The organism is Bradyrhizobium sp. Ses1 (assembly GCF_059512365.1).
In genome coordinates, this window is record NZ_JCAMOQ010000025.1 from 52604 (window position 1) to 108385 (window position 55782).

Below are 55782 nucleotides of genomic sequence, written 5' to 3' on the forward strand. Positions count from 1 at the left end.
CTCGCAGACCGATCGGCCACGACTTTGCTGTCGAACGGAACCTTGCCAGTGCAAGCGCTCGACGGCGTGCCGACAGGATGCCCACGGTCGTTCCGATGGCGACGCATCGGTACGATCCCGATCTCCCGGACGATGTCGTCGCTATTGAGTTCGGCACGGGATACCCTGGTCATCGGCACGGTCCCAACCTGTCGTTATGCTTTCGCGCGGATGCGCCGGCAGTCGTCCTGCAGACGCATCACATTGTCTTTGACGTCCTCTGCCGCGTTCTCGATGCGCGCCGCCTCGTTCGGCGTCACCTTGCCGTCGGCTATTGCCGCGCACATCTCGGAAATCAGCTCGCCGCTCTCGCGGCCGACGGAGCCGACGTGTTGCGCCATGCTTTCGACCGCGACGCCTCGCTCATCCTTCACGAGCTCGTAGCCGCGCATCTCCGCCCAGGCGCGCAGGATGCGGTCGTCACCGGCGAGCGCGTCCAAATCCATCGCAACGTCGATCGGAGCGAATTCGTGCTCATTCGGATTGCCGTACTTGCTGATCATGCTGCCGTTAGTGCGCGTGTGCTTCGCGACGTCGGCGAGTTTTCCTGCTTCCGTTACGGCGCGCCTTGTGGCAGCTTTCAGCGCGAGATAATCCTGTTCGCGGTAGGGTCTGGCGTTCACGGTACGGACCTCAATCGTTTTAGTTGGAGCCGACGGCGCCACACGGCATCGTCCGCTCATGACCTACGCGGCATACAAATCAGCAGAAGACGCCTCACTCGCCGCGAGCGTGCGCAACGTGTTGGCGTTGTTCTGGTTGGCTAAGCTGCAAAGAGAGATGCCTTGCGCGATCCACTCCGTCTCGAGCGCGGAGATTGCGGCGTCGAGCTCAATGTCGCCGACGCAGTCCGAAGAAAGAGCGGAGCCGGCCGAAGCCAGCTCCGCTAAGTCTAGGGAGGAAACGCCCAAGGAGGGCTGGCGCGCCAAGACCGTGTTCTCGGCGACTGAATTCGAATCCTGCGGGCCGGTCGCTACTCCGGCTGCACCTTCACGGTGCGGACCCACCTTTACTGACCCAGCACCAAGAGGATCGCGGCTTGCGCCTGACCTTTGTGTGGGAATTTCAAGTGGCACAGCCACCGCTCTGCTTTCGCGGCCGCCGCAAGAACTGCTTCCGGTGACGGCGGGGCACTTAGCGCGCTCACGCGCCCTTCCCGATGGACCCGGCGTCGCCTCGCGACCGCCCCATGTCATTGACCCGGGCTCATGGATGCCGAGGCGGTCACCGGAATTGGAATTGGTTGCGGCACTCTCTCCGCCCGTCACGCCGCGATTGCGGACTACGCCGCCCATTTTACAGCCCGGCGAAGATGACGTTTCCGGATCTGTGCCAGCTTGCTCGCCGCTCGCGTCTGGCCTCCGCTTTTCGCGCGACGATGCCTCAGAATTGGTTGCCGTCTCTCCGGCTGTCACCGCTGTCCCGGCCTGCAAGGTTAATGCGGTTGACCCATCTACGACCCCGGGATGGAGCATGGCGCTAGCGTCACTCGCGCTTCCGATTCCTGATGTAGGCTTGACGCAGGAAAAGCTCGTTGAATTGGATGCGGTCTCTCCCGCCGTCACGTCCATAAATTCAGACGTTGCAGTCGATGCCCCGGCCATCGACAGCCCTACTCCCGGAACGCTCATACCCGACGCGGCTACTATGATGTGCCGTTTCGCCGCGTCTCTATTCCGGTTTCGCTTGGGATTGGTTGCGCCGACCCCCGCATCAAGTGGGTTGGGGGCTGGATGGCCGGAGGCCGGCGCTACAGTCTCCGCCGGATGGCTGGAGGCTGGATTGAACGATGGCAGGTCGACTCCCCGTGTCACGCGGCGTCTCCCTGTCCTTCCAGGCAGCGCGCGTCTTTCGCAGCCAAGCGCGCCAACAGGTCGAGCGTGACATTGGGAATTCGTTTCAACGTCGCGGCAGCTACGGTGCGCTGCCAGTACGCTGGCGGAATCGAATTCCGCGCTTTCATGGTGCGAGCATGACTTCCGGGGATCCCGACAGCCTCAGCGAAGGACGGGGCGCCCCCGAAGGCGTCGATGACCGAAGAAAAGCTCTGCATGCCAAATCGCTACATGAAGTAGCGATTACTGTCAACACAGCATGTAGCGAATTCAACGCTACGCTGTGTAGCATGGGCAGGGAAGAGAAATTACGCCAGGAGCAAGGGGCTCGGCTGAAAGCGGCGCGCCGCGCGGCCGGCTATCGATCAGCTGCGGCCGCCGCGAGCGAAAATGGTTGGCCGGAGAGCACTTACCGCGCCCACGAAGGCGGCTCGCGGACAATCGGGCAGGACGATGCTGAGCGCTATGCCGCCCGGTTCCGGGCTCTTGGCGCGAGCGTTACAGGCCAGCAGATCCTTTACGGCGCTGGCGAGATGCCACCACAGCCAGCCGCGGAAGCTGAGCGGGATCGGAGGGCAGCGCGCCCACTGCCCGTCGATCCAATCCGGCAGCTCGGCGCTTATACCCTTCCCGTCCTTGGCGTCAGCCTTGGCGGGCGGGACGACGATCGCGGACCAGACTTCTGGATGAACGGCGAGACCGTCGCGCACGTCGCGCGGCCGCGGAAGCTTGAGGGGCGTAGGAACGCATTCGGCCTTTACGTCGACGGCTCGAGCATGGAGCCGCGCTATTTCGCCGGCGACCTCATAGTAGTCGAGAAGGTGCCGCCCGCACCTGGAGACGACGTAGTGGTCGAGCTCAAGGGGCCTCGCGGCGAGGACGACGCCGACAACCCCAGCTTCCTAAAACGCCTGGTGGCGCGCCGCGGCGGGTTCATCACCGTTGAGCAGTTCAATCCACCGAAACGGCTCGATTTCGATCTCAAGGAGATAAAGAACCTGTTCCGGGTAATCCCGCTGAAAGAGTTGATGGGCTAGATCATGCGGATACTGACGATGTGGGACCTGTTGGGGTAGCGATGCGGGTTCGGCACATTATCGCGCGAGATAAGTTCCTTGAGACTCAGACGGCATGGTCCGACAAAGACATGCCGCCTAAGCACGCCCCAATTTATTCGAAGACTAAACCCATGCGGGCTGGATGGCGATGGCGCTCCGCTAAGTGCATCTCGGTCGACGGGAACTTCACCTTGGTCGCTGAATGCAATCCGGGGCGGGGCAACTGGAAAGCGATGCTTCTCATTGAGCGCGATGATGGATATTCTCTGATCGCGCGCTTTGAAGACCATGGAAGCCACCCAGGCCTCCACTGCCATAGCGATTGTGAAGTCAGCGGCCTTGAAGTTGGCCCAAAGACCATAGATGCTAGGCGTATACCGTCCGCTAATTCTTTTCACAGACGATCAACTGCATGGACGGAAAATAGGTTCTGGGAAGCCGCAAAAGAGTTCTTCCGTATCAAGGAGCGACGAGGCTCTTTAGGGCTGTAAAAGATGATCGCCGATCTGTCGAAGAAGCTTTGCAACGCTTTCTGTTCCGGCGTGACGGTGAGTCCGTTGGCGTCAGGATATGCGATTAGTTCGCCCTTTCAAGACGCCTCTGGAGACAAGATCAGTTTTTATCTGTCGCCCTCGTCTGATGGATATGTGATCGAGGACGACGGCTCTTATCTGGCACACTTGATCGCGAAGGATGTTCCGATCACGGAAGGCGTGCGCGCACAAATGTTGGATGCGATACTGCAGCGCGCTGGTGCGTATTGGGACCGCGAAACACTCGAGATTAAAACATCAAGTTTCCCGGAAAAAGATATCCCGCAACGAGCGATCGAGTTTCTCTCCTCCATGATCAGGGTTCGCGATCTGGAGTTAATCACCCGCGAGAATGTGAGATCTACCTTTCGGGAAGATGCGATTGCTGCACTAAGTAACCGTCTGGGAAACCTCGCGTCGCTCGAAGAAAACGAACCGATCGACCGGCGATTCTCGGAATTTCCGGCCGACCTCGTTCTGCGGCCGCGCGCCACTGTCGCCGGGAAGCCGGCGGCGCTGTATTTTGTAAACTCGAATGACAAGCTGAACGAAGCGCTTTTGTTGCAAGTCGAAGCTCAATCGAAAGGCGTGGATGATTTTAAAGTCATCGCCATGCTCGAGGAGCCGGAACTTAAGACACTCAGCAAGAAACGTTTCCAGCGTTCGCAAAATCGGGCGCTGCTTATGCCGATCTTCCGTGGTGACGAAGATGCCGCGGTGGAGATGGTCGGTAGCGCAATGGGGCTGCCTCTTAGAGCGCCCTGAGGAGATCAATCCTCGAAATCTCTCGGCACCTCCCCGTACCGCGCCAGCAGCGCGGGAGGCTCGAACTCGCCGAATTCCGGCTCGCCAGTCACCGAGAAGACGACAACACCGTCAGCATGCCCGGCCGCTCGCTCTCCCCTCGCCCGCGCCTGGTCGGGCCCCTTGCAGCGCTCCGGCTGCTTCGCGATCAGCCTCCTGCCCTGCCGCTTGAAAGTCTGTACGAAATGCTCCGTGACGGACATAGACACGCTCCACTGTGATGTTTCGGCCGGTCCCACCACGGGCCCGGCAGACCGAACAGAACAGCCGGGGCCAGTGTTCAGAGGCTAGATCAGAACGGCGCGAACGACCGCAGTCGACACAACAGATCCGAACCAGCCCCATTCCGAACGCCCCGAGTGTTCTTGTTATGTTCTCACAATGCAATCTCGGCGTGAACGAGTCGAGTCGAATCAGAATGTAGCGCCGGAAAAAAATCGCTACATTGCGCGTTGACCCCCTGTCGCTACATGGTGTAGCGTTCCTTCCATCAGATCGGATTGGAGGGAGCGATGGCGAACCTCGTTGAAGCTTTCATTGATTTCGTTTCGATCAGCGCCTTTTGCGTTGCTGTGTTCATTTGCGCCGCCTTTTCGCTCGGTGGCCTGTGATGGCCGGCCTCACCCACTCCGAAAAGTTCGATATCGCGCTCGGGATGGTCAAAGCCGCCCTGCATGAGGCGGCGGTCGAGTTCAAGTCCGCCAAGCGGGACACGCGATCGGCTGTCACCTATCGGTCTTGGCATGCAGCCAGCCTCGTCTGCGTGCTGCTGGTGAAGCACCAGGACAAGCTGACCTCGATCGAGTGTTCGCGGGACGGCGCCGAGCGGCCGCGCATCTACGTCCCGATAAAGCAGAGCACGATCTTACCGGAGAGCGCCGGCGAATTCGTCCTGATGCTGCTTCCGAAATGGCTCGCTGTGCGCGCCGAGCTTATGGGCGTCACGCCGGACCTGAGCCCGGATCGGGCCTGGACCTCGGCCGACATCGACCAATGGGACACCCTTCGCCGGCTGCGATTGCGGATCAACACGAAGATTTACTTCGCGCGCCGCCGCCCGACTTCAAACATCAGCCGGAGCGACGCAGCATGACGGTCCGCCTCGCAACTCTCGACGGCGCGCCCGTCAATTTTCCGGTGCCGACCAACCGCGCCGACATCATCAAGCAGATGGCGGACCATATCCTCGCCGGCATCACGGTTGGTCTCGACGTCACCAGTGACTACGACGTGATCCGCTACCTGAAAAACACACCAGAGGCCTATCCGGCAAAGGTCATCACCGCGCACATGGACGAGGCGATCTATCAGGCGCGGCAGACGCTGGTTGCAGCAATGATTGCGAGGCCGTGATGGATCAGGGTCTCATTGCGATACTCGCGACCGCCGCGTTTGCGCTGTTCATCGCTGGATATGTTGTCGGAGCCGCCGAGCGACGTAGCCGTCGCGCCGACGACATGGATCTCCATTCCTATGGGGATGACATCGAGCAGCGTGCGCGGAGATTCCAGTAATGCGCGCACGTCGGAGAATACTCATAGCCGACCTGTTGTGCGGTGCTGGAGGCTCGTCGACCGGATGCGCGCGAGCGCTCGCCGAGCTCGGCCTCGAGATGGATCTCGTCTGCGTCAACCACTGGCCGACTGCGATCGAGACGCACAAGAAAAACCATCCAGAGGCACGGCACTACGTGCAGGACATCGCGACCGTGCGCCCGCACATTATCGTGCCGGAAGGATATCTCGATCTGCTGATGGCCTCGCCGACGTGCACGCATCATTCCGTCGCGCGCGGCGGAAAACCGACCTCCGACCAGCAGCGCTCGGACCCATGGCACATCGTTACCTGGCTGACCGAGCTGCGCGTCAAGCGAATCATCATCGAGAACGTCTGGGAGTTCATCGGCTGGGGCCCGGTCGACCATCGCACAGGCCGGCCGATCCGATCGCGCAAGGGCGAATATTTCCGCGCCTGGATCGATACCATCAAGCGGCTCGGCTTCCAGCCGGAATGGCGCAAACTCAATTCGGCCAACTATGGCGACGCAACGACACGCCAGCGCTTCATCCTAAAGGCGAGGAACGACCGCAAGATCGTCGGCTGGGCGCCGCTGACGCACACCAGGCGCGCCGACAACTTGCTCCTGTTCGCCGGCATGAAGCCATGGCGCCCAGCGCGCGAGATCATCGACTGGTCGATTAAGGGCAAATCGATCTTCAACCGAAAGAAGCCGCTCGCCAAGAAAACGCTGGCGCGTATCTATGCCGGTGCCGAGAAGTTCGGTTGGCCCGAACCGTTCCTTGTCGTCCTGCGCAACCACATGGCTGGGCAGAGCGTCGATCAGCCGCTGCCGACGATCGCGGCGAACGGGACCCATATTGGGCTGGCCGAACCGATCATCCTCTCGGCACAGAACAGCGGCAATCCTCGCTCCGCCGGAGAGCCGCTCCCGACGATCACCACGGGCGGCGCAGGCGTTGAGGCGCGCCCTGGCTGCGCACGGCCGATCCTGGTCGAGCCTTTTATCCTCAATCGCCATGGTGACGGATACGCCGAAACCCGGGCGCACTCGATCGAGGAGCCGGCGCCAACGGCCAACTGTGATGGGGGCGGCTACTTGGTCGCGCCTTTCGTGCTCTCCCGTCACGCTGGCGGCGCGCCGCGGTCGGTGGACGAGCCAACGCCGACGCAGGTGGCGAAGCAAAGCCACGTGCTGATCTCTCCGTATTATGGCTCTGGCTCCGGAGAGACATGCCAGAGCGCGGAGGAGCCGCTGCCGACTGTGACGTCAAAGGGGCGGTTCGGCATGGTGGTGCCTGTCACCCACACGCAGGGCGGCAACAGTGCGCGCGATATCGCCGAACCGCTCCCGACCCTGACGACTGCAAAGGGCGGCGAGTTTGCCATGGTCGTTCCCGTGACGCATGACGGCGGGATCGACAGGTCGCTGGACCCATCTACCGAGCCACTACCGACAGTGACCGGAGCCAACCGCGGAGAACTGGCCTTCATCACCGCGCAATTCGGTGAGCGAGAGGGCCAGTCGCCGCGCGTGCATGGCATCGACCAGCCGGTTCCGGCTATCTGTGCGACCGGCCACATCAACCTGGTCGAGGCCACGCCGCAATACGACATCCTCTTCCGGATGCTCGAGCCGCACGAACTGGCCGCAGCCATGGGATTCGACGGCGACGACCAGCAATATGAATTCGTCGGCACCAAGACCGAGAAAATCAAGCAGATCGGCAACGCCGTCTCCGTCTCAATGATGAAGGCGGAGGTCAAAGCGATCATGGCGGATGCGGCCCAGATGGTGCAGCCCGTCGTCGAAACACGCGCGCGAGGCGCTCAATGAGCGATCTCCGCCAGCGCCACCCCAGGCAGCGAGACGAGGCGCACCTGCGCTACGTGCGCGCGCAGCCGTGCTGCATTGGATACTGCAACCGACCCGCCGAAGCCGCACATATCCGCATGGCTTGCCTCGCGATCGGCAAGCCGAGCACGGGAATCGGCGAGAAGCCAGACGACAAATGGACGGTGCCGCTCTGCCACTATCATCATCAGTCCGGTGCGCTGGCGCAGCACAAGATCGGCGAGGAACGCTTCTGGCGCGAGGTTCATGGGATCAATCCCTTTGCGCTCGCCGCGAAGCTCTGGGCCGAATCCGGCGGCGAGGCGCGTGAGCTGATGCCGGCTCGACCGGTGCGCGCGAATCCCGTCAAGCCACGCAAGCCGAAAGAGCAGCGCCGCAAGATCGTGGCCGCGCGCCGGACGATCCCAGGCCGACGTTTCAACGGGGACCCGATCCCGAGTCGGCTGGTGTCGCCATGAAGGATTGGCTTCTCGGCGCTGTGCTCGGCTGCGCGATGTTCTACGGGGCGCTTCACGTTCTCGCCTGGTTCGCGCCGCCTCCGATTTGCGTGCCAGTTTTTGGCGGCTGTTCGACCAGCAAGGGGAATTAATATGATGAAGGAAGAAGCAGCGTCCTCGCCGGGTCGCCGCCCTCCGCTCGAAATTCGAATCCATGACAGCAGCATCGGCATTTGGCAGGAAGACGCTCGCGATGCGTCGTTCCGGTCAGACATCTATGCGCCGCTGATCCGTGGCCTGCGCTCCCGCGGTTGGTCGATCAAGCGGGACCCGAGGGTGCGTCAGCACTATCGGAGCATCAGCCAGGATCACCGGTTGGGCGCGCGCGGCTCGCTCCGCTGCAGTATCGAGATCAGTGGCCGTGTAGTGAAGGTCGAGTTCTGGTCGGTCACCGCGCCGCAGGAAAGCAGAAACGGCCGGCGTTACGACTTCGACAAGATGGCGCGCATGCATCACATCGACCGTCTTCGCGTCGAGCTGGAGTTCAAGCGCATCATCCGTTGGCTTGAGACGCTGGCGCCGATCAAGGTGTCGCGGTCGGACGATCGCGATATGCCCGCGATGCAGCGCATCGAAAAGCGCTATGCCGAAAGCTGGCATACCGACAAGGCTCTCGGCCGGCCGCACTGGCATTACGACTACAACCGAAAGGCCAAGGGCGGCGCCCTCCTGGACCACGGTCAGACCGTCTGGCTCGCTGACGACAAGGGTCGGATCATCCGCGGCTCAGACCGATAACCGCTGACGAAGCCAAGGACGAGATTGCTCGCTTGGAGCATACCTACGGCAAGCGCTTTCTTGTACAGGCCAATCTGCTGGCTGACACGGGACGGGAACGGGATGAGTTGCGCAGCCTCTGCGAATTCAACCAGGCAAAGGTGGAGATGGCAATCCGAGCCCTAAGCGCCTTGAGACGGCTTGCTGTGGTTGCCCGTGATGAGGAGGCGCTTGAGCTAATCGAGGCGGTACTGCCCTCCACCGAGACGGAGGCGCGGGAGTGAGCAGAACGCCCGCCAGAGTGACCCAGGCCGACGTAGCTCGAGCTATTCGAGCTGCGCAACAGTGCGGCGCCGGTCCAGTAAGACTCCTCCCGGATGGGACCATTGTGATTGACCCGGCGCCCCTAGACGGCGCTGGAAATTCGGTCGCGGCCATTGAAGATGACGAGGAGGTCGTTCTTTAATGGCCGACATGCCCCGTCCCCGCCCGCCTCATCTGCACCTCGAGCACAACCGACACGGAAAGCCGGTATGGTATGTTCGCGTCGGCAAGGGGCCGCGGACGCGGATCAAGCACGAGTACGGTACGGAGGAGTTCAAGGAGGCCTACCAAGCCGCGATTAATGGCGAGGAGGCCAAGCCCGCGGCGAAGGCTAGCAAGGGCTCCTTGGAATGGCTCTGGATGCTCTACCGGCAGACCGACGCCTGGACCAATCTATCCGACGCCACCAGGCGCCAGCGTGAAAATATCATGCGCGGCGTGCTGAAGACTGGCGGCAACCAGCCGCTGTCAAAGATCACCGGGAAGACGGTCAAGGCCGGCATCGATCGTCGGAAGGGGCACGCTGCTCGGCACTTCCTGGACACCATGAAGGGCCTGTTTAAATGGGCGCTCGATGCTGAGCATGTGAAGCTTGATCCGACCGCGGGCAAGTCCGTCACCAAGCCAAAGACGAAGGGCTTCCCGGTCTGGGAAGAGGAAGAGATCATCAAGTTTGAACAACGCTGGCCGCGGGGCACGCGCGAGCGTGTGATGTTTGACATCTACTGCTATACTGGTCTGCGTCGCGGTGATGCGGCAGCGCTGGGCAAGCAGCACATCAAGAATGGCGTCATCAGCATTGACACCGAGAAGACCGGCACGCGCGTGACGATCCCTGTTCTCGACGTTTTGCAGAAGACGCTGGACGCCGGCCCGACCGGGGATCTGGCATTCATCGCGACGAACAAGGGCCATCGGATGACCAAGGAGAGCGTCGGCAACGCTTTCCGGGACGCGTGCCGGGAAGCCGGCATCAAGAAATCAGCGCATGGGCTCCGCAAGGCGGCAGCAACCAGGGCGGCGAATAACGGCGCAACCGAAGCGCAGCTCGAGGCGATCTTTGGTTGGGAGGGCGGCAAGATGGCGGCTCTCTACACCCGGACAGCCAACCGGACCAAGCTGGCGACCGGCGCCATGAACACGCTTGAGCGAACCGAGAGTGAGACGACGCCGGAAGAGAACAAGGTCACCAAATGAGCATCCGATTTAAGAATGTTCACAAGGAACAGAATAGGCATGGCCGAACGGCCTACTACTATCGACCCCCTGGTGGTCAGAGGATTCGATTGCCGGATGAATATGGCTCCGACTCGTTTGAACAGGCCGTTAAATTTGCGGCCGTTCTTGGCGTTGGGCAGTCGCCAAAGAAGCCCAACAATGAATACACGCGCAACCGTCACCGGATCGGCAAGGCCCTGACCGAGGCCATTAAAAGCGCCAAACAGCGCGCGAAGACCAGCGGTCTTATTTTTGATCTCGATCTGGAGTGGGCCATCCAAGAGGTTGAGGCGCAGGACCTCCGGTGCGCGCTGACAAATGTACCGTTCTACTTCCACGTGGACGCCATCTCGAGGCAGCACCCGTTTGCCCCGTCCCTCGACCGGATCCGGCCCGGAGGAGACTACACAAAATCGAACGTCCGAATCGTCTGCTTCGCCATGAACGTCATGCTTCTCGATTGGGGTTTTGACGTCTTTGAGAAGATGGCCATGGCCTACCGCAGAACAAAAAACAAAACTTCTATTCCCGCACCGGACGGGCTGCGGCCCGCACCTAAATAAAGTTCAAGCTAAGTCAATAAGTTAGACGCGACAAACCTGGGAATGGTGGGGGAGGCAGGACTCGAACCTGCGAAGCCATGAGGCGGCTGATTTACAGTCAGCTCCCTTTGCCACTCGGGACACTCCCCCGTCCCAACAGCGTCGGACGCCACCCGCCCAAGGTGGCGGCGGACAGGTCAATCGGTGACGCTGGTGACCGCGGGACCCGTCGGGGTGCGCGGCCGGCGCGTTTATGAGCGAAGGGAGGTAGCAAAGTCAACCAAGGCAAGCCGTTAATCGGCATCCTTTTGCCGGCAAAATTGCCATTATCCGGAACCCGTGACACAACGCCCCTGATGAGCGATCGTGACCGTAAGCCCCCATTCCGCCGCGGCGGGGCTAAACCATTCGAAAAAGGGCGAAAATCGGCCGGGCGGCCGGTTTGGCGCAGCCGCGATTCGGACGCCGACGGGCCGGTGATTCTCTACGGCTGGCATACAGTTTCGCTGGCGCTTGCCAATCCGGAGCGCCGGATCCGCAAGCTGTTCGTAACCGAGAATGCGGCGAAGCGGCTGGCGGACGAACGGATCGACACCCGGGTGCCCCCGGAGATCGTCCGCCCCAGCACCATCGACCAGCGGCTGGGACCGGATGCGGTCCATCAGGGGCTGCTGGTGGAAGCCGATCCCCTACCCTCGCCCGATATCGATACGCTCGAGCCCGAGGGCATCGTGCTGGTGCTCGACCAGATCACCGACCCGCACAATGTCGGCGCCATCCTGCGCTCGGCCGCGGCCTTCGCGGTGAAGGCGATCGTCACCACCGCCCGCCATAGCCCCGAGGCGACCGGCGTGCTCGCGAAATCGGCCTCCGGCGCGCTGGAGCTGGTGCCGCTGGTCACCGTGCAGAACCTCGCCCGCGCGCTGACCGCATTGAACGAGCGCGGCTTCCTGACCGTCGGTCTCGACAGCCAGGGGAGCGAGGATCTCAGCCAGGTCGCGCTACGGCAGCCGCTCGCGCTGGTGCTCGGTGCCGAGGGCAAGGGATTGAGACAGCTGACGCGGGAGACCTGCAGCGTGGTGGCGCGGCTCGACATGCCCGGCGAGATCAAGAGCCTCAACGTCTCGAACGCCGCGGTGCTCGCGCTCTATATCGGCGCAAGCCGGCTTGGCCTGATGTAGAGCGTCTTCGAGCGAAGTAGCTCGAGGCAAATGAAAGCGCCCGCTCGCACGAGGCGAACGGGCGCCAATTTCAAGAGCGCCTATCAGATCAGTAGTAGCGGCGCAGCACGCGCTGACCGTGGTAATACTGCGAGTGGCCGTAGCGATAGTGCGAACGATAGTAGCGCGGACGCAACGGACGATAGTACGAGACTCCGCTCTCGCGATAGGTCGGAACCGGCGCCCAGTTACCCGGGCCGGTATAGGTCGGCCCCTGGTTGACATAGTAGTATTGCTGCTCCGGATCCGGGAGCCGCTGGGTGACCCAGCCATAGCCAACGCCACAGCCGCCGCAGCCGGAAGTGTAGTTGTAGCTCACGACCGGTGCGGAATAGACCGGCGCGGCGTAGACTGGCGGCGCGCAGGGGCTGGCATAATAGCCATAAGAGCCGCACGGCGAGCACGAGCCGTACCCGTACCCGCACGCCATTGCGGGTGCCGCGGCCATGACCGCGACTGCCGCGACCATTCCTGAAATCATCTGACGCATTACTCTACTCTCTCCTGTTGGTGTGTTCTTATTGGCTCATCTCTTTGTTTGAGCATGATCTCCGCGCAAACGCTTAGCGTTTGTCGCGAGGGAAAACCGGTTTCCACTTTTCCGGATCATGCTCTAGCGCGGAATTCTCGGCGGCCGGCGGCGATGGTCGCCTGGGGACTGGTCATACTGCGGCGCATAGATGATGGGCGGCGCATCGACCGGCGGATTGGACTGCGCCGGCAGCGGCATCGACTGCGCGGACCAGGATTGGTGATAGCTTTCGGCCGGCTTCGGCAGGCGCCGGTTCGACGGCGGCTCGATCTCCAGTCGCCCATAGCCCGGCATGTGGCCGAGGCTCGGATAATAATGGCCGACATTTGGCTCGGGATCGATGTAGCGGCCGCCATAGATGGTTGGCTGCACGTGGACGTTCTTGCCGAGACCCCATTCGCCTTCGATCACGGCATAGGAAGCGTCGATGCCGTTGATGATGATCGGCACGCCCCGGCGATAGGGAACGACGATATCGAAGCCGCCGCCGGAGCCGCCACCGGCAAAGGCCGTTGACGTCATCGCCAAAAGAATCCCCGCTGTAATGCCAACGCGCATTGGTTGCCTTCCTGTCTCGTTCAGCAACCTAATCGAATGCGCGCAGCCAAAGGTTAAAGCGACAGGCCAAACTGCCGGTAAGCCTAACGCGTGAGCATGCCGGCTCGCTCAATTGCGGGCGATCGTGATCAGGATTTGTTAACGCCGTATGCGCGGCCGCTTACACCAGCAGTGTTTCGACGATGGTGTTGATACCGATCGCGATGGTCACGAGCCCGACCGCGCCTTGCAGGCCGCGATTGGCCCAGGTGAGCCAGCGCGCGGAGGCCGCGATCGGCACTGCAATCACCGTGGACAGCGCGCCCATGCCGATCATCGAGCCAATTCCGAACAGCGCGACATAGCCCAGTCCGACGATCGGGCTTGCGGCCTGCGACACCGCAAGCATCAGCAGCGCCGCAGAGCCGGCCATGCCGTGCATCAGGCCGACCAGCAGCGTGCGCCAGCGAAAGCCGTGCGCGTGGACATGCGTCGCGGCGCGATGCGACGTCGTCTCGCCGGCATGGCTGTGGGCGTGGAAATGCACCGTACCGTCGCTGTGGCCATGGCGGTGGAAATGGACGCGGTCGCGCCACAGACGCCACAGCACGTGGACGCCGAGCCCGACCAGCATGATGCCGACGGCCCCTTCGATCGGCTGCGCCACTGTCTCCGGGATCGCGTGTCCGAGCAGGATGGCGGCACCCGCGAAGCAGAACAGCGTCAGCGTGTGGCCGAGTCCCCAGGTCAGCCCGTGCCTGACGATGTCGCCGATATGGGTCCGGCGCGCGGCGATGCTGGAGACGGCGGCGATATGGTCGGGCTCGAGCGCGTGCTGCATGCCCAACAGAAAACCAAGACCCAGGATTCCAAACATTCCGCCCCGTCCGCTCGATGCCCCTATTTGACACGAAGTGGCAGCCCTTGTCAGGCCACTCCTTCCACAATCGGCGGCGCATCAACGTCCGCGAGTACCACTCTCTTGATGCCCTTGATGCGATCACTTCGGTTTGAAATCGTGTGAACAGGATCGTTGGAACAGGCCCGCCGCGCGGCCGCTTGGTGTCGGTTGCGACTTCAAGGAGAGCTCACCATGAGACCACTCGCTATCGTCGGTACCGCCGCGCTGCTCGCTTCCGCCCTGGCCGCTCCCGCCGGGGCGCAACAGGTGATCTACAATCCCGGCTATTGCGCTCAGTTCTATCCGAACGCCAATTGCCAGAACCAAGGACCGGGAAATCCCTATACCGGCAGCTACCAGCAGCGTCGCGCCGCCGCCTATCAGTACAACAACGGCTGGAACAACAGCTACGCCCGCTGGGACGATCGCGGCAGCTTCTGGCCGGGCAACGTGGCCGCCGGGGTTATCGGAGGCGCCGTCGGCACGGCGGCGGCGGTCGCCACTGCGCCATTTGCCGGTTTCGATAACGGCTACCGAGGCGGCTACTACACCCAGAGCTACGCCGAGCGTAACGGCCTCGTCTGCACGCCCGGCACCTGGTTCCGCGGCGAGGATGGCCGCCGCCACCCCTGCCAGTAACCCAATCGACCAGTTGGGGAAAAGGTGGCCGCCCGGCCGCCTTTTTCCTGCACAGGTCTCGCCTGGCTGCCCTCAGGTTCTGGCCCTCCGCTCCCAAGTCTGATATGCGAGCGGCCGAAATCGGCCGGCTTAGCTCAGCGGTAGAGCAGCGGTTTTGTAAACCGAAGGTCGGGGGTTCAATCCCCTCAGCCGGCACCATCCGTTTCATCAAAGCGCCGTGTTTTGGGCCAAAATCGTTTCAATTATTTCCGTTGTCGGAGCGCGTATTTCAGCCGAACAGGATTTTAAGAATGGCTTATTTCATCTACGCCCGCGACGGCACCGGGCAGATCGTCCTAAGACGCGAGAGCGAGGATGCCGCGCTGAAGAAGGCGCACGAACTCAAGGAGATGGGCTGGTTCGACGTCGAGATTCGACAGGACAAGAAGCCTGCCGCTGCCTGATGAACCTTTGCGGTTGGTGCCGGACATACGTTCGAGGTGCCCACATGTCCGACACACAGCACTACCGGTTTCAATCCGAGCAAGCGAAGCGGCTGGCCTATCAGGTCATTGATGCAGACGTTCGCGAAAAACTGCTCGAAATGGCCGATGAATATGACCGCTACGCCGACCTGATCGAAGCAAAGGCCGCCGAACGGCTGGCCGAGACGACCGCAACACCACTTCCCGCGAGCTAGGCGAGGGCCACAAACATTTGATACGTGATGAAGCGGGCCCCTACCCGCTCTGGCGGCGTCGCCGTGGACCGGGTACATCATCCGCACAATGGCGCATCACGAAACGGCTTATCGGCCCGATATCGACGGGCTGAGGGCAATCTCCATTCTGCTGGTCGTCGGTTATCATGCGCAGCCTTGGCTGGTGCCGGGCGGCTTCATCGGCGTTGACGTCTTCTTCGTCATCTCCGGCTTCCTGATCACGCGGATCATCCTGACGAGGGTCGATGCCGGCACCTTCTCGTTCGCCGATTTCTATGCGCGGCGCGTTCGCCGCATCTTTCCAGCCCTCGTCATCGTGCTCACCGCGACCTATCTGGTCGGATGGTTCGCGCTGCTGCCCGATCAATTCACCCTGCTTGGCGAGAACATTGCCGCCGGCGTCGCCTTTGCGGCCAATCTGTTCCAGCTCAGGCAGACCGGGTATTTCGCACCTGCCGCCGCGGACAATCCGCTGCTGCATCTGTGGTCGCTGGGCGTCGAAGAGCAGTTCTATATCTTCTGGCCGCCGCTGATCCTTCTCCTCTCCGCAACCGCAATCCGCGGCCGATGGATCGCGGTCATCGCGCTGGCGTCGTTTGCGTTCAGCCTGAGCATCTTCTTCGGCTACGAGACCGTCGCGTTCTACTCGCCGCTCACACGCGCCTGGGAGTTGCTCGCGGGCGGACTTCTTGCCCACCTGGTGCTCGTACGGAAGAGCGTTAGCTGGGACAAGCGGATCGGCGAGTATCTTGCTCTGTTGGGCCTTGCCGCGATCCTTGGCCCGGCGCTGCTGTTGGATCGCGCCAGCGCATTCCCAGGCCTCTGCGCCCTGCTGCCGGTGCTCGGCGCGGTACTCCTGATCGCCACGCCAAATTCGGCGGTGAACAAGATGCTGCTGTCGAACCGGCCAATAGTATGGATCGGCCTGATCAGCTATCCGCTCTATCTCTGGCACTGGCCGGTCCTGTCCTATCTCGGCATTCTGCGCAACGGCGTGCCGAACGTGATGGAGATCTGGGCGGCGGTCGCCGTTTCCGTGATTCTTTCCTGGCTGACATTCCGCTTTGTCGAAATTCCGCTTCGCCACTACGACCGGGCAGTCAAGAGACTAGCGCTCGGTCTCGCGCTCGTCGGCCTTGCCGGTATCGTGACCATCGCCGCGGCCGGATTCGATTTTCGTTTTCCTGTGGAGGTGCAGGCGATCGCGCGGACCCAGGCGAAGGACAATGCGGGATTTAGCGACAGGTGTTTCCTGGAAACGCCGGGCGCTGAATTCAACGCAGACTGCATCGAGCAGGGAACGCAGCCGCTCGTATTTTTGTGGGGCGATTCGACCGCGGCCGCGCTCTATCCGGGCTTGAAGGAAGCAGAGGCTGCGAGCGGATCGTTCCGCCTGGCGAGGTTCAGCGCGCCGGGCTGCGCGCCGATCCTGGATTCGGGCGCGAACGCACGCTGCGACGAAGCCCATCGTACCGCCTTCGGCCTACTTCAATCCGCGCATCCGGACGTCGTGCTGCTGCATGCGATGTGGGGCACGAACAACGATCTCGGAAAGCTGCACGAAACGATCGCGCGGCTGCGCGCCAGCAAGGTCCGGCGCATCGTCATCCTGGGTCCACTGCCGGTCTGGAAGCGAACGCTTCCCCATACGCTCGTCAATCACTACCGGATTTGGCACGAGATTCCGGAGCGAATCGCGGCGGGCGTATCAGGCTTGGACAACGATCAGCGGATGGAGGCTTTCAGCAAAGCCGAAGGGATCGAGTACATCTCTGCCTGGCATACGCTATGCAATGCTGCGGGCTGTCTGACGGGGATCGGGACCGATGCCAACCAGGTGCTGATAACCGATATCGTGCACCTCTCCGACGCCGGCTCGAAGTTTCTCATCAGAGCGATCGGCAAGGAATTGCTGCCGTCTCCACCGCGCCCGTGAGGACTTGCCATCACCCTGTTATGGTAAACGATCTGTTCCGATTGACGCGGTGTTACTCTTTTGTCACCTCGGTGGAAATTGGGACTGCCATAACTTGGGATGCTTGATTCCGAAGGCAACCTTTGCTGCAGTCGAGTAAGGCCGAGGTGTGCCATGAAATGGATGAAGGAACGCGATCTCCTGATCGCTCAGACAATGGCGTTCGTGCAATCGGTGACCGGCAAGAAGCCCGACGCCGAGTTGTTGTCGCCGGCCACCGAGACGACCGTCCGCGCGACCATAACCACCGCCGTGGTTAACGTTGAAGCCGTGCTCGCCGAACCTCCGCCGCTCCCGATCGCCGTCCCGCCCAACCCGGCTCAGACGGTGCCTGCTCAGACAATGCACCCTGAGGCAAGACCGTCTCAGGCGAAGCCCCCTCAGATCGCGGGTCTCGACCTCCCCGCCGATTTCCAGTCCGAAATCCGTGCCCGGGTGGCAAGCTTCCGCGCGCACCAGGAGCGGTTTACCCGGGAGCGCGAGGAATACTGCCGTGCCACCATGGCCAAGGTCCGCGCCACCCTGAGCGAGGGCACCTAGCCGCCTCGCTCCGCCGAATAGAATAATTCCCCCGGCTGTCCCGCCAGGTCTTGGCGGTCAGAGCCAGGCCCATACCAGCAGCATATTGGCCACAGAGGCAACCAACAGCGCCGCGGTGAGCGTGACATGCACGCGTTCGCTGGATGTGTGCAGAACCGTTGTCATGCCCGGAGCATCCGGCGATTCTAGCACCGGAGTCTTGCGGATTCTTTTTTGGGGGATTCATCACTTATTAGGGACTCAAGACGGGGTGACGGACGCCCTCACCTGGGCGTGAAACAAGACGGTTGGCGGTGCTGAAACCCGGGGGCGGGGTTGGCGTTGACTGCCTTTGCGGAGCCACGAGCTAAGAATGCCGTACGCGCTGTTTTCCAACGATGCCAAGCTGAGCAAGGCCTATCCGACCGAGGCGGATGTCTGGAAGGTCGCCCGGAAGAGCGGCCTGGTCGTCGATGTCGCCACGGACGAGGACAAGGCCGCCCCGCGTCCGGTCCTGGACAATGATTACGAGATCAGGCCCTGCCAAGCGGAGCCGAACGAAGACCCCGCCAAGAACAAGGCCGATGCCGAACGCGAGGCGCGGAGCGAGCCGCAGCTCTCGCCGCCCGAGCCGCCGCAGGAAAAAGCCTTACGGCGTCGCGCTCACCAGTGAGGCCTGCTCCGAGGCCAGCGTCACGCACGCCTTACGCCGGTGCAGTCCCCTGATCGCGCCGGTGACCTTGAGCACCTTGCCGACCCCGCAGGCCGGATCCTGGACAAAGGCGACCTCGTAGGGCGCGAGAATCAGCGGTTCGGATTTCAGCACGGTCTGGGCAAGGCATGGCGATATCGCCGCAGAAAAAATCAACGCTAACGCAAAAGCACGCATGCTCGTGTGTCCACCTGGCCCGGCGGCCGGCATAATAAACCATCGAGCCTGAAAGTTCCGTGCACCGCAAAAAATATTTTCCGCGGCGCCGGTAGCCCTGCAGCAAAAGGGCCGGCGGAAAGCCGGCCCTCGCCCCCCGCGGAAACCCGCGGTCAGTATTTGGAAGCGACCGGCCCGCCCCAGCCGAAGCGGTAGTTCACGCCGACCTTGACCGTATGCTCGTCGTCCCGGAAGCGGGAGCCGACGATCTCGGCCGGACCGGAGGTGAAGGTCGTGTGGCCGAAATTGTAATACTGGTACTCGGCCTTGGCCGACCAGTTCGGCGCGAACATGTATTCGAGGCCTGCGCCAACCGTGTAGCCGTCCTTGCGGTTGCCGTCGGTCGTGAAGGGCTGCGGCACGCCAGCGAAGGCGACGCCGATATTGCTATTCTCACGCCAGGCGTAACCGCCCTTGGCGTAGAGCAGCGCCGGACCCCAGGTGTAGCCGAGCCGGCCGGTCACCGAGCCGAGCTGGTCGGTATTGCCCGTCACCACTGTTCCAGCGGGGAACACGAAGCCATTATTGCTGTTGCCCGGCAGCCAGCTGTATTGCGCCTCGACGCCCACCACCCAGTTCGGCGCGAATTGATAGTCAAAACCGCCCTGCACGCCGCCCAGGAAGCGCGCGTCGCTGCCGAGCAGATTGTTGCCGTCGGTGAAGCCGCCGCCGATATGGCCGCCGATATAGAAACCGGTCCAATTGTAAACCAACGCCGGCGCCGTATAGGCCGGCGGTGCCTTGGTATAGGGCCGTGCCGGCATGTCAGCCGCGAAAGCGGGGCCGGCGAATGCGGCCAGGGCGACTGCGCCAAGCAAAAACTTCTTCATGGTACTTCCCCGTTCACTCCACGACGCGACATCAAACCAAACAACGTGACTTCAATTAGGTTGCTTTGGGGCACCGCCAGAGCATCACGTGTTCGTCACAGTGACAGCGCCGCAACACCCGCGGGTTCCATTGCATGGAAGAATTTTCCCTCCGGTTAATCCGGAGCCGGCCACCAGAACGGATGTCGGATCTGACTAAGCAGAGGTTCACCCCTCGCCGAAAAGTGATCCCATCCCGGTAACCCTGCGGCCACCGAGCCGCCGCTACCGCGACATCTTCTCCAGCTCGGGAAATGGCGCGTAGGTAGCGCTGGCGCAAGGCTCGGTGGCATTTTCCATCATGCGGTCGAGCCGGCCATCGACGTACACGATCGCGCGCTCCCGCGTCGGCCGATAGGCGCCGTCCGAGTCGCGGGCGCTGAAGCGCAGGCAGGTGACGTAGCGCTGCCGCCCACCGACCGTCCGCTGCACCGGCTCGGCCATGGCCGCGTCCCGAACGCCGGTGGGGTCGTTGAGATAGGTGTGCATGAACGCCAGGGTCTCGGCGCGGTAATTCTTCGGATACGGCTGGTCGGCGACACCGCGGTCATCGGTGAAGCTGATCGACCTGTTGTCGTCGCTGCTGAATGCGGAGCACGCCCCGAGCGCGATCGGCAACAGCAGGATTGCCGTAAGTCTTGCTGTCTTCGCCAAGTTCCTTTCGCCCCAAAGTCGACTGCATCGGTCCCGGCAATTTCTTAGACCGGCCAGCGGCGAAAGGGAATTCGCATCTCGGCGTCGCCTCAATGCACCATCCCACGGCCATTGGGGATGCAATGGCCGTGGGTGGGCCTGATATCCGCCGGCGCGGTGGGGCAATGTGGATCAAAACCGCGGCGGACGGACCAGTCGTGGAAGTCAGGATTCAGCCGCGCTTGGCGGGCCGCACGATGGGCTTGACCGCGACCTTCGGCGTGACATGCGTCTTGATCACACCGATGTGCTTGTGGTGGCCATGATGGCGGACGTAGCGCTGGTGCTTATGATGATGGCGCACCATCTTGGCGTTGGCATGCAGCGCCTTCGACTTAGTCAGTTCGGACTTGATCACCGGCGCCTGGGTCGTCTTGCCATAGTTGCCGGCAAACGCGGGCGCCGCCATCACGGAAACTGCAAGCAGCGCCGCGGAAATGGTCTTGAGCATGGTTGTCTCCTCTTCCAGGGATCGCTGAGACTTCCGGTCGGATGGCCGGGCTCGCCGATCAGTGAGGACGACCTTAAGTCGGCGGCGCTGAACCCACGCTGAAACGCGCGGACGGAATTCGTTCATCTCCATGACATCCTGTTCATGTCGCGATTGCGATAAGTCCTGACCGCGTCATGTCTGCGAGGCGTGAGTTTCAAAATGGCGTGCCGAAGCGGGAATGTTTCCGAGCACTGGGTGTTCAAGGAAACGGGCCGCGGTATAGGATCGCCGGGCTGACCATCAGGAGAGAGGCATGCAGAAATTCGCGATCAGGCTGTTGACGCTCGCCATGTTGTCGCTGACGCTTGCGGCAGCGCCCGTCGTTACCGCGGTCTATGCCGCGCCGGATAACGATCCGCCCCCGCCGCCGCCCAAGGGCAAGAAGAAGTCGGAGATTCGTCCGAACGTCGAACAGGCCGCCTTCGAGAATGGCTATCACGCCGCCTATGCCACGATCTACGACCGCCACGATTATGCCAACGCGATCGAGCAATTGAAGGCGCTGCACCGCGACGACACCGCCGCGGTCGCCAACCTGATCGGTTATTCCTATCGCAAGCTCGGCGACTACAAGCTGTCGCAGGTCTGGTACGAGCGCGCGCTGAAGGCCGATCCGAACCACGTCAAGACCTGGCAGTATTACGGTCTGTGGCAGGTCGAACAGGGCAACCGCGACCAGGCACAGTATCATCTCAACCGCATCGCCCAGCTCGCAGGCACCAACAGCGAGGAGTACCGCTCGCTCGCCGCCGCGCTGGAGAAGCCGCCCGGCACCGGGCTGGTGTATTGAGGCGATAGTTGCCGTGTGACGGGCAACGGCGCACGCGCCGTGCCCTTCAGTTTCTGTCGCGCTTCACACCGGTGTCGTCCCTGCCGGGGCATCGCGCAGCGATGAGCCCGGAATCCATCGAGCCGCGGGTGCAGGTGGAGAAATGGATTCCGGGCTCGCGCTACGCGCGCCCCGGAATGACGACGGTGGGGCTTGTGGCGAAACAGCTTCGCCAAAAATAAACGCCACCGAGCGCAATGAGTATTGCTTGGTGGCGTTGGTCGTCACTGGGCCCTGAAATCCCCAGCACTGAATTGGTCAGTGCCGTACGTCATCAGGTTCAATCACGACTCTCAAAAACGTGAATTTTGCATCAGCAAAATGATGCGCGTCATACGACAGAAGCGCTGCCCGATCACGCGAGACGGCAACTTCAAGTAAGCTGCAAAATATTGTCACGTCCCTTGCGCGATGAATGCGACGACCCTCATCCCGAGGAGCCGCGCAAGCGGCGTCTCGAGGGATGACGCGGGTGAGATCGGGGCCTCATGGTTCTCAAGGCGATGCGAAGCATCGTCCGGAGACGCGCGAAGACGCGCTCGTCACCATGAGGGTCTCCTAGAGAGCACGCTGTTTGAATACGCAGGCGAAGAACGTCAATCGCTCTCGCCTACTTCATCACCGCTTCTACCTCGCCTCTGAACGCCTGGCGTGAGGTGTCGCGGGAATAGAACATGTGGCCTCCGGGATAGACGACGAGTTTGACACGGTCCGGGCTCGCAAAGGCCGGCAGTTGGTCGAGCGCCATCGCCGAGCCGAAGTAAGGAGTCGCGAGATCGAACAGGCCGTGGCCGACCAGGAGCTTCAGCTTCGGATCGAGCGCGAGAATCTGCCGGAGCTGTGAGACCGACTCGGCCGGGTTTGTCCCGCGGCCGAAATCCCAGGAGCCGGCGACGCTGCCGTTGAGAAGATGATAGGATCCGTCCGGCTGCCAGTTCAGCCTGCCCCTGGTGAGGTCGACAACCGCGCTCGTCAGCGGCGCAATCAGCGGATCGCCGGACGGATCGCCGAAGCGGGATACGCTCGAATCCGGATTGGGATCGAAGCCTTCGACTGACGCGTCGTAGCGGCCGGTCACTTTGCCGTTGCGGCGATCGAATTCCCTGCGGAATTCGGAGATATCGAAACGCCCCGCGAGGCGGCGGCTTACCGCCGGATCGATATCGGTCAGGGCCGCCACCCTGTTGGCGAGCCGTGTCGTGGCCTCGCTGTCGGCCTGCCCCTTGACAAGGTCGACCAGGAAATCGCCGCGCGCGTATTCTTCGACATCGGCGACGTTGCTGCGCGTCACCGGGCCCTTCCTCTGCCGCGCGACCGCCGCCATGCTCGGAAGGCTCGCGACATATTGCAGCAGGCTCGTGCCCTGGAATTCACGGAAATCGAGCAGCGGCGAGAGCAGGATCAATCCCTTCACGCCGACGCCCTGCTCGGTCTGCAGGTTATGCACGATCTTCGGTCCGCGGATGCCGCCATAGCTTTCGCCCACGACATATTTCGGCGACAGCAGCCGCTCGTGCTTCTCGAGCCAGCGACGGATCACCAGCGCGATCGCATTGACATCGCCGTCGACGGAGAAGAAGCGCTTGCGCACGTCGTCCCCGGTCGCGACAAAACGGCTATAGCCGGTGCCGACGGGATCGATGAAGACGAGGTCGGTGAAGTCGAGCCAGGTTTCCGCATTCGGCACCAGTTCGGGCGACGCCGACGACACCGCCCCCTCGCCGCCCAGCGCAATCCGCCACGGTCCGGCGCTGCCGAGCTGCAGCCAGGCCGACGATGCGCCCGGCCCGCCGTTGAACAGGAAGGTGACCGGACGATTCGTCCGATCGGTGCCGTCGAGCTGATAGGAGGTATAGGCAATATCGGCCTGCGGCTCGCCCTTCTGGTCGAACAGGCGGATCGAGCCGGCGGTGGCCGTGAACTCCAAGCTACGTCCGGGCAGCGCCAGCGTCTGCTTGGTCGTGGAGTCAGGCGGCAAGCGGTGCTGCTCGGACGCCGACGGTGGATTGGCTGCCGCACTGCGGTCTGCGCCGGCCTTACGACCCGCCGGTGCCTGCGTCGTCGGCGAATCTGACTGTGATGACGGTTTGGGGGTGTCGCCCGCGTCCTGCGCCCACGCGCCGCTCACGACTGAAAATGCGAGCAGCGCGACCATCATGCGCGTGCGCGCGTTGCGCTGTGTTCCGACCCAGCTTGCCATGTCCCAGTTCCTTCGTAGCCCGGGTGCAGCGAAGCGAAACCCGGGACATCTGCGTCAACATTGAGAGCGCTCCCGGGTTACGCTGGCGCTCCACCCGGGCTACGACGCGAATTGCGGCGTCCATCGGGGATGCAGCTACACAACGGGAGGAATTGTGTGGAAATCACAATCGCGCCAGCCGGTTTGCACCGCGATGAATGCGACAGGCCTGCGACAATACGCGCCGATCAGGTTGTCCGCGGCGACAATTGAGTGATATCCGTCACATCCACAAGGTTGCCAACCCAACCATTCGATCCACAGAACCAAAACGGCGCCACCGCGACTAACGAAATTGTATCTTCGAGGGGGTTCCCGAAATGAAACGAGCGATTGCCATTTGTGTCGGCCTGCTTGCGCTGGCTTCGCCGGCGGCGGCCGAGTCACCGGTGGCCGTCGTCGAGGACGTGCAAGGCAAGGTCACCGGCGCCGAGTTCATGGATTATGTAGCCCCCAAGACCGTAATCAAGATCGGGGACGGTGGTTCGATCGTGCTGAGCTATATGACCTCTTGCCGGCGCGAAGCGATCTCCGGGATCGGCACGGTGATCGTCGGCACCGACGAGAGCGTCGTGCATCTCGCTGACCTCAAGGCCGAAAAGACCGATTGCGATTCCAACCAGACGCACGCCACGACGCAGGCGACCAGCGCGGTCGCCGCCACCGTGTTGCGCAGCGTCGATGCGAACAACACCTCGTTGCCGCAGCCGCAGCTCACCCTCTACGGCGCTTCGCCATTCGTGGAGGCAAGAGGACGCGGCACGCTGATCGTGAAGCGCCTGGACATCCCCGGCGAGCGTCAGCAGGTTGATCTCGGCGGCACCCAGCTCAAGGGCAGGTTCTTCGATTTCGCCCGCGAGAACGGTGCATTGGTCCCGGGCGGCCTCTACGCCGCCACCTTCAAGTCGTCGCAGATCGTCTTCCGCGTCGACCCGCAAGCCAAGCCCGGCCCCACGCCGATCGTCGGCCGCCTGCTGCGGATGAATTAGCTCGTGATGAAACTGCCCTGGGGCCACTGCTGGCGCTTCTCCCTCTCCCCGTTCTTACGGAGCCGAGACGAGCGAAGCTCGCTCTGTGAGGGTTGGGGTGAGGGGCTCTCTCCGCGGACACGGTGACAGACGTGTTCGCGGAGATTCCCCCTCACCCGAAATTCAAGCGGAGCCTGTCATCGGGCGGCGCTTCGCGCCGACCCGTTGGCTTGAATTTCGACCTCTCCCCGCACGCGGGCCGAGGTGAAGTCGAACACGCCCCACTGTTCGAGAGAAAATCTTCCCGCGCCAGCCAGGATCAGCGACCTTGAGCATCGGGCGCACCGCGCGCGAGGTGATCACGATCGCCGCGATCGCGCTCGTCTGCGCCGCCATTTCTATCTCGCCCGCACTCGACCCGATCCGCGGCCTCTCGCTCGACATCCTGACCGCGCTGCGCTGGAGGATATTCCAGAGCGCACCCGACCCCACCGCTTCCCCCACAGTTGTCGTCGCGATCGACGAGGAAAGCTATCGCGCGGCGCCGTTCAAGGGATCGCCCACGCTGACTTGGACCGGCGAGATCGGCCGCGTGCTCGGCGCGATCATCGATGGCGGTGCCAAGGTCGTCGGCTTCGACCTGGTGATCCCGACCTCGATCGAGCTGTCGCAAATTCCGTTCGGCGACGGCGTGCTGGGCGAAAAGGTGCGCGGCTTCGATCGCGACTTCCTGCGCGCCCTCGCCTCCGCCTCCACATCCGGCAAGGTCGTGCTCGGCGAGATCCTGCGTGGGGATCAGCCGATCCTCCCCTCCCCCGGACAGCGCGTTGCCGTCCGCCAGCAGCAGAACATCCGTCCGCTCAATGTCCACACCGACAGCGACGACACGGTGCGGCGGGTGCCGTTGACCTTTGTCGTCGGCGACGCAAGGGTTTCCGGCATGGCGCTCGAACTGGCATCGCGGGCGCTTGGTGCGACGGCCGACAGCGACGCCAGTGGCAACGTGACGCTCGCCGGTTACCGGATTCCGAGCCCGGTGCCGAACACGATGACGCTGAACTTTGCCGGCGGCGCGGACGACATCCCGACCTTTTCCTTCGCCGACCTGCGCGCCTGCGCGGCCAAGGGCGGGAAGGATTATTTCCGGCGTTGGTTCGACGGCAAGATCGTCCTGATCGGCACCGTGCTCGACATCGAAGACCGCCAGGCGACATCCAAACGATTTGCCACCGCAGGCGACGGGAGGCGCCCTCTCCCGCGCTGCGCGCCCGACGCCAGTCCGCCGGCCGTTCCGGGCGTCGCGCGCAGCACCATCGCGGGCGTGTATATCCACGCCACCGCCGTCAACAACCTGATCACCCGCAACGCGGCGCGCGAGCCCGGCCTCCTGCCGACGTTCCTGATCGCCTTCTTGTTTGCCGCGCTGGCCGCAACGGCGGCGCGCCTATTCAGGCCATTCACCGCCGTCCTCTGCTGCGCAGCGGCGAGCGCGCTCGGGCTCGTCGGCGCCACGTTCGCCTTCACCCACGCACTGGCGCTTCCGCTGGTCGAGCCTTTCGCGGCAGGCACGGCTGCGCTCGCGGCGATGGTCGGCCTTCGCTTCGCCGTCACCGATCGCGACCGCCGGCTGTTGCAGAAGAGCTTTGCGCTCTATCTCGCCCCACACGTCATCAACGGCATGCTGTCGTCGAAGAAATTGCCCGAGCTCGGCGGCGAGGCGCGCGAGGTCACCGTATTCTTCTCCGACCTCGCGGGCTTCTCCGCGATCGCGGAAAACATGCCGCCGGACCGGCTGATGTCGCTGATGAACGAATATCTTTCCGATATGACCGATGTCATCGAGGCCAATGGTGGCTATGTCGACAAATATATCGGCGATTCCATCGTCGCGGTGTTCGGCGCGCCCGCCGACGATCCTGACCATGCTGCGAACGCGGCGCGCGCGGCGCTCGACTGCTGCACGCGACTTGCAGAGCTCAACGCCACCTCGCCGGCCTTCCGCGACCATCCGCTCGCGCAGCGCATCGGCATCAATTCCGGCGAGGCGCTGGTCGGCAATTTCGGATCGCGGCGGCGCTTCAATTATTCCGTGATGAGCGATGCGGTGAACCTCGCCTCGCGCCTCGAAGGCGCCAACAAGTTCTACGGCACCACCATCATCGCCTCGGACGCGACGGTGGCGCTCGCAGGCAGCGGCTTTGCCTGGCGCGAGCTCGACGAAGTCCGCGTCAAAGGACGGAATCAAGCGCTGAAGATCTACGAGCTGGTGGCGCGGGCGGACGCGCTGTCGGAAGCGCAGCAGGCGCTGATCAAGACTTACGGCGAAGGACTCGCGCATTGGCGCGCCGGCGAATTCCACCTCGCCACGGAGGCTTTCGGCCGCTCGGCCGCGACCGACAAGCCGGCCGCATTGTTTCGCGAGCGCGCCGAGCAGATGGTCGCGCAGCCGCCGGGCGGGGACTGGGAGCCGATCCGCACGCTGCAGGAGAAGTGAGGCACATAGCCGGGTGGAGCGAAGCGTAGCTCGGGACCCCTGGTAAACGCGGATGCAGAAGTCCCGGGTTGCGCTGCGCTCCACCCGGGCTACGAGGCCCGATCATTGCGGAATTGTGTCGGGCGGCCCTGCCGAGCGGCCGCCCGAGCCGTTTTGTGACCCCGAAATGCCGGTCTTCTGATCTCGACAAGCGCGGCCAAGCTGTATAGACGGGCGCGGCGCGGAACGGCGCGCAACCAGAGCCGAGCTTGTCGTGCCATGACCAGTCCCGAGCGATACGAGAAGATCGCCTTCGTTGCCAGCAGCGGCACCGAGGCGCAGGCGGCGCTGGCGCAACTGACCGCGCTCTACGGCAATTGCGACGCGGCGGACGCCGACGTCGTGGTCGCACTCGGCGGCGACGGCTTGATGCTGCAGACGCTGCACGCCAACATGCGTTCGGGGAAACCGATCTACGGCATGCATCGGGGCACCGTCGGCTTCCTGATGAACGAGTACGCGACCCACAATCTGCGCGAACGGCTGGCGGCCTCGCGCGAATCTTTGATCAGCCCCCTGCTGATGCGCGCCACCGACATTCACGGCGCAGTGCATCTGCATCACGCCATCAACGAGGTCGCGCTGTTCCGCCAGACCTATCAGGCCGCGCGCCTGCGCATCCTGATCGACGAGCACGAGCGGATGCCTGAACTGATCGCCGACGGCATCCTGGTCGCCACCCCCGCCGGCTCGACCGCCTATAACCTCTCGGTGCAGGGCCCGATCATCCCGATCAACGCCGCCCTGCTCGCGCTGACCCCGATCAGCGCCTTCCGCCCGCGGCGCTGGCGCGGCGCGCTGTTGCCGAATTCGGCGTTCGTCGTGATCGAGGTGCTCGAAGGCACAAAGCGCCCCGTGGCGGCGGTCGCCGACCATGACGAAGTGCGCGACGTCAGCCGCGTCGAGGTCTTGACCGACAAGACCATCTCGATACGCATGCTGTTCGATCCCGGCCACAGCCTGGAAGAGCGCATCCTGCGCGAGCAGTTCGGGTACTGATCCTCCCCCTCCTCGCAACCTTTCCTTAACCGCCACAGCGATATGGTTAACGTCGGGTAATGCCGTTTGGGCCGGGCGGGACATGTATCGCATCGATTTCAACAAGCTGCGGTTTCTGATCTGCGATGACAATCCGCACATGCGCCGCATCCTGCGGACGCTGTTGCATTCGTTCGGCGCGCGCGAAGTCTACGAGGCGGAAGACGGCGCCACCGCGCTCGAAATGTACACCCACTACGTCCCGGACATCGTCATCACCGACTGGTCGATGCCGATTTTCGACGGGCTCGAACTCGCACAGATGATCCGGCAGCCGGAATCCAACGCCAATCCCTACGCGCCGATCATCATGCTGACCGCGCATTCGGAGAAGCGCCGCGTCACGGTGGCGCGCGATGCCGGCGTCACCGAATTCCTGGCCAAGCCGATCTCGGCCAAAGGACTTTACCAGCGCATCCTCAATGTCGTTGCCAACCCGCGCCCCTTCATCAAGACCAAGACCTATTTCGGCCCGGACCGCCGCCGCAACACCAGCAACACCTATATCGGGCCCGAGCGCCGCGTCGGCGGCGAGATGGAAGTGATGCAACAGCCGTCGCTGCTCGATAAGGCGCGTTCCGCGATCTAGGCGGCGAGGAGATCATCATGGCGAAAGAGAAACCGGGCGCGGTCGAGATCAAGACCTTCGCCACGCATCATGTGATCACGCAACCCAATCCGCTGCGTGGAGTCTTGCGCCGCATCCCCCCCGACATCGATCATGACGACCCCGTTGCGCGCGCCGAGCAGGCGCTTGCGGATCTCTCCGGCGAATTCAAGCAGTGGATGACAATCGAGGCCGACCGGCTGTCGGCCGCGCACGCCATTGTGCTGCGCCACGGCTTCTCGCATGAAACGCGCGAAGAGCTGTTCCGCGCCGCTCATGACATCAAGGGCGACGCCGCGACCTTCGGCTTTCCCTCCGCCGGCGCCGCCGCCGAAAGCCTGTGCCGCATCATCGAGCACGCCCCCGATCTCGACCAGGTGCCGGCGGAGCTGATCACCCACCACATCAACGCGATCCAGGCGATCGTGCGCGAGCGCACCAAGCTCGACACCGCCGTGATGGCAAGCGCGCTCAGCAGGCAGCTCCGCGGCATCGCCGATGAATTCCTGCTCAAGGTCAACCACGACCGCCCAGAACATCTCGAAGCCATCCTCGCGCCGAGCATCGCACCGGCGGAGTAATGGAGCCTGCGAAGGGTGGGCAAAGCGCAGCGTGCCCACCATCGTGAGCGGAATGGTGGGCACGTCGCTGCGCTCCTTTGCCCACCCTACGCAGCTCGTCGCTGTCCCCCGTCATTCCGGGATGCGCCGCCAGGCGCAGGCCCGGAATCCATTGGGCTGCATGCGCAGGCGGCGAAATGGATTCCGGGTTCGATGCTGTCGCATCGCCCCGGAATGACGACGTGTGTTGCGGCGGCGGTTTTTCCTACGCCGCGATCAAATCGTGCTCGAGCGGTGCGAGCGCTTCTTCCGCGACCAGCTCTTCGCAGAAGACGCGTGCTTCCTCGCGCGCGGATTCGGTGGCGAAGCGGCGGAGCAGGATCAACAGCGGTTCGGCGGCCTGCCGATCGGTCTCGCAATGGGTCAGCACGCGCTCGACCATACGTCGGCGCAGCCTGACCGCGCCGTCGATGCTGTCGACATAGCCGGCTTCGTGGCTTGCCTCGAGCGCGGCACGGAAGGCGGCAAAGGTAGATTCCGGCAGGCCGGCGCGGATCAATAGCGCGTCGAGACTCGCGGCGCCGCGGTCATGCAACAGCGCGGCGATGCGCGCCTCCGGCAGGTCGGAGAGTTCGGCGAGGGCTGCGCGGAACAGCTCGATATTGCCCGAGAGCAGCGCACGCAGGATCAGACCGGCGGTCAGTTGGCAGGTCGCGCGCAGATGCGCGACGAGGCCGCGCATCTCCTCGCCGCGCGAGCGCGCGGCGATGTGAACGGTCGAGCGCTCGCGCGCTTCGCTGGCGATACGATCAGCCCGATCGGCGGGGAGCCAGTTGCGGGCGACCACGAATTGCGCCAGCGTCTCCGACAGCTTTGCCACCAGCGCCATGCGGGTCGCGGCCGGCAGGCCTTCCAGCACCAGCATCGCCTCCCGGATCGCGGCAAGATGGCCGTGCCGTTCGACGATGCGGTCCCATGAGAACGGTGCGAGTTCCGCATTCGCGTTCTCGATCAATTCGAGCGCTGCGGCGGCACAGCCGACTTCGGCAATCGCCGCACCGACGGATGCAGGCAGATTGATCCGCCGCGCGATCGCGCATTGCATCTCGTTGTTGCCGGTCGCGACAATGTCGACGAGATCGGCATCGATCAGGAGTGGCGAATGTTCCAGCACCGGCAACGCGATTGCGGGCTGGTCGACCGCGAGCGCCTGCACGATGGCCGCCGGCGCCTCGGCGCTGCGCGCGAACACCTCGGCCATCGCCTGCCGCACCAGCGGCGAGGGATCGTCGAGCAGCATCAGCAGCGCGCCCTCGGCGGCGATGCGGTCGTCCTCGGATAGGTCTGAAATCAACCAGGCCCGCGCCAATGCCCGGGTGGCCTCGGCCCGCTCCCCTGCCGGAGCGGTCCTGATCCAATTGATGAACTGCCGAACGATCATGGTCCTTCCGGCTTACGCAACGAGACGACACGGTGATGCAGTGCCAACGTAACCAAAGATAAACCATGACGCTTAACAAAGCGTTCACCATAACTCTTTGGGTTTATTGACGTTTCGTTAATGATGAGCGCCTGCCTCCAAGTACACCGACCTCATCCCGAGGAGCCTGCACGGCAGGCGTCTCGAAGGATGGGCCGCGGGCGAGATCGGGGCCTCATGGTTCGAGACGCGCGTGCCGCGCTCCTCACCATGAGGGGCAACCACCCGTGCGGAGCGTCAGCCCGAGAACGTGCCGTTGCGGTCGCTGAAGAGGTCGAGGCGGCCAGGCGGCCGCACTTCGGGAGTCTGGCCGGAGAACGAGGTGGTCGCGACATGTGACGAGCGACCCCATAGCTCCTGCACAGTCGGCGAGATCGGCTCGGCGCGGTCGCCGGCCTGGAACAGCGAGCGGAACATCGGATCGCCCGGAGCGGACGCCGTCTGCGAGCCGGCCACAGGCGACACCGCGCGGGAATCCGGGAAGCTTGAGAGGTAGGCGGCGTTGTCGATCGCCGGCGCGGGCGCAGCGCTCGCGATCTCGCCGCCGGCCGCGGCAAAAGCGGTGCGGGTCGCGCTGGAATTGGCAGCGCCGGCATAGCGCGCGTTCAGCACCGAATAGACTTCCGACACGCTGCGGGCGCGTCCCGAACCGTCGTAGAAGATCGAACTGTTGGCGGCGGCCGCCTTCGGGAACATCTGCGCGGCACTGGCGTTCGGATTGCCCTCGGCACTCGAGATCAGTTTCGCTGCGCCGCCGACGCCCATGAAATGCGCCATGTAGAGCTCGGCATCGGTCGGGCGACGGCCGATGCTGCCGGTGAGCTTGAAGCTGTTGGACTGCGTCAGCACGCCGGCCATTGCCGACGCGGCATCCGGGTCGTCGCGCAATCGCATGATCGCGGCCCGCGCCTGCGGATCGCTGACCGAATAGCTGCCGTCAGAATTCTTCGTGATGGCATCGGCATATTTGCCGTAGCCGAGCTTATCCCCCGCCTCCTTCACCGTGCCGAGCCAGGTCTGGTCGATGAACTGAAACAGCCCGCGCGCGGATGAGGTCGACGCGGAAGCCCGCGGGTTGAAGTTGGATTCCATCTTGGCGGTCGTGAGCAGGTATTGAAAGCTCGTGCCGGTGGTGGACGCGGCCTGCTTGATCGAACCCGCGATCTTCGCGCGCGTCGGGTCGACACCTGCCGCCGTCCCCGCGTTGAATATATCGACCGCCATCGATTGATGCCCCGCTCCTCGCGAAACGCTCGCGTGGGCTTCATGAACGCCGGTAATCGGCGCAGCTCCCTTCAATACCCTGCGGCAGTTATGGTTAATGGGAAGTTAAGGAGGCGCAGCGGAGCCTTACGGCTGCGCCTCGTAATACCGCGCGACCTGATCGATCTCTTCCGCGGTCATCTGGCGGGCGATATTGCGCATCTGCTCGCTGATGTCGTTGCGGCGGGTGCCCGATGCGAAGGCCTGCAACTGCGACTTGATATAGACGGCGGACTGGCCGCCGAGCCAGGGGCTGCCGGCCTTGATGTCGATTTCGCCGTGGCAGGAGCCGCAGGGCGGGATGTTGCGCATCGGCGCGCCCGTCACCACGATCGCAGGCGGCGGCAGGTTCGGATTGACCTGACTGGAAGGCACACGCGGCAGATAGGCGTAATAGAGCGCGACATCGCGCATGTCCTGGTCGGTCATATTGGCCGCGAACGGGCTCATGACGACGTTGACCCGCGCCCCGGTCTTGAAGTCGTTCAACTCCTTGTACGTCACCGCGGCATACTGCCCGGCGAGGTTCGGCGAGTTGGCGTCGCTGACGCCCTGCGGCCCATGGCAGATCGCGCAGCGCTGCGCGAGCGTCGCGCCACGGCCGATCGACACCTGATCCTGCCGTGTCAGCATTTCCGGAGTGACCACGACATTCGACGTCTTGAACGCAGGCGGGACCGCCGCGGCGGGTCTCGGCAGGTTCGGCACGCCGGCTGCGCTGCAGATCGCATCCCAGATGCCGGCAAGCTTCAGATTGGGCTGCAGCAGCGGCAGCCAGATCAATCCCACGACCGCGGACAGCACCGCGATGGCGGCGGTGACGCCGACGCTGATGCTGAACCAGGGATTACGCGGCGAATAAAGCTCCTCCTCGCTCATCTGCTGGCTCCGACATAAACGGCAGGCACGCTGGTATTCTTCACGGCCATCAGTTGGCCGATCGGATAGCCGTAATTGACGACCGTCAGCCCGATCATGAGCGCCAGCCACAAGCCAAAACTGTTGAGCGCAACCGGAATGCGCACAGGCATGTGCAAGGGGATGGCAAAGCGATAGGCGCCCGCCTCGCCCCTCGGCGCGAACTGGCCGCGGATCAGCACGATCAGGAACAGGATACTTGACGTCAGCAGGATCAATCCTCCGAACGCCGACATCGTCACCGAGAGGGCCTGCGGCGCGATCGCGGGATTGGCGTAGTCATAGAACGCCATGCGACGCGGCATGCCGAGGATGCCGACATAGTGCCACGGGAACGTTGTGACGATCATGCCGATGAACCAAAGCCAGAGCTGGGTGCGCATCATCCCGTAACTATCCAGCGTGCGGCCGGTCAAATGCGGCCACAGGTCATAGGCGATCGCGAAATACATGATGACGATGGCGCCGCCGAAGATCAGATGGAAGTGGCCGGTGATCCATTGCGTGTTGTGGATGCTGGTGTTGAGCTGATAGCTCATGTTGATGAGCCCGCCGGCGCCGCCGAAGCCAAGCATCACGAGCGACAGCGCTGTCGCGAGCATGATCGGATTCTTCCACGGCAGCGCGCCGATCCAGCCGAACGCGCCCCTGCCCCCGCGCAGCCGGCTCGCGATCTCCGCAGACGCGCAGATCGTGAATACCGTGAGCAGCGTCGGCAGCGCGACGAGACCGGTGAACACCGATTGCATGAACTTGAAGCCGGCGCCGACCTGCGGATCGGCAAACAAATGATGCACGCCGATCGGCATCGCGACCACGACGAACATGATGAAGGCAACCCGCCCCATCGCGTCGCTGTAGAGCCGGCCCCCGATCGCGCGCGGGAAGATGGTGTAATATGCGATGTAGGTCGGGATCAGCCAGAAATAGACGATGGCGTGCAATGTCCAGGAAAAGAATACGCGCGCCAGTCCGGCATCGATGGTGGTGCTGAGCCCAAGCGCGGTCGGAATGATCTGGAAAATCAGCTCGACCGCGGCGCCGACCGCGGTCCAGGCCCAGAGATAGGAGCCGGCGACATTGGCGAACATCGCGAGCGGCACCGGCTTGTCGCGATTGTCGCGCTTCCAGACCGCGAGATTGATCGACATCAGCGCGACCCAGATCCATGAGCCGACCACGACCAGGACCACGCCGATGTAATAGAAGGGATTGCCGATCATCGGCGGATAGAAGGTGTAGAGCACGGAGGCGAGTCCGAGCGAGACCGGGATCATCGCCATCACACTGCCGATCGCGACCAGCGCGATGCCGGCCCAGGCCCAGCGCCGCCCGATCAGCGGCCGCTCCAGCGCCGCTTCGCTGATGGCGTAGCCAAAGCCCATCGCGATCAGGGTCGGGAACACATAGCCCATCACCGTGCCGTGCGCGGTGACCGAGCGATAATAGAATTCCGGATTGAAGTGCCAGGCGTTCAGCGGGCTGCGCACGAACATCTGCCAGGCGCCGAGCACCAGCGCCGCGCCGAAGACGATGAAGGCGAGCCAGAAATGCGCCAGGATCAGCCGCTTGTTAATCAACACAGGTGAGCCTCCGTTTGCTCGCCGCCATGTTGCGGAACGTAGCCTGGTCGACCACCTTGACCTTGCCCCACATGCCCTGATGGCCGATGCCGCAGAATTCCTGGCACGGCATCATGTGTTCGCCCGGCGTCTTGAAGCTGATCGGCAGATCCGAAACATAGCCCGGCACCAGCATGATGTTGATGTTGGTGCCCTCGATCAGGAAGCCGTGCACGACGTCGGCGCTGGTGGCGCGAACGGTGATCGGCGTTTCCGCCGGTACCACGAGACATTGCGGGGTGAATGAATATTGCTGCCCGATCGCGCGCACCGTGACGGACCCGTCGGCCTCCAGCGCGCTGCCGAGGTTGCTTTCGACGAATTCGCCGGAAAGATGCAAGGTCGTGGGATCGGCGGTCTCGACGCGCCCCTGCGGCATCGTCGTGTGGTAGATGCCGAAGAAGGCGGCCAAGCCGACGAGCACGCCGATGATCACGATCGACAACGTTGCCCAGCGCCGCTCGATGCGCGCGGCAACCGCCTCGCCGAGGCCATGCGCGCCGTGACTATGATCGGTCTCGCTGGTCACGATCAGGCGCTCCGCGGCAGGAAGACGAAGAGATAGAAGGCAAACCATAAAGCGACGACGATCGCGGTCGCGATGCCCGCCACCGCAATCGCACCGCCGGGACCTGCGCGCACGATCGCGTCGACCGCCTCGTCATCGGAATGCTGCGCCCGCCCTTGCGAGGATGAATCCGTCATGGCGCACCCCTTCTCCAGATCATGCTCTACTTCAGCGTAGCCGTGCGCAATTCGTTGGCCTGCCGCGCCGATACCGGCGCACCGCGATTGCCCCAGGATGTCCTGATGTAAGTGACGACGGCGGCGACCTCATCGTCGGAGAGGCGCTGCGCGAAGGGCGGCATGCCATAGGGCATCGGGTTGCCCGCGGTGCCCGGCGGATAGCCGCCATTGAGCACCATGCGGATGGCATTCACCGCCGAGGCCATCTGGATCGACTGGTTGCCGGCGAGCGGCGGATAATGCGGCGGCATGCCGAGCCCGGTCGCGCCGTGGCAGCTTGCGCAATCGCGGTCATAGATCTGCTTGCCGAGCGAGAGCAGAAGGCTGCTCTCGGCAGTTGGCAGCGCCGGCGGCGGCTTGTCCGGCGAGGTGCCCTGCGCGAGGCCCTTCAGGTAGACCGCCATCGCGCGGATGTCCTCGTCGTTGAGATATTGCAGGCTGTTGTAGACGACTTCCGCCATCGGCCCGTAGACCGCGCCGCGCGCAGAGACGCCGGTGCGCAGATAGTCGACGATTTCCTGGATGCTCCACTCGCCCAGCCCCGCTTCCTTGTTCGAGGTAAGCGACGGCGCGTACCAGTACTGCATCGGAATCAGGCCGCCCTCGAACGCCTGCGATTCCGAGCTGCCGCCGAGCGCGTTGATCGCGGTGTGGCACATGCCGCAATGGCCGAGACCTTCGACAAGATAGGCGCCCCTGTTCCATTCCGCCGACTTGGTCGGATCGGGCTTGAACTCGCCTTCGTTGAAGAACAGCGTGCGCCAGCCGATGATCAGAGAGCGATTGTTGAAGGGAAAGGTCAATTCGTGCGGCTTGTTGACCTGTTTCACCGGCGGGACCGAACGCAAATAGGCGTAGATCGCATCGGAGTCCTCGCGCGTCACCTTGGTATAGGAGCCGAACGGCATCGCGGGATAGACGAGACCGCCGTCCGGGAAGCGGCCATCATGCATCATCCGGTAGAACTGGTCCGAGGTCCAGGTGCCGATGCCGGTCTGCGGATCGGGCGTGATGTTGGAGGTGTAGAGCGTGCCGAACGGCGTCTTCATCGGCAGCCCGCCGGCAAAGGTCTTGCCTTCGCGCGCGGTATGGCAGGCGATGCAGTCGCCGGCGCGGGCGAGATACTCACCCTTCTTGAGCAGCTCGGCATTGGCGGGCGGGTTCTGCTGTGCAGTTGCCGGTGTCATGCCGGCGAAGCACAGCGCCAGAAGGAGAATCAGCTTGGTCGAGAGGCGTTGCATCGGCGAGCTCCCTTCAACGCGGCTCGCTGCCGCATGCAAGCGGCATCGGCAGACTGCCTTGCGGCGCGAACGACGGGTCTGCCGGCGCCGGACGCGATGAGAGATAGGCGGCGACGGCCTTGACGTCGTCCTCGGTGAGAAGGCTTGCGACGATCTGCATGCAATCCGGGGCCGCCGCGGTGCGCGTGCCGTAGCGCCAGCCGCCGAGCTGGGCGCTGATATAGCTTGCGCGCAGACCGAGCAGGCCGGGAATCGCGGGCTCCATGCCGCCGAAGCTCGGGCCGTGGCAGCTCGCGCAGGGCGGAATGCCGCGCTGCGCATCGCCGTTCTTCACGATCGTTTCGCCGCGCGCGAGAATCGCATCGCTGACGGTCGGAATCGCAGGCTCCGGGAACGCCGGCCGCAACGAGGCGAAATAGTCGGCCATCTTCTTCAGGTAGTCGTCGGGCAGGAATTCCAGCAGATAGTTCATCGGCGGATATTTGCGCCGGCCGTCCCTGAACGCGACGAGCTGATTATAAAGATAGCCTGCGGGCTTACCGGCAAGACGCGGGAAATAGACGTCGCTCGTCCCCTCGCCTTGCGCGCCATGGCAGGACGCGCAGGCCAGCACGCGGGCCGCCATGGTGTCGGGCGCCCGCTCCGGCGTCTGCGCCTGCGCGGGAAGGAATGGCAGCGCGAAAAAGACAAAACACAATCGGAGTAGAGAAAAACGACGCGCCACCGTTGTAACCCCATCTCGACGACGAGTGGGAATTTTTGCACATCATTTTGACGGTGGCAACGCAGCTCGCGCGCTGCATCGCGCCATGTGCGCAACGATGAGAATTATTGAGTCTATTTGCGATAGACTTTGTATGGATCGACCAAGCGTTCGGCGTCGATGAATGACAATCGTGTGTCGCCATCTTCACCCTTGACGGCGCGATAGAAGCACGAACGGCGGCCGGTGTGGCAGGCCGCACCGATCTGCTCGACGCGAATCCATACAGCGTCCTGGTCACAATCCATACGCATCTCGATCACGCGCTGGGTGTGGCCGGAGCTTTCGCCCTTGCGCCACAGCGCATTGCGCGAGCGGCTGAAATACCAGGCCTCGCCGGTCGCGATGGTCCTGCGCAGCGCTTCGTCGTTCATATGCGCGACCATCAGCACGTCGCCATTGGCGGCGTCGGTCGCGACGCAGGTCACGAGGCCTGACGCATCGAACTTGGGCTGGAATGCCAACCCTTCCTCGCGGTCGTGATCATGTGCTGACACGGGATAAGCCTCGCAATGTTGTGCGAGGCTACCGGGTCGGTCCTCGCACCAGGGACAGGAAACGCTGCTGCTCCGCCGGATTGTCGCGGAACATGCCGGTGAAGCGGCTGGTGAAGGTCGACGCGCCATGTTTGGCGACCCCGCGCACCGACATGCAGGTATGCTCCGCCTCGATCAGGACTGCAACGCCGCGGGGCTTGAGGACCTCGTCGATCGCAGCCGCGATCTGGGCGGTGAGATGCTCCTGCGTCTGCAGCCGGCGGGCAAAGATGTCGGTGAGCCGGGCGAGCTTGGACAGGCCCACCACCCGCTCGACCGGCGTATAGGCAATATGTGCCTTGCCGTAGAACGGCATCATGTGGTGCTCGCACTGCGAGGTGAACTCGATGTCGCGGACCAGCACGAAATCGTCATAGCCGGCGGTCTCGCCAAAGGTGCGGTCGAGCACCTCGGCCGGGCACTGGTGATAGCCCTGGTAAAGCTCGTCAAAAGCCTCGACGACGCGGCGTGGGGTGTCGAGCAGCCCCTCGCGATCCGGATCCTCGCCGATATAGCTCAGCAGCGTCAGAACCGCCTGCTCGGCTTCAGCACGTGACGGGCGCGGCTGGTCGGCACGAACGGCGGCGGCAAGGAATTCGGACGGATCGAGCTCGGCCGGCCGGGTTTCGACCTTTTTGGGCTCGTTGCTCTTGGCAGGGCGGATCGATTTGATTGCAGCGTCCATTCGACGTCTCTCCGTTCGACCGGTCCCTTCTCGGACCGGGTGTGTCACCGGGCAGACGGCGCGGCCTGGTGCCGCCGGACGCCTGGAGTCCCTTCATCCTAACACCGGCAGCATAGCATTGGCTTCTGAACTGGCCCGCGCCGATGGCATGGCCGGACTGTATTTCGGCCGATACGGTTCATATATAGGACCATAGAACCCAACCGCCAAGGGTGCCTTGCCCCTCTGCCCACGAGCTCTATTCGCATGCTGAATGACATCTACAACAAGCGGATCATCGAACTGGCCGGGAATATTCCGCGTCTCGGACGCCTTCCCGACCCCGATGCCAGCGCCACCGCGCATTCGAAACTCTGCGGCTCGACCGTGAAGGTCGACCTCAAGATGGACGGCCCCGTCGTCACCGACTTCGCCCATGACGTCAAAGCCTGCGCACTGGGGCAGGCCTCCTCCTCGATCATGGCAAGGCATGTCGTGGGCTCGACCGCCGATGAACTGCGCGAATTGCGCGAGACCGTGCGCAAGATGCTCAAGGAAAACGGCAAGCCCCCGGAAGACGGCAAATGGGCCGAGATCGCCCTGCTCGAGCCGGTGCGCGACTACAAGGCCCGCCACGCCTCCACCATGCTGACATTTGATGCCGTGGTTGATGCCATCGGTCAGATCGAGGCGAAGGCCAAGCAGCCGGCGTAAGGGCGGAACGTCGAGGGACTACTTCCCTTCTCCCCTTGTGGGAGAAGGTGGCGCGAAGCGCCGGATGAGGGGTTGTCTCCGCCGGCAACGGTGTTCGCGGAGAGAGACCCCTCACCCCAGCGAGTTGGTTGCCGGCACGGGAGGAGCCCTCTCCCACAAGGGGAGAGGGCGCATCAAGCAGCATCGCGACGCGCTGCGTATCCCTGTCCGGACGGCCTTGGCGTCACTTCACCGGCTGGGCCGGGGGCGGCGTGGCGGAGCCGCCGGTGGGAGCCAGGGCTTCCGCGGTCTTGGTTGATATCGACTTCGCGGGCTGCGCCGTCGTCTCGCCCTCAGCCGCGCTGGTGGCGAAACGGTCCTGGTTCGGCTTGGTTTTCGCATCCGCGACCGGCACGGTGGCCGCATTATCCTGCGGCGGCAGCACGTCGGCGACCTCTTCGGTGGTGACGAGATTGGTCAGCCGCAACTCGTCGCGCGATAATTCGTGCAATTCTTCCCAGGGCGGAACGCTCAGCGCCAGCGACAACAGGTCGCCTGCGCCGCCCATGTCGAAAGTGTACTTCGCCAGCCGGCCGATATCGCGCTCCACGATCATCATGTCCTGCGCGGTGTAGTTCGCGGCACGCGCGTCATCGGCGCGGTCGCCCATCCAGATCTGATGAACGCGGACATGCGCGCTTTCGGGCACGTAACGGGTCGTACCTGATAACAGCAGGAACACGCACATCGACTCGCAATAGGCTTCCGGCCTGACGCCGGCGCGCTGGCCCTTTGAGGTCTGGTTGATGACCGTCGTGCCGACGGTGGTCAATGCGCCCAGGCCACGGAAGCGGCGGCCGAGCGTGATGGCGTCGTTGACCGAGCCGCCGCTGGAATCGAGCACGATGGTGGCGCCGCCGAGCTGGCGGCCGCGGGCGAACTCATCGAAGTCGCGCGGGCTGTCGGCGGTGATGATGCCGACGGCGGATACCCAACCCCTGCAGTTGGGCTCGCAAGCCACCCAACTGAATCGCATCGGCGTCTTGCGTTCTTCCAGACTGGCGCCAGCGCGGGCCGAATTGCCCAGCGTCGTGACCGAGCCAGGCAGTGTGATGCAAAAGGCGGCGGCGCCGAGAAGTGCCAGACCGCGAAGACGAAGCGACGTCACGAGCCTCAATTTGGTTCCTTCCCCCTGGCCCTATGGGTGAGCAGTGGCAGCGGCCCCATCGCAACGTGACATGATGGTGTCATCGAAGCGTTATCAAAACGGTAACCGTACTGACCTGTCTCGTCCATAGGACCTTTGCTGCAGCGCCGCCCGTGCGGTGCAATAGTTGCGAACTGTGGCGTAAATATCTGCAAGAACTAAGTTCCTTGCTTGGGAACCCGCGCAAGACGACATAAGTTTGCGCATGACGCCCATGGAACATCGAACATCACATCAATTTCGATGCACAGACTGTGCCAGCGCCGCCCAGCGGCTGCCGCGCAATCTCGGCCGCGCGCTGATCTGGATCTACCGGCATACCCTGTCGCCACTGGTTGGCTACAACTGTCGGCATCTGCCGACCTGCTCAGTCTATGGCGATGAGGCGATCGAGCGCTTCGGCTTGTGGGCAGGTGGTTGGATGACGCTGGCGCGCCTATTGCGCTGCCATCCCTTCGGCACATCGGGCATCGACAACGTGCCGGAGCGGGCGCCGCCCGGCGCGCGATGGTATCTGCCCTGGCGCTACGGCCGCTGGCGCGGCGTCAACTCGTCGTAGGGGGATGGTTTTCTCTTGCTTCGAGCATGATTCTTAACCGGAAAACCGGTTTCCACTTTTCCGGTTCATGCTCTCTCGGCTGCGGTGCTTTCACGCCATGCATGCATCGCTGGCGTGCGGGAACTGTGGCGGCAGTGCGGCATTGACTTCTTGCGTCCGCAGGGAGGACACCAACAATGCGCTGGAAAATCAGCCGCCACGGTCATGACCCCCGCCAGATAGATTTACTGGCGATCATCGCACTACTCATTTTGATCGTTTCCGCTTACCTCTATTTCACCCACAAGCCGAACATGGCTAACAACAGCGCCTTCATCGTGCCGAGCCAGAGCGTGCACTGGTGATGCAATGCGACATGGGTGAATTGGAGCGGCTCACGCAGCCTCGAGCGCCTTGGCAGCTTCGCCTTCGTACACGGGTGTTGCTATTCCGGCCTGCCGGGCTTTGATCTGCAGGGCGAGGATGCGCGAGTAAAACCGCCCCATCCCAACTCCGGCACTGTGAAACCACAGTCCTTTCTGTCGCGTGGGCTTCCACATGTTTCGCAGCTCACCCTCCCAAGGGCTGGGATCGCGGCGGGTGCCTGAACCAAAGCCCCACAGCGGGCCGACCTTCCTTGCAGTCTCCGGCGTCAGGATGGATTCGAACGAGCTGCGCTCGTAGCCGGTTGCGTAGAAGATCATGTCCGCGGGAATTTCGCTCCCGTCGCTAAGAACAACGCTTTCTTGGCGAAGCGCCGCGATGCCAACGCCACTCCTCAGCTTTATGCTGCCGTTCGCGACCAGCTCTGACGCACCGACATCGATGTAGTAGCCACCGGGATCGCGCAGGACCTGCGGAAACACGCCGCTCTCGTCCTCACCGAAGCTCAATCGAAAGCCGACGCTCTCCAATCGCCGGTAGAACGCCGCGTCCTTCTCCCTTACGTGCTTCACCAGCTTCTGGTGCATGCCCACCAGGACGCGCAAGGGCGTCGCGGCGAACAACAGGTCCGCAAGGTCGATCGTTATGCCCTGCGCCTTCGGCTCACTGCCGTAGAGCCTGGCAAATCCTTCGAGCAACGTCTCCAGCCTCATCACGATGGTCGGACTGCGCTGAATCATCGTGACGTCGGCGCCATCAGCGAAAAGACCCGCAGCAATATCGTGCGCTGTGGTGCCTGATCCCACCACGACGCACCGGCAGTTCCTGTGATGAGGGTTGCTGCGATACGAGCTTGCATGTTGTTGCGGTCCCTTGAACCGCTCCCTTCCGGGCACCTCCGGGATCTTCGGAGTCCCGAATAATCCGGTGGCGAGCACAAGCTGCTCCGGGTTGAGCTCGATCGCGCTGTCGCGGCGTTTGACCCGTAGGCGCCATTTCCCGCGCGCATTATCGTAGTCGGCCCCTACGCACTCTGCCCCGGTCAACACGTGGACCTGCATCACCGACTGATAAGCATCCAGCCAATCGGCGAAGCGTTCCTTCGAAGGATGCAGCGGCCAGCCGTCGGGGTAGGAGAACCCCGGCATCTGATCAAAGTATGAAGGAGAGTGCAGCGACAACGAATCGTGGCGATTTCGCCAGGTATCGGACGGTCGCTCGCGGCGATCGATAATCAGCGTAGGTACGCCCAGCTTTCGGAGCTGCACGCCCAATCCAAGCCCGCAGTGCCCGGCTCCAACAATCACGCAGTACGGCTGCTTCGCCGAAGCGGCGGTATCGCCGAATCCGGTTTCCTGAAGCGCGTCTCGGCCATGGCTGACATGGTCGAAGCTCGGCGCTTCCTCGAAGCCTTTCAGCTCCGTCATCGACGTGAGCAAGGTCCAGACCTTGCCCTCTCTCATGCGAACGACTGCTTTGCAGCGAGCGACCGTCGTCTCGAACTCGACGATTGCTTCGACGATGCTATCTTCGACACGCACGGGTCTCGTTTGCCGCCACGCCGTCGGTGCCGTACGCGCGAGGCACGCATCCAACATCTGTCGGATTTCGTCATGACCTTCAGCGGTGCGCAGGTTCCAGGTGAACGCAAGCTGGTCGCGCCAGAATGCGTCCGGATGGAACAGAATCAGCAGCGCATCGATGTCCGCAGCCGCTGCAGCGGCGTTAAAGAGGCCCAGCCATTTGTTGAATCGTTCGTCGACGTCGGCAGCGATCATATCGATCCCTCGGAACTTGGGTGACAGATCACGAACCTGACGAGGCGCGGCTACAGATCGATTGCAGGACTCGCGGTGTGAGTTACGATCGCAATATTCACTGGATGTTGAAGCACGACTGGAGTCCGGAGCGTCAAACGAAGGAGAACTCTAGCGCCCAAACCAGAAGAAACCGCCGGGCTGCGAACTGAAGAATGGCGCCGGCTGCCGGGGCGCCCTGGCACGCGGCGGCGCCGGTTTGGGGGCTGGCGCATCCTGAGCCACCGCATCGGCGGTGCCGAAGCCATCACCCGGCAATTGCACGGCAAGCAGCAGGTTGGTTTCGTGCGTGCGCCAGCGATAGCCGATGCCGAAATCGATCGGCTGCGCGCGGTGGAACAGCTCGGCGTAGGATTCCTGGTAGCGGCCCGGGAATTCGGCGATCGGGCCGGCATAGCGGCCGAACGGGAAGAAGCGCCAGCGGCTGTGGTTGAAGTACACGAGCGGAATCCCGGAATCGTCCTGGATGATGGTGGCACTGTTCTTGAGGATGAAGTCGCGCACAACAGTGAAATTGCCGGCGTGCATGAGATAGGAGGCGCTCTTGATCAGGCTGTTGCCGGGCGCAAGCGTCTCGCAGAATTTCAAAAAGCCGCTCGCCTTGACGCCTGAATTGGAGAGATCGGTCGAGAAGTAATAGAGCGTGCGCTCAACGCCATCATTGCCGGCGAAGGTGATGCGCGCACCACGCACCGCGCCCTTCCCTGCCCCTTCCGTGCCAACGATGCCGTTCTCGTCGAGCCCAACCGGCGCGACGCTCCGGATGGTCTTGCCCGAGCGCGCCAGGAACACATAGAGGATCGGCAAGGTGCCGCTGATCTCGCCCGCATGCAGGTCGACCTTCATCTTCTTGGTGATGAAGAAGGAGAAGCTCAGGACCGAAGATAGCGAGCGCTCGACACTGTAGAGCGCGGCACCCACGTCGCCACGCGACAGTCTTGTCAGGTCCGGCACCGAGCCGGTCGGCTCGAGCGCGCTGAGCACATAGGTCGTCGCGCCGGAATAGAAGGCGTCGGCGTAGATGAAGTCGGGCCCGGAGAACATGTAGAACATGGTCGGCCGCGGGGCGGCGAGATTGGTCTCCGCCCAGGCGCGGATCTTCGACAGCTGGCGCTGCTCGAGCTGCGCAAAGGCCTGGTCGAAGAATCGGGCATGCTGTTGCCAGGCAGGATCCCTGGTCAGCGGAACCAGCGGAGAGTCCGCTGACGGCATCATCCCGGCAAGGAAGCGCGCGGTATCGTCTGCGGTCGCCGTGTCGGCGGCACGCGCCGGCAGCGCCGCGAGCAGAATCGCGAAAGCGAGCGCGACAGCTTTCAATGGCAAGAACATCCTCATTCGCGACCCGAAGCTCCGGCGGCCGCCGGGCGCGCCGCCCCTTTGCGGAAAACGGCGTAGATCAAAAGGCCGGAAAGCATGATCAAAGTGCCAAGCGCCGACTGCAGCGGACGGTCGGTCAACAGATAGTACATCATGAAACCGGTCACGAGCAGGAAAACCACAGGGGTGACCGGGTATCCCCAGGCGCGGTAAGGCCTCGGCAGGTCGGGGCGCGTGATGCGCAGCTTGATCACGCCTGCTACCGTGAAGAACGAGCAGAACAGCAGCGCGAACTGGATGAAGTCCAGCACCGCCTCGAAGCTGCGCGTGAACAGCATCAGCGTCGCCACCGCAAGCTGGAACAGAATCGCATAGGCCGGCGCCCCGCCGGCCGAGTGGCGGGCGAAGATCCGCAGCGCCGGGATGTCCTCGCCCATCGTCATCATCACGCGCGGACCGATCCACATCATCGCGCTGATCGAGGAGATCAGCCCGACACAGATCATCGCGCCGACAATGCGGCCGCCGAGCTCGCCGAAGATATAGCTGCCGGAAATGCGGGCGACGTCGATCTGGCCGGCAAGCTGGTCGATTGGCGCGGTGTGGAGGAACACCGCGTTCAGGGCGACATAGAGCACGAGCACGATCAACGTTCCCGAGAGCATCGCGCGCGGCAAATTGCGCTCCGGCAGGTGCATCTCGCCGATGATGTAGGTCGCCGCGTTCCAGCCGGAGAACGAATACATCACGAACACCAGGCTGATCGCGAACGGTGCGCTGACGATATGGGAAAGATCGACTGAGGTCGGCGCGAACGAGATCGGCTGCGGCGTCGCGATCAAATATCCGGCGACGAGAAACCCGACGATCAGCACCACCTTCAGGATGGTCGCGACCAGCTGGAAGGTCGAGGAATGCTTGACGCCGGTGAGTTGGACGATCGACACCAGCCACACCACGCCGAGCGCCAGCACGAGCGGCGGCGCGTCCGGCAAGACCGACTTGCCGTATTCGCCGAACGCCATGGCGGCGAGCGCGACCGGCGCAGCGAAGCCCACGGTCGCCGACACCCAGCCGGCGACGAATCCGAACGCCGGATGATAGGCGCGGCTCAGGAAATTGTACTCGCCGCTCGAGCGCGGAAACATCGCACCGAGTTCGCCGTAGGAAAATACGCCGCACAGCGCGACGATGCCACCGACGGTCCACAGCAGGAGGATCGAGAAGCCCGACGGGATGTCCTTGACCTGAAAGCCGAGGCTGGTGAAAACGCCAACGCCCACCATGTCGGCAACCACGATGGCCGTGGCCACGAGGACCGAAACGGTCGAACCGCTGCCGGGGAGCGAACCGGACCATGTCGCGCTGCCCGTGTGTGATGCCGCCATATCGGACCGTACCTTCAGCGCTACGCGCTTCGACGATTCTCATCGTGCAGGCGGAAAACGGCCAATTCAAGCAACGTTAACAAGCACCTAACTCCGGCCAAGATTTAGGTATCATAATACCCAATTGTTGCCTTCAAAGGGCCGACCTTTGTGTAAACACGAGAGACGACCCACAATCGCGACACGATTGGATGGTCTTCTTGCACCTTCCGGATGGGGAATTTTCCGGAAGCTTAACGTCACCTAAACACCGGTGCGCTCAGATTCGGCGTTTGCCGGGAGTTCGGGGTAGCGGGTGGATGATCGGGGCAGCGAACCCAACATTCCAGAAGTGTGATCGCGCGAACCGGCCAATGTCCCCGGCCGCGCGGTCGCGCTGGCCGAGGTCTCCGTGGCGCTGGGTCGCGACCGCCTCGCTGCTTCTACCGCTCGCGACCGTGCTGGCTCAATGCGGCAGAGCGCCCAGCGCCTCGGCGCTCGCGGCGAACACACACGCGGTTGCGAGCGATACGTTTGTGGATCGCTTCCCGGCACCATCGTTCAAGGAACGCTTCCCGACCGAGCAGGAAAGGCTCGTGCAGCGCCAGGCCACCGCGTCGGCGTCGGCCTCCGAGCCGCAGCCGCAGCGTCCCGCGCCGGTCCGGACGGCTTCGCTGACACCCACGCTCAATCTGCCGAAGCCGAGCGAGCGCGAAGAGCTGACCACGCTGGTCAGCATGAAATCCTCCGCCTTCCCTTATTTCGGCAACAACCCGCGCTCGGATGCGCCGTTCCTGAATGTCACGGACGGCAGCCGCAAGGGCCATCGCAGCTATTCGGGCCGCGTCTATTGGCAGGACGAGACCTACAATGACAGCCGCGTCCTGATGCACGTGCCCGAGAATTTCGACGTCAGTAAGCCGGGCGTGATCGTGGTGTTCTTCCACGGCAATGGCGCAACCCTCGAGCGCGACGTGCGCGACCGCCAATTGGTGCCGCAGCAGATCTCGGACTCCGGCGTCAACGCGGTGCTGCTGGCGCCGCAGATGGCGGTCGATGCCGCCGATTCCAGCGCCGGAAAATTCTGGCAGCCCGGCGGCTTCAAACGTTTCCTCGACGAATCCACCTCCCACCTCGCCCGCCTCTATGGCGATCCCAAATCGGCGGCTGCCTTCGCCAACATGCCGGTCGTGATCGTCGGCTATAGCGGCGGCTTCCTGCCGACCGCCTGGAGCCTCGAGGTCGGCGGCGCCACCAGCCGCGTGCGCGGCGTGGTGCTGCTGGATGCGGTCTATGGCGAACTCGACAAGTTCGCCTCCTGGATCGAGAACAACCGCAGCGGTTTCTTCGTGAGTTCGTATACCCGCTACACCAAGCGGCATGATCAGGAACTGATGACGATGCTCAGGAACAAGGGGATCCGCGTCCGCGAGAGCATGGACGGGCCGTTGCAGCCCGGCAGCGTCGCGTTCGTCCAGACCCCCGACGGCGTCACCCATCGCGATTACGTCACGCTGGCCTGGACGCAGCACCCGGTGAAAGAAGTGCTGGTGAAGATGGCGGGAGGCGCATCGCTTGCGCGGATCGCAAGCGCTCCGGCATCGGCGAGTCGCTAGAGCGTGATGACTTTTCTTCGAATCGTCATCCCGCTCTAGCTCTTTAGTTTGAGCATGATCTTAGTTTGAGCATGATCTTTTTCGGAAAACCGGTCTCCACTTTTGCGGATCATGCTCAAGTTCATCACTCCGCCGCCGCGTGGCGCGGCCTGGTCAGCAAGATGGTCAGAAGTGCCAGCGCGACGAAAGCCGCGGACACATAGCCTGCGCCGTGCAGCCAGCTATTTGCGAACAGCGCGCCGCCGATCGCGGAGCCGATCGCCTGCCCGATATAGAGCACGGAGGTGTTGAGCGAGACCGAGGCCGATGCAAGCGCCGGCGCCGCCGCAACCAGCCGCACCTGCTGCATCGAATTGGTGGAGGCAAAGCCGAGCCCCCAGATCGCAACCGAGGCGGCCATCAACGCATAGATCCCCGCGCTCAGCGCCCATCCGGCAACGCCGGTCAGCATCAGCGAGGTAAACAGCACCGACGTCCGATACGGCCCCCAGGAATCGACGATGCGGGTTGCGATCATGACGCCGATGAAGCCGCAGACGCCGTAAAGGCCGAAGACGAGCCCGATGGCGTTGGGGCCGGCCCCAGTCAATCTTGCAAGCAGCGGCCCCATGAAGGTGAAGATGACGAACTGGCCTGACATGTGCAGCGTTGTGATCGCCAGGAGCACGAGCACCATCCGGTTGCGGCCGAGCTCGATCCAGGTCTTCAGATCGACGGGCGCGCCGAGCAATTCGTGCGGCAATCGCCACAACAGCAGCGCGCAGCTGACGCAGCCGACCAGCGCGATGCCGCCATAGGCGGCGCGAAAGCCATAGTGGCTTGCAATAAAAGTGATCAGCGGTAGCCCGACAGCAGCCGCGAGCGACCAGCCGAGGAAAATATAGGCGATGGTCGAGCCGCGCCGCTCGACCGGTACGATCAGCGCCCCGGTGCCGGCCGCTTGCGGCGTATAGAGCGCGCCGATCGCCAGCATGATGAGGCGAATAACCAGAAGGCTCGCGTAGTCAGGCGCCAGGGCGGAGGCAAGATTGGTGACCGTGAGCACCGCGAGCGTGACGCCGAGCAAAGTGCGGCGATCGATACGGCTGGTCAGCCATGCCGTCAGCGGCGAGCCGATGCACAACACCATCGCACCGAAGGTGATCAAGAGCCCCGCGGCGTGGATCGAGATATCAAGTGCACCGGACAGTTCCGGAAGCATCCCCGCCGGCGCCAGCACGGAGCAGCCGGTGACGATATTGCCAAGCATCAGGGAGGTGGGCGCAAAACGGCGCGTGGCGGGCATCCTTTTCATGCAAATGCATGTAAACCAGGCGGGCGAAGAAGAAAAGGCCAGATGTCGCCGCTGGCCATGAAGTTCGTCGATCGGTCACATTCGCGAACGAACTCGCGGCGCGGTTGCTGGAGCGCCATCGAAACCTCGCGATACCAGCGATTGAAGCGCTCGCGAGCGCGACAATCCGGCCGATTGCCCGCCGATTTCTTGATATTGCCGGATTGCGTCGGCCCAATCGCCTGCTATATCGCTGCTTCAGCTTACCTGCGCTCGTTCGCAGGAGTGAGCCACAGGAGAATGTCATGCCCGACGAGCACAAGTCCGAGTCCGGATTCCAGTACAGCCTCAGCAACCTGAAGCCCGCCCAGCCCGTGGAAAAAGTCACCCTCACCTTCCCTGACGGGGCGAAACGCGAATTCCCTAGGAACACCACCGGGCTCGATATCGCCCAGGGCATCTCGCCCTCGCTGGCCAAACGCACGGTGGCGATGGCGCTGGATGGCGTTCTGTATGACCTCAAGGATCCCATCACCGAGGATGCCAAGATCGAGCTGATCTCGCGTGACGACGCGCGCGCGCTGGAACTGATCCGGCATGATTGCGCCCACGTGCTGGCGGAAGCCGTGCAGTCGCTGTGGCCGGGCACGCAGGTCACGATCGGCCCCGTGATCGAGAACGGCTTCTACTACGACTTCTTCCGCAACGAGCCGTTCACCCCGGAAGATTTTGCCGCCATCGAAAAGAAGATGCGCGAGATCATCGCGCGCGACAAACCCTTCACCAAGGAAGTGTGGTCGCGCGAGAAGACCAAGGAGGTGTTCCGCGACAAGGGCGAGGCGTTCAAGGTCGAGCTGGTCGACGCCATTCCCGGCGACGAGCCGATCAAGATCTATTTCCAGGGAGACTGGTTCGATCTCTGCCGCGGTCCGCACATGACCTCCACGGGGAAGATCGGCAACGCCTTCAAATTGATGAAGGTCGCGGGCGCCTATTGGCGCGGCGATTCCAACAATCCGATGCTGACCCGCATCTACGGCACGGCCTTCGCGAAACAGGACGATCTCGACGCCTACCTCAAGCAGATCGAGGAAGCCGAGAAGCGCGACCATCGCAAGCTCGGCCGCGAGCTCGACCTGTTCCACTTCCAGGAGGAAGGCCCGGGCGTGGTGTTCTGGCACCCCAAGGGCTGGACCATCTTCCAGCAGTTGATCGCCTATATGCGCCGCCGCCTCGCCGGCGACTACCAGGAGGTCAACGCGCCGCAGATCCTCGACAAGGTGCTGTGGGAGACCTCGGGCCATTGGGACTGGTACCGCGAGAACATGTTCGCGGCGCAGTCCGCCGGCGACGAGGCCGAGGACAAGCGCTGGTTCGCGCTGAAGCCGATGAACTGTCCGGGGCATGTGCAGATCTTCAAGCATGGTCTGAAGAGCTATCGCGACCTCCCCTTGCGGCTTGCCGAATTTGGCGTGGTGCATCGCTACGAACCGTCAGGCGCGATGCACGGGTTGATGCGCGTGCGCGGCTTCACGCAGGATGATGCGCATGTGTTCTGCACCGAGGAGCAGCTCGCCGACGAGTGCCTGAAGATCAACGACCTGATCCTCTCGACCTATGGCGATTTCGGCTTCGAGGGCGAACTCACCGTCAAGCTCTCGACGAGGCCGGAAAAGCGCGTCGGCACCGACGCGATGTGGGACCATGCCGAACGCGTGATGGCGACCGTGCTGTCGGAGATCAAGGCCAAGGGCAGCAACCGCATCAAGACCGAGATCAATCCGGGCGAAGGCGCGTTCTACGGGCCGAAGTTCGAATATGTGCTGCGCGACGCCATCGGCCGCGACTGGCAGTGCGGCACGACCCAGGTCGACTTCAACCTGCCGGAGCGGTTCGGCGCGTTCTATATCGACCATGACGGCTCGAAGAAGGCGCCGGTGATGGTGCACCGCGCGATCTGCGGCTCGATGGAGCGCTTCATCGGCATCCTGATCGAGCACTATGCGGGCAATTTCCCGCTCTGGCTGGCGCCGGTGCAAGTGGTCGTCACCACCATCACCTCCGAAGCCGACGAATATGCCAAGCAGGTGGTGGCCGAAGCACGGCGCGCCGGCCTGCGGGTGGAGATCGACCTGCGCAACGAGAAGATCAACTACAAGGTCCGCGAGCATTCGCTGGCAAAGATCCCGGCGCTGCTCGTGGTCGGCAAGAAGGAAGCCGAGACCCATTCGGTCTCGGTGCGACGGTTCGGCAGCGAAGGCCAGACGGTGATGCCGACTGCGGACGCCCTCGCCGCACTGGTCGACGAGGCGACGGCGCCCGACATCAAGCGGGCGAAATCGCCGTCCTGATGCTTTAATCCGTCTAAACTCGCTTCCGGTCGCGGGCGTTCGCCCCTATCTCGTGGCAAGAATGTCCGCGACCCGCCAGTTTAAGGAAAGCAGCAGTGCCCGACGCCATAGAATTGTTGAAGACCCGCCGCTCGGTGAAGCCGCGCGAAATGACAGGCCCCGGCCCCTCGCCGACCGAGCTCGACACCATCTTGACGATCGGCGCGCGGGTGCCGGACCACGGTAAGCTCGCGCCCTGGCGCTTCATTGTGTTCGAAGGCGAGGCGCGCAACCGCGCCGGCGATGTCATCGCGAGCGTGTTCGCCAAGAAGAACCCGGGCGCGCCGACGGCCGATATCGAGGTTGAGAAGCGGCGGCTCACCGATGCGCCGCTGGTGATCGGCATCGTCAGCTTCACCAAGCCGCATCCGAAGGTGCCGCCGTGGGAGCAGGAACTCTCCGCCGGCGCCAGCGCGATGAACATCCTCACCGCGGCGACCGCGCTCGGCTACGGCGCGTGCTGGCTCACCGGCTGGTTCGTCTTCGACCGCGATGTGCTCGACGGTCTTGGCCTCAGGCCCGACGAGAAGCTCGCAGGGCTGATCCATATCGGCAAGCCGACCAAGCCGAACGAAGACCGCCCGCGGCCGGCGCTGTCGGATATCGTGACGCGGTTCTAGCGCCTGAAGTCGAATTGTATCCGCCATGGGCGCTGCCGCTCTTCACCTCTCCCTACGGGAGAGGTGAACCTGGGCCTCGGGCCGATTCAACCAAGTACCATCACGCTCCAGCGCTGCGCGCAGCGCGTCAGAACGAGTTGCGGGTGCAGCCCTTTGGCGGCGGCTCGCCTCCGAAACGCGCCGCGGTCCATGCCATGAGTGGCTCCTCGAGTTTTGAGCCCGGCTGCACCATGCCGTGGTCGAGCCCCACGAAGGTCCAATATTCGAGCCGTTGGCCGGCGGCGCAGCGCTCCTCGACATAGCCTGCGGTCGCCGCCGGCGGCACGACGTCATCCTCCGCTCCTTGCGCGATCACCACAGGCGCCGCGATCGGATGGTCGGCGCCATTCTGCGCAAGCCTTGCGGCAAGCGCCGGGTTGCTGCGTGTCGCCAACGCAGGCCCCTCGAACGTTGCGGTGAGCGCCGCCGCCCGCACCGGCTCCTCCTCCGGCAGGAACCCGCACAGGCCCGCAATCTCGCGCGCGGCCGCAAGCGCCTCCGGCCGAACCGCCTGCTCGAAGCTAATGTCTGGATAGAAGCGGCTATAGGACAGCGCGACATACGGCCCGAGCCGCTTGTCGACCCCCTGGTTCATCGCAAAAATGTCCAGCAGATTGGTGCCCGGCGCGATCGCGGCAACGCCCGCGATCTCGATCTCCGGCGCGTAGCGCGGACCGATAATGCCGGTCCACAACGCGGCGTGTCCGCCCTGCGAATACCCCCACACCACAGTGCGCGGATCGAGCGTCAGTTCGGGCATCTGCCGTGCGGCGCGCACCGAGTCAAGCGCGGCGCGCGCCTCGCCCTCGCCGATGAGATAGGGATGCGGGCCGCCCTTCTCGGCAAATGAGTAGTCGGTGGCGACGATCACCCAGCCTGCTCGCACGATCCGATCGAGCACCGGAATCCCCACGGCCGGGGCCGATAGCAGCGACGGCATGCATTTCTGCTGCATTCCGATCGTGCCGTGCTCCCAGGTGATCACGGGGCGCGGGCCCGCGGGCGGATCGATCGGCGCAAACACGGTCGCGACGGCGGTTGCACGCGTGGTGTCGTTTACCGTCGTCGTGTAGAGGATGCGCCAGCCCCGCATGCCGGCCGGCAGCCTGACGTCCCGGAGCGGCTCGCTGCGCAGCAGCGCGCCCGGCGCGTCAGGCACTTGCGCCGGCGGATCATAGAACGCATCGGGCGCCCGCACCGTGACTCCGGCAAACATCTCTTGAGCGGAGGCCTCGAGCGGCGTGCCGACAGCGCGCGCAAGCAGAAGCGGCAGCACGGCGAGCCGGATTACGCGAGCGATGGTCATGGTCATGGCCCGCGCCCAATATCGCCGCGAGCCGACAAATTTGCGGCGGAGACCGCCGCGCGACAAACGGCGTCAGGCCGCCTTCGATGCGCGCCCGGCAAAGCCTGCGAGCAGCGTTGCGATCTCGTCCGCCGGCCGCGCCGCGCTGAACAGGAAGCCCTGCACCTCGTTGCAGCCCTCGGCGCGCAGCCAGTCGAGCTGATCAACCGTCTCGACGCCCTCCGCGGTGGTGGTGATGTTCAGGCTGCGGCCGAGGCCGGAGATCGCGCGCACGATCGCCACGCAATCGGTACGGCGCGCCAGATCCTTGACGAAGGAGCGGTCGATCTTGATCTTGTCGAACGGAAAACTGCGCAGATAGCTCAGGCTGGAATAGCCGGTGCCGAAATCGTCCATGGAGATGCTGACGCCGAGCTCGCGGAGCTGGTGCAGGATCGCCAGATTAGCCTCGGTCTCGGCAAGGAACACGGACTCGGTGATCTCGAGCTCGAGCCGTCGCGGCGACAGGCCGGAATGCGCCAGTGCCGAGATCACCGCCTGCACCAGATTGCGGCTGCGGAACTGCACCGGCGACAGGTTGACCGCGACCTTGATCTCCTCGGGCCATTTCATCGCTTCCGAACAGGCTTCGCGCAGCACCCATTCGCCAAGCTGGACGATCAGGCCGATGTCTTCGGCGACCGGCACGAACTCGGCCGGCGAGATCATGCCCTTTTCCGGATGGCGCCAGCGCAATAGCGATTCGAACCCGCTGATCTTGTCGGCGGCGATGTCGACCAGCGGCTGGTAATGCAGCTCGAATTCACCGTTGGCGAAGGCGTGGCGCAGGTCGCGCTCGAGATCACGGCGCTTCTGCGCCTGGCGGTCCATCTCGTGCTCGAAGAAGCGATGCACACCGCCGCCGTCCGACTTGGCGCGATAGAGCGCCATGTCCGCATTGCGCATCAATTCCTCCGAGCTGGTGCCGTCGCCCGGCGACAGCGCGATGCCGACGCTCGCGCCGACCACCACTTCGATGCCGTCGATGTCGTAGCACACGCTCAGCGTCCCGATCAGGCGTTCGGCGAAATCGCTCGCCTCGTTCGGCGTGACATCGGAGAGCACGATCGCGAATTCATCGCCGCCGAGCCGCGCGGCCAGATTGTCGCCGGTGATATCGGCCGTGAGCCGCTCCGCGACCTGCTTCAGAAGCCGATCGCCCATCGCGTGGCCGAAGGAATCGTTGACGTTCTTGAACAGGTCGAGATCGACGCACAGCACCGCGACGCGCTTGCTCCCCGACTTGCTCCGCTGCAGCGCCTCGCGCAGGCGGTCCTGGAAGAAATCGCGGTTCGCCAGATTGGTCAGGCCGTCATGATGGGCCATGTAGGCAATGCGGGCCTCGGCCTTGCGCCGCTCGGTGATATCGACCAGGGCTACGAGGTAGCCGTCGCGGCCGTCGAACGAAACGCGGCGACCGAAGGTCAGCACATGGATCTCGCTGCCATCCGCCTTGATGTGCCGCCAGTCGCGGCTGGAATGGTAGACGTCGCCGATCTCCTGCAGCGCCTTGCTGTGGGAGGCCCATTCGTCCTCCGGCCAGATCTCGCGCAACTTCATGCTCAGGAATTTCTCGCGCGGATAGCCATAATGCTGGACCGCGGCGTCATTCACCCCAAGGAATTCCATGGTGGCGGCGTCGAACACCCACATCGGCATCGGGTTGTTCTCGAACAGCAGGCGGAACGAGACCTCGCGCCGCTTCAGCGCCGTGACATCGGACAAGGTCAGCGACAGCATGTCGCCGAACGCCGTGACGGCGAGCCGCAGGCAGCGGTCCTCGCTCTCGATCTCGAACTGGGTGCCGCTGGTCCTGCGGAGGGTCTCGCGCAGCCGCTCGGTCACATCGGAGGCGCCGAGCAGGTTTCCGCCCGCGCTGAGCCGCTGCCACAACAGCTCGTGCTGGGGCTGCTTCAAGAGCTTCGCCGCGCCCTGGTTGAGATGAATGATCTGGAAATCGAACGGCTCGCCGCGCGAATCGCGAATGGCTGCCAGCGATAGCACGCCTTCATCGGTCGCCGCGAAGATCGTGTCGAGCAGATTGTATTGCGCGCCGCGCTCGTTGACGTAGGCCCCGACCAGCGTGCCGCCCCAGCGCGAGGACGTCGGCAGTGCCAGCACGTCATAGGTGCGGACCAGGCCGTCGCGCACGCAATGCGCCGTGGCAAGATAGGGCCGGTCATTGAGGGCAGCGTTGGCGGCGGCTTCGCCGAGCGCGGTCG

At 63.5% G+C, this 55782-nt stretch carries 58 protein-coding genes and 2 tRNA genes (1 of these 60 running past the window's edge); 31 read left to right on the plus strand and 29 right to left on the minus strand.

What is annotated here, in order from left to right; translation table 11 throughout:
* Positions 1-194: 194 nt before the first annotated feature.
* The gene (locus AC5ZG5_RS26020) at positions 195-662 is read right to left on the minus strand and encodes a phage regulatory CII family protein (RefSeq protein WP_456644628.1); all 468 of its coding nucleotides are present in this window, start codon (positions 660-662) and stop codon (positions 195-197) included.
* A 63-nt stretch (positions 663-725) separates the two neighbouring features.
* Positions 726-968 (minus strand): hypothetical protein, encoded by a 243-nt coding sequence (locus AC5ZG5_RS26025; protein WP_456644629.1) that lies wholly within the window; start codon positions 966-968, stop codon positions 726-728.
* Positions 969-1828: 860 nt separating this feature from the next.
* On the opposite strand from AC5ZG5_RS26025, the gene AC5ZG5_RS26030 reads away from it, so the two are divergent.
* Together AC5ZG5_RS26030 and AC5ZG5_RS26035 are read left to right on the plus strand one after the other, a co-directional pair.
* A complete protein-coding gene (locus AC5ZG5_RS26030; protein ID WP_456644630.1) occupies positions 1829-2911 on the plus strand; it encodes a S24 family peptidase in 1083 nt (360 codons plus the stop codon).
* A 515-nt stretch (positions 2912-3426) separates the two neighbouring features.
* A complete protein-coding gene (locus AC5ZG5_RS26035) occupies positions 3427-4230 on the plus strand; it encodes a DUF1828 domain-containing protein (RefSeq protein WP_456644631.1) in 804 nt (267 codons plus the stop codon).
* 5 nt (positions 4231-4235) lie between these two features.
* Here the strand turns inward: AC5ZG5_RS26035 and AC5ZG5_RS26040 are convergent, their stop codons facing one another.
* Entirely contained in the window at positions 4236-4472 is a 237-nt protein-coding gene (locus AC5ZG5_RS26040; protein WP_456644632.1) for a hypothetical protein, read from the minus strand.
* A gap of 407 nt (positions 4473-4879) precedes the next feature.
* On the opposite strand from AC5ZG5_RS26040, the gene AC5ZG5_RS26045 reads away from it, so the two are divergent.
* The 9 genes from AC5ZG5_RS26045 (at position 4880) to AC5ZG5_RS26085 (ending at position 10961) form a co-directional block, all read left to right on the plus strand.
* Positions 4880-5362, plus strand: coding sequence for a hypothetical protein (locus tag AC5ZG5_RS26045; protein ID WP_456644633.1), 483 nt, complete (start codon positions 4880-4882; stop codon positions 5360-5362).
* Positions 5359-5622 carry a hypothetical protein gene (locus AC5ZG5_RS26050; protein ID WP_456644634.1) on the plus strand — a complete coding sequence of 88 codons (264 nt, stop codon included), beginning with the start codon at positions 5359-5361 and terminating at the stop codon, positions 5620-5622. Before AC5ZG5_RS26045 ends, AC5ZG5_RS26050 begins: the two co-directional genes overlap by 4 nt.
* Complete coding sequence (locus AC5ZG5_RS26055) at positions 5622-5783, plus strand: hypothetical protein (protein WP_456644635.1); 162 nt, start codon at positions 5622-5624, stop codon at positions 5781-5783. The genes AC5ZG5_RS26050 and AC5ZG5_RS26055 overlap by 1 nt, the downstream gene beginning before the upstream one ends.
* A complete protein-coding gene (locus AC5ZG5_RS26060) occupies positions 5783-7624 on the plus strand; it encodes a DNA cytosine methyltransferase (RefSeq protein WP_456644636.1) in 1842 nt (613 codons plus the stop codon). The genes AC5ZG5_RS26055 and AC5ZG5_RS26060 overlap by 1 nt, the downstream gene beginning before the upstream one ends.
* Entirely contained in the window at positions 7621-8100 is a 480-nt protein-coding gene (locus tag AC5ZG5_RS26065; RefSeq protein ID WP_456644637.1) for a DUF968 domain-containing protein, read from the plus strand. The genes AC5ZG5_RS26060 and AC5ZG5_RS26065 overlap by 4 nt, the downstream gene beginning before the upstream one ends.
* A 135-nt stretch (positions 8101-8235) precedes the next feature.
* Positions 8236-8877, plus strand: a complete 642-nt coding sequence (locus tag AC5ZG5_RS26070; RefSeq protein WP_456644638.1) for a hypothetical protein — start codon at positions 8236-8238, stop codon at positions 8875-8877.
* Between the two features lie 32 nt (positions 8878-8909).
* Complete coding sequence (locus AC5ZG5_RS26075) at positions 8910-9140, plus strand: hypothetical protein (RefSeq protein WP_456644639.1); 231 nt, start codon at positions 8910-8912, stop codon at positions 9138-9140.
* Positions 9141-9321: 181 nt separating this feature from the next.
* Positions 9322-10377 carry a tyrosine-type recombinase/integrase gene (locus AC5ZG5_RS26080; protein ID WP_456644640.1) on the plus strand — a complete coding sequence of 352 codons (1056 nt, stop codon included), beginning with the start codon at positions 9322-9324 and terminating at the stop codon, positions 10375-10377.
* 89 nt (positions 10378-10466) lie between these two features.
* A complete protein-coding gene (locus tag AC5ZG5_RS26085) occupies positions 10467-10961 on the plus strand; it encodes a hypothetical protein (protein ID WP_456644641.1) in 495 nt (164 codons plus the stop codon).
* A 43-nt stretch (positions 10962-11004) separates the two neighbouring features.
* Here the strand turns inward: AC5ZG5_RS26085 and AC5ZG5_RS26090 are convergent.
* A tRNA-Tyr gene (locus AC5ZG5_RS26090) sits at positions 11005-11090 on the minus strand.
* A gap of 206 nt (positions 11091-11296) precedes the next feature.
* On the opposite strand from AC5ZG5_RS26090, the gene rlmB reads away from it, so the two are divergent.
* Positions 11297-12121, plus strand: coding sequence for a 23S rRNA (guanosine(2251)-2'-O)-methyltransferase RlmB (gene rlmB / locus AC5ZG5_RS26095; RefSeq protein ID WP_456644642.1), 825 nt, complete (start codon positions 11297-11299; stop codon positions 12119-12121).
* 88 nt (positions 12122-12209) lie between these two features.
* On the opposite strand, the gene AC5ZG5_RS26100 is transcribed toward rlmB, so the two are convergent.
* From AC5ZG5_RS26100 to AC5ZG5_RS26110, 3 genes are all read right to left on the minus strand, one after another.
* Entirely contained in the window at positions 12210-12650 is a 441-nt protein-coding gene (locus AC5ZG5_RS26100; RefSeq protein ID WP_456644643.1) for a hypothetical protein, read from the minus strand.
* Between the two features lie 123 nt (positions 12651-12773).
* A complete protein-coding gene (locus AC5ZG5_RS26105) occupies positions 12774-13250 on the minus strand; it encodes a hypothetical protein (protein ID WP_456644644.1) in 477 nt (158 codons plus the stop codon).
* 160 nt (positions 13251-13410) lie between these two features.
* Complete coding sequence (locus tag AC5ZG5_RS26110; protein WP_456644645.1) at positions 13411-14106, minus strand: HoxN/HupN/NixA family nickel/cobalt transporter; 696 nt, start codon at positions 14104-14106, stop codon at positions 13411-13413.
* A gap of 216 nt (positions 14107-14322) precedes the next feature.
* Between AC5ZG5_RS26110 and AC5ZG5_RS26115 the strand changes: the two genes are divergently transcribed.
* The 7 genes from AC5ZG5_RS26115 (at position 14323) to AC5ZG5_RS26145 (ending at position 18636) form a co-directional block, all read left to right on the plus strand.
* Positions 14323-14769: a hypothetical protein gene (locus tag AC5ZG5_RS26115; RefSeq protein ID WP_456644646.1), complete on the plus strand. Its 447-nt coding sequence runs from the start codon at positions 14323-14325 to the stop codon at positions 14767-14769.
* A gap of 123 nt (positions 14770-14892) precedes the next feature.
* A tRNA-Thr gene (locus AC5ZG5_RS26120) sits at positions 14893-14967 on the plus strand.
* A gap of 92 nt (positions 14968-15059) precedes the next feature.
* Positions 15060-15212, plus strand: a complete 153-nt coding sequence (locus AC5ZG5_RS26125) for a hypothetical protein (RefSeq protein ID WP_456644647.1) — start codon at positions 15060-15062, stop codon at positions 15210-15212.
* A 44-nt stretch (positions 15213-15256) separates the two neighbouring features.
* On the plus strand, positions 15257-15448 hold the full coding sequence (locus tag AC5ZG5_RS26130) for a hypothetical protein (protein WP_028163283.1): 192 nt from the start codon (positions 15257-15259) through the stop codon (positions 15446-15448).
* 88 nt (positions 15449-15536) lie between these two features.
* Positions 15537-17405 (plus strand): acyltransferase family protein, encoded by a 1869-nt coding sequence (locus AC5ZG5_RS26135; RefSeq protein WP_456644648.1) that lies wholly within the window; start codon positions 15537-15539, stop codon positions 17403-17405.
* 153 nt (positions 17406-17558) lie between these two features.
* Positions 17559-17984 carry a hypothetical protein gene (locus AC5ZG5_RS26140; RefSeq protein ID WP_456644649.1) on the plus strand — a complete coding sequence of 142 codons (426 nt, stop codon included), beginning with the start codon at positions 17559-17561 and terminating at the stop codon, positions 17982-17984.
* Between the two features lie 352 nt (positions 17985-18336).
* On the plus strand, positions 18337-18636 hold the full coding sequence (locus AC5ZG5_RS26145) for a hypothetical protein (protein WP_051396658.1): 300 nt from the start codon (positions 18337-18339) through the stop codon (positions 18634-18636).
* Here the strand turns inward: AC5ZG5_RS26145 and AC5ZG5_RS26150 are convergent.
* The 4 genes from AC5ZG5_RS26150 to AC5ZG5_RS26165 all read right to left on the minus strand — a co-directional run bounded on the left by AC5ZG5_RS26150 (position 18613) and on the right by AC5ZG5_RS26165 (position 20904).
* Positions 18613-18852 (minus strand): hypothetical protein, encoded by a 240-nt coding sequence (locus AC5ZG5_RS26150; protein WP_028163280.1) that lies wholly within the window; start codon positions 18850-18852, stop codon positions 18613-18615. The two genes, AC5ZG5_RS26145 and AC5ZG5_RS26150, sit on opposite strands and share 24 nt — an antisense overlap.
* 152 nt (positions 18853-19004) lie before the next feature.
* A complete protein-coding gene (locus tag AC5ZG5_RS26155; RefSeq protein WP_208827245.1) occupies positions 19005-19721 on the minus strand; it encodes an outer membrane protein in 717 nt (238 codons plus the stop codon).
* Between the two features lie 264 nt (positions 19722-19985).
* On the minus strand, positions 19986-20414 hold the full coding sequence (locus AC5ZG5_RS26160) for a hypothetical protein (protein ID WP_028163278.1): 429 nt from the start codon (positions 20412-20414) through the stop codon (positions 19986-19988).
* A 211-nt stretch (positions 20415-20625) separates the two neighbouring features.
* Entirely contained in the window at positions 20626-20904 is a 279-nt protein-coding gene (locus tag AC5ZG5_RS26165; protein ID WP_196237249.1) for a His-rich protein BRANT, read from the minus strand.
* Between the two features lie 295 nt (positions 20905-21199).
* On the opposite strand from AC5ZG5_RS26165, the gene AC5ZG5_RS26170 reads away from it, so the two are divergent.
* A complete protein-coding gene (locus AC5ZG5_RS26170; protein ID WP_456644650.1) occupies positions 21200-21736 on the plus strand; it encodes a tetratricopeptide repeat protein in 537 nt (178 codons plus the stop codon).
* A 649-nt stretch (positions 21737-22385) separates the two neighbouring features.
* Here the strand turns inward: AC5ZG5_RS26170 and AC5ZG5_RS26175 are convergent.
* Entirely contained in the window at positions 22386-23975 is a 1590-nt protein-coding gene (locus AC5ZG5_RS26175) for a S10 family peptidase (protein WP_456644651.1), read from the minus strand.
* A gap of 359 nt (positions 23976-24334) precedes the next feature.
* On the opposite strand from AC5ZG5_RS26175, the gene AC5ZG5_RS26180 reads away from it, so the two are divergent.
* The 5 genes from AC5ZG5_RS26180 to AC5ZG5_RS26200 all read left to right on the plus strand — a co-directional run bounded on the left by AC5ZG5_RS26180 (position 24335) and on the right by AC5ZG5_RS26200 (position 29741).
* Positions 24335-25003, plus strand: a complete 669-nt coding sequence (locus AC5ZG5_RS26180) for a hypothetical protein (RefSeq protein ID WP_456644652.1) — start codon at positions 24335-24337, stop codon at positions 25001-25003.
* 307 nt (positions 25004-25310) lie between these two features.
* Positions 25311-27476, plus strand: coding sequence for a CHASE2 domain-containing protein (locus tag AC5ZG5_RS26185; protein WP_456644653.1), 2166 nt, complete (start codon positions 25311-25313; stop codon positions 27474-27476).
* A gap of 258 nt (positions 27477-27734) precedes the next feature.
* Positions 27735-28514 carry an NAD kinase gene (locus AC5ZG5_RS26190; protein WP_028163273.1) on the plus strand — a complete coding sequence of 260 codons (780 nt, stop codon included), beginning with the start codon at positions 27735-27737 and terminating at the stop codon, positions 28512-28514.
* Between the two features lie 82 nt (positions 28515-28596).
* Positions 28597-29142, plus strand: coding sequence for a response regulator (locus AC5ZG5_RS26195; RefSeq protein ID WP_130228218.1), 546 nt, complete (start codon positions 28597-28599; stop codon positions 29140-29142).
* A gap of 17 nt (positions 29143-29159) precedes the next feature.
* Positions 29160-29741, plus strand: a complete 582-nt coding sequence (locus tag AC5ZG5_RS26200; protein ID WP_456644654.1) for an Hpt domain-containing protein — start codon at positions 29160-29162, stop codon at positions 29739-29741.
* A gap of 244 nt (positions 29742-29985) precedes the next feature.
* Here the strand turns inward: AC5ZG5_RS26200 and AC5ZG5_RS26205 are convergent, their stop codons facing one another.
* The 10 genes from AC5ZG5_RS26205 to folE all read right to left on the minus strand — a co-directional run bounded on the left by AC5ZG5_RS26205 (position 29986) and on the right by folE (position 38975).
* The gene (locus tag AC5ZG5_RS26205) at positions 29986-31161 is read right to left on the minus strand and encodes a DUF2336 domain-containing protein (protein WP_456644655.1); all 1176 of its coding nucleotides are present in this window, start codon (positions 31159-31161) and stop codon (positions 29986-29988) included.
* Positions 31162-31437: 276 nt separating this feature from the next.
* Positions 31438-32424, minus strand: a complete 987-nt coding sequence (locus AC5ZG5_RS26210) for a transglycosylase SLT domain-containing protein (protein WP_456644656.1) — start codon at positions 32422-32424, stop codon at positions 31438-31440.
* A 126-nt stretch (positions 32425-32550) separates the two neighbouring features.
* Positions 32551-33342 carry a c-type cytochrome gene (locus AC5ZG5_RS26215; RefSeq protein ID WP_130228214.1) on the minus strand — a complete coding sequence of 264 codons (792 nt, stop codon included), beginning with the start codon at positions 33340-33342 and terminating at the stop codon, positions 32551-32553.
* Positions 33339-34964: a b(o/a)3-type cytochrome-c oxidase subunit 1 gene (locus AC5ZG5_RS26220; protein ID WP_456644657.1), complete on the minus strand. Its 1626-nt coding sequence runs from the start codon at positions 34962-34964 to the stop codon at positions 33339-33341. Before AC5ZG5_RS26220 ends, AC5ZG5_RS26215 begins: the two co-directional genes overlap by 4 nt.
* Positions 34954-35532 carry a cupredoxin domain-containing protein gene (locus AC5ZG5_RS26225; RefSeq protein ID WP_456644658.1) on the minus strand — a complete coding sequence of 193 codons (579 nt, stop codon included), beginning with the start codon at positions 35530-35532 and terminating at the stop codon, positions 34954-34956. Before AC5ZG5_RS26225 ends, AC5ZG5_RS26220 begins: the two co-directional genes overlap by 11 nt.
* A 2-nt stretch (positions 35533-35534) precedes the next feature.
* Positions 35535-35708, minus strand: a complete 174-nt coding sequence (locus AC5ZG5_RS26230) for a hypothetical protein (RefSeq protein WP_028163266.1) — start codon at positions 35706-35708, stop codon at positions 35535-35537.
* A 26-nt stretch (positions 35709-35734) separates the two neighbouring features.
* Entirely contained in the window at positions 35735-36991 is a 1257-nt protein-coding gene (locus AC5ZG5_RS26235; protein WP_456644659.1) for a c-type cytochrome, read from the minus strand.
* A gap of 13 nt (positions 36992-37004) precedes the next feature.
* Positions 37005-37616, minus strand: a complete 612-nt coding sequence (locus tag AC5ZG5_RS26240) for a c-type cytochrome (protein ID WP_456644679.1) — start codon at positions 37614-37616, stop codon at positions 37005-37007.
* Positions 37617-37828: 212 nt separating this feature from the next.
* Positions 37829-38251, minus strand: a complete 423-nt coding sequence (hisI, locus tag AC5ZG5_RS26245; protein ID WP_456644660.1) for a phosphoribosyl-AMP cyclohydrolase — start codon at positions 38249-38251, stop codon at positions 37829-37831.
* A 28-nt stretch (positions 38252-38279) separates the two neighbouring features.
* Complete coding sequence (folE, locus tag AC5ZG5_RS26250; protein WP_028163262.1) at positions 38280-38975, minus strand: GTP cyclohydrolase I FolE; 696 nt, start codon at positions 38973-38975, stop codon at positions 38280-38282.
* A 246-nt stretch (positions 38976-39221) separates the two neighbouring features.
* On the opposite strand from folE, the gene AC5ZG5_RS26255 reads away from it, so the two are divergent.
* The gene (locus AC5ZG5_RS26255) at positions 39222-39668 is read left to right on the plus strand and encodes an iron-sulfur cluster assembly scaffold protein (protein WP_130228209.1); all 447 of its coding nucleotides are present in this window, start codon (positions 39222-39224) and stop codon (positions 39666-39668) included.
* Between the two features lie 223 nt (positions 39669-39891).
* On the opposite strand, the gene AC5ZG5_RS26260 is transcribed toward AC5ZG5_RS26255, so the two are convergent.
* The gene (locus AC5ZG5_RS26260; RefSeq protein WP_456644661.1) at positions 39892-40824 is read right to left on the minus strand and encodes a COG3904 family protein; all 933 of its coding nucleotides are present in this window, start codon (positions 40822-40824) and stop codon (positions 39892-39894) included.
* Between the two features lie 244 nt (positions 40825-41068).
* On the opposite strand from AC5ZG5_RS26260, the gene yidD reads away from it, so the two are divergent.
* A complete protein-coding gene (gene yidD / locus AC5ZG5_RS26265) occupies positions 41069-41413 on the plus strand; it encodes a membrane protein insertion efficiency factor YidD (RefSeq protein WP_456644662.1) in 345 nt (114 codons plus the stop codon).
* 176 nt (positions 41414-41589) lie between these two features.
* Positions 41590-41757, plus strand: a complete 168-nt coding sequence (locus AC5ZG5_RS26270; RefSeq protein WP_165435402.1) for a hypothetical protein — start codon at positions 41590-41592, stop codon at positions 41755-41757.
* Between the two features lie 30 nt (positions 41758-41787).
* Here the strand turns inward: AC5ZG5_RS26270 and AC5ZG5_RS26275 are convergent, their stop codons facing one another.
* The 3 genes from AC5ZG5_RS26275 to AC5ZG5_RS26285 all read right to left on the minus strand — a co-directional run bounded on the left by AC5ZG5_RS26275 (position 41788) and on the right by AC5ZG5_RS26285 (position 46298).
* A complete protein-coding gene (locus AC5ZG5_RS26275) occupies positions 41788-43554 on the minus strand; it encodes a flavin-containing monooxygenase (RefSeq protein WP_456644663.1) in 1767 nt (588 codons plus the stop codon).
* 150 nt (positions 43555-43704) lie between these two features.
* On the minus strand, positions 43705-44922 hold the full coding sequence (locus AC5ZG5_RS26280) for a hypothetical protein (protein WP_456644680.1): 1218 nt from the start codon (positions 44920-44922) through the stop codon (positions 43705-43707).
* 2 nt (positions 44923-44924) lie between these two features.
* Positions 44925-46298, minus strand: coding sequence for an APC family permease (locus tag AC5ZG5_RS26285; protein WP_456644664.1), 1374 nt, complete (start codon positions 46296-46298; stop codon positions 44925-44927).
* A gap of 299 nt (positions 46299-46597) precedes the next feature.
* Between AC5ZG5_RS26285 and AC5ZG5_RS26290 the strand changes: the two genes are divergently transcribed.
* Positions 46598-47893 (plus strand): alpha/beta hydrolase, encoded by a 1296-nt coding sequence (locus AC5ZG5_RS26290; protein WP_456644665.1) that lies wholly within the window; start codon positions 46598-46600, stop codon positions 47891-47893.
* A gap of 124 nt (positions 47894-48017) precedes the next feature.
* Here AC5ZG5_RS26290 and AC5ZG5_RS26295 read toward each other — a convergent pair whose 3' ends face one another.
* Positions 48018-49187 (minus strand): MFS transporter, encoded by a 1170-nt coding sequence (locus AC5ZG5_RS26295; protein WP_456644666.1) that lies wholly within the window; start codon positions 49185-49187, stop codon positions 48018-48020.
* Between the two features lie 284 nt (positions 49188-49471).
* Here AC5ZG5_RS26295 and thrS point away from each other — a divergent pair, with 284 nt between their 5' ends.
* Together thrS and AC5ZG5_RS26305 are read left to right on the plus strand one after the other, a co-directional pair.
* A complete protein-coding gene (thrS, locus tag AC5ZG5_RS26300; protein WP_456644667.1) occupies positions 49472-51517 on the plus strand; it encodes a threonine--tRNA ligase in 2046 nt (681 codons plus the stop codon).
* Positions 51518-51612: 95 nt separating this feature from the next.
* A complete protein-coding gene (locus AC5ZG5_RS26305; protein WP_456644668.1) occupies positions 51613-52176 on the plus strand; it encodes a nitroreductase family protein in 564 nt (187 codons plus the stop codon).
* Positions 52177-52303: 127 nt separating this feature from the next.
* On the opposite strand, the gene AC5ZG5_RS26310 is transcribed toward AC5ZG5_RS26305, so the two are convergent.
* Positions 52304-53527 carry a lipase family protein gene (locus AC5ZG5_RS26310; protein ID WP_456644669.1) on the minus strand — a complete coding sequence of 408 codons (1224 nt, stop codon included), beginning with the start codon at positions 53525-53527 and terminating at the stop codon, positions 52304-52306.
* Between the two features lie 66 nt (positions 53528-53593).
* A protein-coding gene (locus AC5ZG5_RS26315) for a putative bifunctional diguanylate cyclase/phosphodiesterase (RefSeq protein ID WP_456644670.1) crosses the window boundary here: on the minus strand, positions 53594-55782 show its 3' portion. It continues 280 nt past the right edge of the window; the window shows 2189 of its 2469 coding nt (coding positions 281-2469); its start codon lies beyond the right edge, outside the window — the gene reads right to left on this strand; its stop codon occupies positions 53594-53596.

Coding starts and splice junctions, on each gene's coding strand:
- AC5ZG5_RS26030 (WP_456644630.1), top strand. CDS start 1,829: ATGGCAGGTCGACTCCCCGTGTCACGCGGCGTCTCCCTGTCCTTCCAG.
- AC5ZG5_RS26035 (WP_456644631.1), top strand. CDS start 3,427: ATGATCGCCGATCTGTCGAAGAAGCTTTGCAACGCTTTCTGTTCCGGC.
- AC5ZG5_RS26040 (WP_456644632.1), bottom strand. CDS start 4,472: ATGTCCGTCACGGAGCATTTCGTACAGACTTTCAAGCGGCAGGGCAGG.
- AC5ZG5_RS26045 (WP_456644633.1), top strand. CDS start 4,880: ATGGCCGGCCTCACCCACTCCGAAAAGTTCGATATCGCGCTCGGGATG.
- AC5ZG5_RS26050 (WP_456644634.1), top strand. CDS start 5,359: ATGACGGTCCGCCTCGCAACTCTCGACGGCGCGCCCGTCAATTTTCCG.
- AC5ZG5_RS26055 (WP_456644635.1), top strand. CDS start 5,622: ATGGATCAGGGTCTCATTGCGATACTCGCGACCGCCGCGTTTGCGCTG.
- AC5ZG5_RS26060 (WP_456644636.1), top strand. CDS start 5,783: ATGCGCGCACGTCGGAGAATACTCATAGCCGACCTGTTGTGCGGTGCT.
- AC5ZG5_RS26065 (WP_456644637.1), top strand. CDS start 7,621: ATGAGCGATCTCCGCCAGCGCCACCCCAGGCAGCGAGACGAGGCGCAC.
- AC5ZG5_RS26070 (WP_456644638.1), top strand. CDS start 8,236: ATGAAGGAAGAAGCAGCGTCCTCGCCGGGTCGCCGCCCTCCGCTCGAA.
- AC5ZG5_RS26080 (WP_456644640.1), top strand. CDS start 9,322: ATGGCCGACATGCCCCGTCCCCGCCCGCCTCATCTGCACCTCGAGCAC.
- rlmB (WP_456644642.1), top strand. CDS start 11,297: ATGAGCGATCGTGACCGTAAGCCCCCATTCCGCCGCGGCGGGGCTAAA.
- AC5ZG5_RS26100 (WP_456644643.1), bottom strand. CDS start 12,650: ATGCGTCAGATGATTTCAGGAATGGTCGCGGCAGTCGCGGTCATGGCC.
- AC5ZG5_RS26105 (WP_456644644.1), bottom strand. CDS start 13,250: ATGCGCGTTGGCATTACAGCGGGGATTCTTTTGGCGATGACGTCAACG.
- AC5ZG5_RS26110 (WP_456644645.1), bottom strand. CDS start 14,106: ATGTTTGGAATCCTGGGTCTTGGTTTTCTGTTGGGCATGCAGCACGCG.
- AC5ZG5_RS26115 (WP_456644646.1), top strand. CDS start 14,323: ATGAGACCACTCGCTATCGTCGGTACCGCCGCGCTGCTCGCTTCCGCC.
- AC5ZG5_RS26125 (WP_456644647.1), top strand. CDS start 15,060: ATGGCTTATTTCATCTACGCCCGCGACGGCACCGGGCAGATCGTCCTA.
- AC5ZG5_RS26130 (WP_028163283.1), top strand. CDS start 15,257: ATGTCCGACACACAGCACTACCGGTTTCAATCCGAGCAAGCGAAGCGG.
- AC5ZG5_RS26135 (WP_456644648.1), top strand. CDS start 15,537: ATGGCGCATCACGAAACGGCTTATCGGCCCGATATCGACGGGCTGAGG.
- AC5ZG5_RS26140 (WP_456644649.1), top strand. CDS start 17,559: ATGAAATGGATGAAGGAACGCGATCTCCTGATCGCTCAGACAATGGCG.
- AC5ZG5_RS26145 (WP_051396658.1), top strand. CDS start 18,337: ATGCCGTACGCGCTGTTTTCCAACGATGCCAAGCTGAGCAAGGCCTAT.
- AC5ZG5_RS26150 (WP_028163280.1), bottom strand. CDS start 18,852: ATGCGTGCTTTTGCGTTAGCGTTGATTTTTTCTGCGGCGATATCGCCA.
- AC5ZG5_RS26155 (WP_208827245.1), bottom strand. CDS start 19,721: ATGAAGAAGTTTTTGCTTGGCGCAGTCGCCCTGGCCGCATTCGCCGGC.
- AC5ZG5_RS26165 (WP_196237249.1), bottom strand. CDS start 20,904: ATGCTCAAGACCATTTCCGCGGCGCTGCTTGCAGTTTCCGTGATGGCG.
- AC5ZG5_RS26170 (WP_456644650.1), top strand. CDS start 21,200: ATGCAGAAATTCGCGATCAGGCTGTTGACGCTCGCCATGTTGTCGCTG.
- AC5ZG5_RS26175 (WP_456644651.1), bottom strand. CDS start 23,975: ATGGCAAGCTGGGTCGGAACACAGCGCAACGCGCGCACGCGCATGATG.
- AC5ZG5_RS26180 (WP_456644652.1), top strand. CDS start 24,335: ATGAAACGAGCGATTGCCATTTGTGTCGGCCTGCTTGCGCTGGCTTCG.
- AC5ZG5_RS26190 (WP_028163273.1), top strand. CDS start 27,735: ATGACCAGTCCCGAGCGATACGAGAAGATCGCCTTCGTTGCCAGCAGC.
- AC5ZG5_RS26195 (WP_130228218.1), top strand. CDS start 28,597: ATGTATCGCATCGATTTCAACAAGCTGCGGTTTCTGATCTGCGATGAC.
- AC5ZG5_RS26200 (WP_456644654.1), top strand. CDS start 29,160: ATGGCGAAAGAGAAACCGGGCGCGGTCGAGATCAAGACCTTCGCCACG.
- AC5ZG5_RS26205 (WP_456644655.1), bottom strand. CDS start 31,161: ATGATCGTTCGGCAGTTCATCAATTGGATCAGGACCGCTCCGGCAGGG.
- AC5ZG5_RS26210 (WP_456644656.1), bottom strand. CDS start 32,424: ATGGCGGTCGATATATTCAACGCGGGGACGGCGGCAGGTGTCGACCCG.
- AC5ZG5_RS26215 (WP_130228214.1), bottom strand. CDS start 33,342: ATGAGCGAGGAGGAGCTTTATTCGCCGCGTAATCCCTGGTTCAGCATC.
- AC5ZG5_RS26230 (WP_028163266.1), bottom strand. CDS start 35,708: ATGACGGATTCATCCTCGCAAGGGCGGGCGCAGCATTCCGATGACGAG.
- AC5ZG5_RS26235 (WP_456644659.1), bottom strand. CDS start 36,991: ATGCAACGCCTCTCGACCAAGCTGATTCTCCTTCTGGCGCTGTGCTTC.
- AC5ZG5_RS26240 (WP_456644679.1), bottom strand. CDS start 37,616: ATGGCGGCCCGCGTGCTGGCCTGCGCGTCCTGCCATGGCGCGCAAGGC.
- folE (WP_028163262.1), bottom strand. CDS start 38,975: ATGGACGCTGCAATCAAATCGATCCGCCCTGCCAAGAGCAACGAGCCC.
- AC5ZG5_RS26255 (WP_130228209.1), top strand. CDS start 39,222: ATGCTGAATGACATCTACAACAAGCGGATCATCGAACTGGCCGGGAAT.
- yidD (WP_456644662.1), top strand. CDS start 41,069: ATGGAACATCGAACATCACATCAATTTCGATGCACAGACTGTGCCAGC.
- AC5ZG5_RS26270 (WP_165435402.1), top strand. CDS start 41,590: ATGCGCTGGAAAATCAGCCGCCACGGTCATGACCCCCGCCAGATAGAT.
- AC5ZG5_RS26275 (WP_456644663.1), bottom strand. CDS start 43,554: ATGATCGCTGCCGACGTCGACGAACGATTCAACAAATGGCTGGGCCTC.
- AC5ZG5_RS26280 (WP_456644680.1), bottom strand. CDS start 44,922: ATGTTCTTGCCATTGAAAGCTGTCGCGCTCGCTTTCGCGATTCTGCTC.
- AC5ZG5_RS26285 (WP_456644664.1), bottom strand. CDS start 46,298: ATGGCGGCATCACACACGGGCAGCGCGACATGGTCCGGTTCGCTCCCC.
- AC5ZG5_RS26290 (WP_456644665.1), top strand. CDS start 46,598: ATGATCGGGGCAGCGAACCCAACATTCCAGAAGTGTGATCGCGCGAAC.
- AC5ZG5_RS26295 (WP_456644666.1), bottom strand. CDS start 49,187: ATGAAAAGGATGCCCGCCACGCGCCGTTTTGCGCCCACCTCCCTGATG.
- thrS (WP_456644667.1), top strand. CDS start 49,472: ATGCCCGACGAGCACAAGTCCGAGTCCGGATTCCAGTACAGCCTCAGC.
- AC5ZG5_RS26310 (WP_456644669.1), bottom strand. CDS start 53,527: ATGACCATGACCATCGCTCGCGTAATCCGGCTCGCCGTGCTGCCGCTT.